This is a genomic window from Pseudomonas sp. GW822-FHT02E03 (assembly GCF_058802325.1).
In genome coordinates, this window is the sequence record NZ_JBXAOA010000020.1 from 1 (window position 1) to 55070 (window position 55070).

At 58.9% G+C, this 55070-nt stretch carries 61 protein-coding genes (1 of these 61 running past the window's edge); 12 read left to right on the plus strand and 49 right to left on the minus strand.

Annotation, left to right across the window (positions count from 1 at the left end):
• Positions 1 to 312: 312 nt before the first annotated feature.
• Positions 313 to 2214 (minus strand): potassium transporter Kup, encoded by a 1902-nt coding sequence (locus tag AC1RQB_RS16335; RefSeq protein WP_008072725.1) that lies wholly within the window; start codon positions 2212 to 2214, stop codon positions 313 to 315.
• A 290-nt stretch (positions 2215 to 2504) separates the two neighbouring features.
• On the opposite strand from AC1RQB_RS16335, the gene rimO reads away from it, so the two are divergent.
• The 6 genes from rimO (at position 2505) to tsaA (ending at position 7693) form a co-directional block, all read left to right on the plus strand.
• The gene (gene rimO, locus AC1RQB_RS16340; RefSeq protein ID WP_008072723.1) at positions 2505 to 3842 is read left to right on the plus strand and encodes a 30S ribosomal protein S12 methylthiotransferase RimO; all 1338 of its coding nucleotides are present in this window, start codon (positions 2505 to 2507) and stop codon (positions 3840 to 3842) included.
• 104 nt (positions 3843 to 3946) lie between these two features.
• The gene (locus AC1RQB_RS16345) at positions 3947 to 4420 is read left to right on the plus strand and encodes a GNAT family N-acetyltransferase (RefSeq protein WP_008010136.1); all 474 of its coding nucleotides are present in this window, start codon (positions 3947 to 3949) and stop codon (positions 4418 to 4420) included.
• A gap of 192 nt (positions 4421 to 4612) precedes the next feature.
• Positions 4613 to 5323 (plus strand): rRNA pseudouridine synthase, encoded by a 711-nt coding sequence (locus AC1RQB_RS16350; RefSeq protein WP_008072721.1) that lies wholly within the window; start codon positions 4613 to 4615, stop codon positions 5321 to 5323.
• Positions 5324 to 5398: 75 nt separating this feature from the next.
• Positions 5399 to 5866: a YehS family protein gene (locus AC1RQB_RS16355; protein ID WP_007907292.1), complete on the plus strand. Its 468-nt coding sequence runs from the start codon at positions 5399 to 5401 to the stop codon at positions 5864 to 5866.
• 167 nt (positions 5867 to 6033) lie between these two features.
• Complete coding sequence (locus AC1RQB_RS16360; protein ID WP_063342669.1) at positions 6034 to 6804, plus strand: SDR family oxidoreductase; 771 nt, start codon at positions 6034 to 6036, stop codon at positions 6802 to 6804.
• 184 nt (positions 6805 to 6988) lie between these two features.
• Positions 6989 to 7693: a tRNA (N6-threonylcarbamoyladenosine(37)-N6)-methyltransferase TrmO gene (gene tsaA, locus AC1RQB_RS16365; protein WP_007907290.1), complete on the plus strand. Its 705-nt coding sequence runs from the start codon at positions 6989 to 6991 to the stop codon at positions 7691 to 7693.
• 98 nt (positions 7694 to 7791) lie between these two features.
• Here tsaA and fpr read toward each other — a convergent pair whose 3' ends face one another.
• Complete coding sequence (gene fpr / locus AC1RQB_RS16370; RefSeq protein ID WP_003443014.1) at positions 7792 to 8571, minus strand: ferredoxin-NADP reductase; 780 nt, start codon at positions 8569 to 8571, stop codon at positions 7792 to 7794.
• A gap of 121 nt (positions 8572 to 8692) precedes the next feature.
• Here fpr and AC1RQB_RS16375 point away from each other — a divergent pair, with 121 nt between their 5' ends.
• Positions 8693 to 9619 (plus strand): LysR family transcriptional regulator, encoded by a 927-nt coding sequence (locus AC1RQB_RS16375; RefSeq protein WP_007907288.1) that lies wholly within the window; start codon positions 8693 to 8695, stop codon positions 9617 to 9619.
• Here AC1RQB_RS16375 and AC1RQB_RS16380 read toward each other — a convergent pair.
• From AC1RQB_RS16380 to AC1RQB_RS16390, 3 genes are all read right to left on the minus strand, one after another.
• On the minus strand, positions 9616 to 9978 hold the full coding sequence (locus tag AC1RQB_RS16380) for a diacylglycerol kinase (protein WP_007907286.1): 363 nt from the start codon (positions 9976 to 9978) through the stop codon (positions 9616 to 9618). The genes AC1RQB_RS16375 and AC1RQB_RS16380 overlap by 4 nt on opposite strands.
• A gap of 75 nt (positions 9979 to 10053) precedes the next feature.
• On the minus strand, positions 10054 to 10704 hold the full coding sequence (gene erdR / locus AC1RQB_RS16385) for a response regulator transcription factor ErdR (protein WP_007907284.1): 651 nt from the start codon (positions 10702 to 10704) through the stop codon (positions 10054 to 10056).
• Between the two features lie 239 nt (positions 10705 to 10943).
• A complete protein-coding gene (locus AC1RQB_RS16390; RefSeq protein ID WP_008072711.1) occupies positions 10944 to 11687 on the minus strand; it encodes a tRNA-uridine aminocarboxypropyltransferase in 744 nt (247 codons plus the stop codon).
• Between the two features lie 189 nt (positions 11688 to 11876).
• On the opposite strand from AC1RQB_RS16390, the gene AC1RQB_RS16395 reads away from it, so the two are divergent.
• Complete coding sequence (locus AC1RQB_RS16395; protein ID WP_063342668.1) at positions 11877 to 12302, plus strand: PA3611 family quorum-sensing-regulated virulence factor; 426 nt, start codon at positions 11877 to 11879, stop codon at positions 12300 to 12302.
• Here the strand turns inward: AC1RQB_RS16395 and AC1RQB_RS16400 are convergent, their stop codons facing one another.
• The gene (locus AC1RQB_RS16400) at positions 12303 to 12497 is read right to left on the minus strand and encodes a hypothetical protein (protein WP_007907277.1); all 195 of its coding nucleotides are present in this window, start codon (positions 12495 to 12497) and stop codon (positions 12303 to 12305) included. It abuts the gene before it with no gap.
• Positions 12498 to 12985: 488 nt separating this feature from the next.
• Between AC1RQB_RS16400 and AC1RQB_RS16405 the strand changes: the two genes are divergently transcribed.
• Positions 12986 to 14104: an LOG family protein gene (locus AC1RQB_RS16405; RefSeq protein ID WP_063342667.1), complete on the plus strand. Its 1119-nt coding sequence runs from the start codon at positions 12986 to 12988 to the stop codon at positions 14102 to 14104.
• A 43-nt stretch (positions 14105 to 14147) separates the two neighbouring features.
• Here AC1RQB_RS16405 and recX read toward each other — a convergent pair whose 3' ends face one another.
• From recX to AC1RQB_RS16545, 28 genes are all read right to left on the minus strand, one after another.
• Positions 14148 to 14615, minus strand: coding sequence for a recombination regulator RecX (recX, locus tag AC1RQB_RS16410; RefSeq protein WP_063342666.1), 468 nt, complete (start codon positions 14613 to 14615; stop codon positions 14148 to 14150).
• A gap of 8 nt (positions 14616 to 14623) precedes the next feature.
• Entirely contained in the window at positions 14624 to 15676 is a 1053-nt protein-coding gene (recA, locus tag AC1RQB_RS16415; protein ID WP_008072704.1) for a recombinase RecA, read from the minus strand.
• A gap of 83 nt (positions 15677 to 15759) precedes the next feature.
• Positions 15760 to 16260, minus strand: a complete 501-nt coding sequence (locus AC1RQB_RS16420) for a CinA family protein (protein WP_008072702.1) — start codon at positions 16258 to 16260, stop codon at positions 15760 to 15762.
• A gap of 80 nt (positions 16261 to 16340) precedes the next feature.
• Positions 16341 to 16859, minus strand: a complete 519-nt coding sequence (locus AC1RQB_RS16425) for a lysis system spanin subunit (RefSeq protein ID WP_063342665.1) — start codon at positions 16857 to 16859, stop codon at positions 16341 to 16343.
• Positions 16841 to 17404 carry a glycoside hydrolase family 19 protein gene (locus AC1RQB_RS16430; RefSeq protein WP_063342664.1) on the minus strand — a complete coding sequence of 188 codons (564 nt, stop codon included), beginning with the start codon at positions 17402 to 17404 and terminating at the stop codon, positions 16841 to 16843. Before AC1RQB_RS16430 ends, AC1RQB_RS16425 begins: the two co-directional genes overlap by 19 nt.
• 10 nt (positions 17405 to 17414) lie before the next feature.
• Positions 17415 to 17612, minus strand: coding sequence for a hypothetical protein (locus AC1RQB_RS16435; RefSeq protein ID WP_081235278.1), 198 nt, complete (start codon positions 17610 to 17612; stop codon positions 17415 to 17417).
• A 12-nt stretch (positions 17613 to 17624) separates the two neighbouring features.
• Positions 17625 to 18833: a carbohydrate binding domain-containing protein gene (locus tag AC1RQB_RS16440; protein ID WP_063342663.1), complete on the minus strand. Its 1209-nt coding sequence runs from the start codon at positions 18831 to 18833 to the stop codon at positions 17625 to 17627.
• Between the two features lie 106 nt (positions 18834 to 18939).
• Entirely contained in the window at positions 18940 to 19386 is a 447-nt protein-coding gene (locus tag AC1RQB_RS16445; RefSeq protein ID WP_063342662.1) for a phage tail assembly chaperone, read from the minus strand.
• Complete coding sequence (locus tag AC1RQB_RS16450) at positions 19387 to 20283, minus strand: gp53-like domain-containing protein (protein WP_063342661.1); 897 nt, start codon at positions 20281 to 20283, stop codon at positions 19387 to 19389. It lies immediately after the preceding gene.
• An 85-nt stretch (positions 20284 to 20368) separates the two neighbouring features.
• Positions 20369 to 20941, minus strand: coding sequence for a tail fiber assembly protein (locus tag AC1RQB_RS16455; RefSeq protein ID WP_063342660.1), 573 nt, complete (start codon positions 20939 to 20941; stop codon positions 20369 to 20371).
• Positions 20942 to 20948: 7 nt separating this feature from the next.
• Positions 20949 to 21989: a hypothetical protein gene (locus tag AC1RQB_RS16460; RefSeq protein ID WP_063342659.1), complete on the minus strand. Its 1041-nt coding sequence runs from the start codon at positions 21987 to 21989 to the stop codon at positions 20949 to 20951.
• Between the two features lie 137 nt (positions 21990 to 22126).
• Positions 22127 to 22642: a hypothetical protein gene (locus AC1RQB_RS16465; protein ID WP_063342658.1), complete on the minus strand. Its 516-nt coding sequence runs from the start codon at positions 22640 to 22642 to the stop codon at positions 22127 to 22129.
• Positions 22639 to 23787 carry a hypothetical protein gene (locus AC1RQB_RS16470; RefSeq protein WP_063342657.1) on the minus strand — a complete coding sequence of 383 codons (1149 nt, stop codon included), beginning with the start codon at positions 23785 to 23787 and terminating at the stop codon, positions 22639 to 22641. Before AC1RQB_RS16470 ends, AC1RQB_RS16465 begins: the two co-directional genes overlap by 4 nt.
• Positions 23788 to 23798: 11 nt before the next feature.
• On the minus strand, positions 23799 to 24398 hold the full coding sequence (locus AC1RQB_RS16475; RefSeq protein WP_063342656.1) for a YmfQ family protein: 600 nt from the start codon (positions 24396 to 24398) through the stop codon (positions 23799 to 23801).
• The gene (locus AC1RQB_RS16480; protein WP_063342655.1) at positions 24386 to 25429 is read right to left on the minus strand and encodes a baseplate J/gp47 family protein; all 1044 of its coding nucleotides are present in this window, start codon (positions 25427 to 25429) and stop codon (positions 24386 to 24388) included. Before AC1RQB_RS16480 ends, AC1RQB_RS16475 begins: the two co-directional genes overlap by 13 nt.
• Positions 25419 to 25817, minus strand: coding sequence for a phage GP46 family protein (locus AC1RQB_RS16485; protein WP_063342654.1), 399 nt, complete (start codon positions 25815 to 25817; stop codon positions 25419 to 25421). The genes AC1RQB_RS16480 and AC1RQB_RS16485 overlap by 11 nt, the downstream gene beginning before the upstream one ends.
• Complete coding sequence (locus tag AC1RQB_RS16490) at positions 25817 to 26326, minus strand: phage baseplate assembly protein V (protein WP_063342653.1); 510 nt, start codon at positions 26324 to 26326, stop codon at positions 25817 to 25819. The genes AC1RQB_RS16485 and AC1RQB_RS16490 overlap by 1 nt, the downstream gene beginning before the upstream one ends.
• A gap of 135 nt (positions 26327 to 26461) precedes the next feature.
• Positions 26462 to 27505, minus strand: coding sequence for a phage baseplate assembly protein (locus AC1RQB_RS16495; protein WP_063342652.1), 1044 nt, complete (start codon positions 27503 to 27505; stop codon positions 26462 to 26464).
• A gap of 3 nt (positions 27506 to 27508) precedes the next feature.
• Positions 27509 to 28747: a DNA circularization protein gene (locus AC1RQB_RS16500; protein ID WP_063342651.1), complete on the minus strand. Its 1239-nt coding sequence runs from the start codon at positions 28745 to 28747 to the stop codon at positions 27509 to 27511.
• Positions 28734 to 30506, minus strand: a complete 1773-nt coding sequence (locus tag AC1RQB_RS16505) for a phage tail tape measure protein (RefSeq protein ID WP_063342650.1) — start codon at positions 30504 to 30506, stop codon at positions 28734 to 28736. The genes AC1RQB_RS16500 and AC1RQB_RS16505 overlap by 14 nt, the downstream gene beginning before the upstream one ends.
• A complete protein-coding gene (locus AC1RQB_RS16510; protein WP_063342649.1) occupies positions 30506 to 30688 on the minus strand; it encodes a hypothetical protein in 183 nt (60 codons plus the stop codon). Before AC1RQB_RS16510 ends, AC1RQB_RS16505 begins: the two co-directional genes overlap by 1 nt.
• A complete protein-coding gene (locus AC1RQB_RS16515) occupies positions 30634 to 30930 on the minus strand; it encodes a phage tail assembly protein (RefSeq protein WP_007907223.1) in 297 nt (98 codons plus the stop codon). Before AC1RQB_RS16515 ends, AC1RQB_RS16510 begins: the two co-directional genes overlap by 55 nt.
• Positions 30927 to 31274, minus strand: coding sequence for a phage tail tube protein (locus AC1RQB_RS16520; protein WP_007907215.1), 348 nt, complete (start codon positions 31272 to 31274; stop codon positions 30927 to 30929). Before AC1RQB_RS16520 ends, AC1RQB_RS16515 begins: the two co-directional genes overlap by 4 nt.
• Positions 31275 to 31341: 67 nt before the next feature.
• On the minus strand, positions 31342 to 32838 hold the full coding sequence (locus tag AC1RQB_RS16525) for a phage tail sheath subtilisin-like domain-containing protein (RefSeq protein WP_063342648.1): 1497 nt from the start codon (positions 32836 to 32838) through the stop codon (positions 31342 to 31344).
• Entirely contained in the window at positions 32838 to 33020 is a 183-nt protein-coding gene (locus AC1RQB_RS16530; protein ID WP_007907211.1) for a DUF2635 domain-containing protein, read from the minus strand. The genes AC1RQB_RS16525 and AC1RQB_RS16530 overlap by 1 nt, the downstream gene beginning before the upstream one ends.
• A complete protein-coding gene (locus AC1RQB_RS16535) occupies positions 33017 to 33601 on the minus strand; it encodes a phage tail terminator protein (RefSeq protein ID WP_063342647.1) in 585 nt (194 codons plus the stop codon). The genes AC1RQB_RS16530 and AC1RQB_RS16535 overlap by 4 nt, the downstream gene beginning before the upstream one ends.
• Positions 33602 to 33730: 129 nt before the next feature.
• Positions 33731 to 34078 (minus strand): phage holin family protein, encoded by a 348-nt coding sequence (locus AC1RQB_RS16540; RefSeq protein ID WP_063342646.1) that lies wholly within the window; start codon positions 34076 to 34078, stop codon positions 33731 to 33733.
• A gap of 521 nt (positions 34079 to 34599) precedes the next feature.
• A complete protein-coding gene (locus tag AC1RQB_RS16545; protein WP_008072692.1) occupies positions 34600 to 35334 on the minus strand; it encodes an XRE family transcriptional regulator in 735 nt (244 codons plus the stop codon).
• A gap of 198 nt (positions 35335 to 35532) precedes the next feature.
• Between AC1RQB_RS16545 and mutS the strand changes: the two genes are divergently transcribed.
• Entirely contained in the window at positions 35533 to 38112 is a 2580-nt protein-coding gene (gene mutS / locus AC1RQB_RS16550; protein ID WP_063342645.1) for a DNA mismatch repair protein MutS, read from the plus strand.
• A gap of 142 nt (positions 38113 to 38254) precedes the next feature.
• The gene (gene fdxA / locus AC1RQB_RS16555) at positions 38255 to 38578 is read left to right on the plus strand and encodes a ferredoxin FdxA (protein ID WP_008154011.1); all 324 of its coding nucleotides are present in this window, start codon (positions 38255 to 38257) and stop codon (positions 38576 to 38578) included.
• A gap of 485 nt (positions 38579 to 39063) precedes the next feature.
• Here fdxA and rpoS read toward each other — a convergent pair whose 3' ends face one another.
• From rpoS to AC1RQB_RS16595, 8 genes are all read right to left on the minus strand, one after another.
• Positions 39064 to 40071: an RNA polymerase sigma factor RpoS gene (gene rpoS, locus AC1RQB_RS16560; protein WP_008072688.1), complete on the minus strand. Its 1008-nt coding sequence runs from the start codon at positions 40069 to 40071 to the stop codon at positions 39064 to 39066.
• A gap of 106 nt (positions 40072 to 40177) precedes the next feature.
• Positions 40178 to 41035 carry a peptidoglycan DD-metalloendopeptidase family protein gene (locus tag AC1RQB_RS16565; protein ID WP_008072686.1) on the minus strand — a complete coding sequence of 286 codons (858 nt, stop codon included), beginning with the start codon at positions 41033 to 41035 and terminating at the stop codon, positions 40178 to 40180.
• Positions 41036 to 41246: 211 nt separating this feature from the next.
• Positions 41247 to 41882 (minus strand): protein-L-isoaspartate(D-aspartate) O-methyltransferase, encoded by a 636-nt coding sequence (locus tag AC1RQB_RS16570; protein WP_173667553.1) that lies wholly within the window; start codon positions 41880 to 41882, stop codon positions 41247 to 41249.
• Positions 41883 to 41923: 41 nt separating this feature from the next.
• The gene (gene surE, locus AC1RQB_RS16575; RefSeq protein WP_063342644.1) at positions 41924 to 42673 is read right to left on the minus strand and encodes a 5'/3'-nucleotidase SurE; all 750 of its coding nucleotides are present in this window, start codon (positions 42671 to 42673) and stop codon (positions 41924 to 41926) included.
• Positions 42661 to 43719, minus strand: coding sequence for a tRNA pseudouridine(13) synthase TruD (truD, locus tag AC1RQB_RS16580; protein ID WP_008072681.1), 1059 nt, complete (start codon positions 43717 to 43719; stop codon positions 42661 to 42663). The genes surE and truD overlap by 13 nt, the downstream gene beginning before the upstream one ends.
• Entirely contained in the window at positions 43716 to 44189 is a 474-nt protein-coding gene (ispF, locus tag AC1RQB_RS16585) for a 2-C-methyl-D-erythritol 2,4-cyclodiphosphate synthase (protein WP_063342643.1), read from the minus strand. Before ispF ends, truD begins: the two co-directional genes overlap by 4 nt.
• Positions 44190 to 44401: 212 nt before the next feature.
• Complete coding sequence (gene fghA, locus AC1RQB_RS16590) at positions 44402 to 45247, minus strand: S-formylglutathione hydrolase (protein ID WP_008072679.1); 846 nt, start codon at positions 45245 to 45247, stop codon at positions 44402 to 44404.
• Positions 45248 to 45255: 8 nt separating this feature from the next.
• Positions 45256 to 46368: an S-(hydroxymethyl)glutathione dehydrogenase/class III alcohol dehydrogenase gene (locus AC1RQB_RS16595; RefSeq protein ID WP_007907184.1), complete on the minus strand. Its 1113-nt coding sequence runs from the start codon at positions 46366 to 46368 to the stop codon at positions 45256 to 45258.
• A gap of 106 nt (positions 46369 to 46474) precedes the next feature.
• On the opposite strand from AC1RQB_RS16595, the gene AC1RQB_RS16600 reads away from it, so the two are divergent.
• On the plus strand, positions 46475 to 47371 hold the full coding sequence (locus AC1RQB_RS16600; protein WP_008072678.1) for a LysR substrate-binding domain-containing protein: 897 nt from the start codon (positions 46475 to 46477) through the stop codon (positions 47369 to 47371).
• 154 nt (positions 47372 to 47525) lie between these two features.
• Here AC1RQB_RS16600 and ispD read toward each other — a convergent pair whose 3' ends face one another.
• From ispD to AC1RQB_RS16635, 7 genes are all read right to left on the minus strand, one after another.
• Positions 47526 to 48233: a 2-C-methyl-D-erythritol 4-phosphate cytidylyltransferase gene (gene ispD / locus AC1RQB_RS16605; RefSeq protein ID WP_008072677.1), complete on the minus strand. Its 708-nt coding sequence runs from the start codon at positions 48231 to 48233 to the stop codon at positions 47526 to 47528.
• The gene (gene ftsB, locus AC1RQB_RS16610) at positions 48230 to 48508 is read right to left on the minus strand and encodes a cell division protein FtsB (RefSeq protein WP_007907178.1); all 279 of its coding nucleotides are present in this window, start codon (positions 48506 to 48508) and stop codon (positions 48230 to 48232) included. The genes ispD and ftsB overlap by 4 nt, the downstream gene beginning before the upstream one ends.
• Positions 48509 to 48679: 171 nt before the next feature.
• The gene (eno, locus tag AC1RQB_RS16615; protein WP_008072676.1) at positions 48680 to 49969 is read right to left on the minus strand and encodes a phosphopyruvate hydratase; all 1290 of its coding nucleotides are present in this window, start codon (positions 49967 to 49969) and stop codon (positions 48680 to 48682) included.
• Between the two features lie 155 nt (positions 49970 to 50124).
• Positions 50125 to 50970, minus strand: a complete 846-nt coding sequence (gene kdsA, locus AC1RQB_RS16620; protein ID WP_008072675.1) for a 3-deoxy-8-phosphooctulonate synthase — start codon at positions 50968 to 50970, stop codon at positions 50125 to 50127.
• A gap of 5 nt (positions 50971 to 50975) precedes the next feature.
• A complete protein-coding gene (pyrG, locus tag AC1RQB_RS16625; protein WP_008072674.1) occupies positions 50976 to 52607 on the minus strand; it encodes a CTP synthase in 1632 nt (543 codons plus the stop codon).
• Between the two features lie 274 nt (positions 52608 to 52881).
• A complete protein-coding gene (gene tilS / locus AC1RQB_RS16630; protein ID WP_063342642.1) occupies positions 52882 to 54210 on the minus strand; it encodes a tRNA lysidine(34) synthetase TilS in 1329 nt (442 codons plus the stop codon).
• A gap of 134 nt (positions 54211 to 54344) precedes the next feature.
• Positions 54345 to 55070 carry the 3' portion of an acetyl-CoA carboxylase carboxyltransferase subunit alpha gene (locus tag AC1RQB_RS16635; protein WP_008010221.1) on the minus strand. 222 nt of this gene lie beyond the right edge of the window, so 726 of the gene's 948 nt are visible here — the last part of the coding sequence; its start codon lies off the right edge, out of view — the gene reads right to left on this strand; its stop codon occupies positions 54345 to 54347.

The window sequence follows — 55070 nt, forward strand, 5'->3', positions numbered from 1 at the left end:
CATGCCGAGCCTGGGCGAGGCACCGAACGACAGGGGCAAAAGCCCTTGGTTACTTGGGGCTTTTCCAAGTGACCCGCCGTCAGGGCGGAACCCTAAGTGGCCATTACCGCAGCAACGGATATGTACACCGAATCGGGAAGATGTGTAGATACCCATGCCGCGATGACGGTGGCAGATCCGGCATTGATGTGACAGACATACCGCTATCGCGGGCAAGCCCGCTCCCACAGGGATTTTCATAGGTTCGGATCAAGTGCCAGACACAAAAAAGCCCCCGCTACCTTCATGGCAACGGGGGCTTTTCGTTGTGGCTTACATCTCGACTTGCGTACCCAGCTCAATCACCCGATTCAACGGCAAATTGAAGAACCGCAGATTACCGTTGGCATTCTTCAACATGAAGGCGAACAACGTCTCGCGCCAGCGGGCCATGCCTTCGAGTTTGGAGGCGATGACTGTCTCGCGGCTGAGGAAGTAGGTAGTGCGCATCGGGCTGAAATTCAGGTCATCCAGATGGCACAGTTTCAAGGCCTCAGGCACGTCCGGCTCGTCGGTGAAGCCGAAGTGCAGGATCACCCTGAAGAACCCTTCGCCGTAGGAATCGACCGCGAAACGCCGTTGCGGCGGGACGCGCGGGATGTCTTCGTACACCACTGTCAGCAACACTACTTGCTCGTGCAGCACCTGGTTATGCAGCAGGTTGTGCAACAGTGCGTGAGGCACGGCGTCCGGGCGGGCGGAGAGGAACACCGCCGTGCCCTGGACCCGATGCGGCGGTTGCACGCGGATGCTGCTGATGAAGATCGGCAGCGGCAACCCGCCCTCGTCCATTCGCTCCACCAGCAGTTGCTTGCCGCGTTTCCAGGTGGTCATCAACACGAACAGCACGATACCGGCAATCACCGGGAACGCACCGCCCTGAATGATTTTCGGCACGTTGGCGGCGAAGTACAGACCGTCTACCAACAGGAAACCCAGCAACACCGGAACAGCGAGGATCGGTGGCCACTTCCACAGCAGCAGCATCACCGCCGACACCAGGATGGTGGTCATCAGCATCGTGCCCGTCACCGCCACGCCGTAGGCCGAAGCCAACGCGCCAGAGGACTCGAAGCCCAGCACCAATAGAATTACGCCAACCATCAATGCCCAATTCACCGCGCCGATATAGATCTGGCCTTGCTCGGCACTGGACGTGTGCTGGATGTGCATGCGCGGAATGTAGCCGAGCTGGATCGCCTGACGAGTCAGGGAGAACGCACCAGAAATCACCGCCTGAGAGGCGATTACCGTGGCCAGGGTCGACAACCCCACCAACGGAATCAGCGCCCAGCTTGGTGCCAACAAGTAGAAAGGGTTACGGGCGGCTTCCGGATCACCGAGCAGCAACGCGCCCTGACCGAAGTAGTTCAGCACCAGGGCCGGCAGCACCAGAATGAACCAGGCCCGGGCGATCGGCTTGCGACCGAAGTGGCCCATGTCGGCGTACAACGCCTCGGCACCGGTCAATGCCAGCACCACAGCGCCAAGAATCGCGATCCCCATGCCCGGATGGACCATGAAGAAGCGCACGCCCCACACCGGATTCATCGCCTGCAACACTTCCGGATGCTGACTGATGCCATACACGCCCAGCGCGCCCAGCACCAGAAACCAGGTGACCATGATTGGCCCGAACAGAATGCCGATCCGCGCCGTACCGTGACGCTGAATCAGGAACAATGCCACCAGCACGATCAACGACAGCGGCACCACCCAATGGTCGATGCCCTCGAATGCCAAGCCAAGGCCTTCAATCGCCGAGAGGACGGAAATCGCCGGGGTGATCATGCTGTCGCCATAGAACAGCGCCGCGCCGATCAGCCCGCAGACGACCAGCAAGGTACGCAACTTCGCATGCCCCGCCGCTGCCCGCCGCGCCAGCGCGGTCAAGGCCATGATTCCGCCCTCACCCTGGTTATCGGCACGCAGCACGAACATCATGTATTTGATCGAGACGACCCAGATCAGCGACCAGAAGATCAGCGCCAGAATGCCCAGCACGCCGTCATGGTTGACCGGCACGCCATAGCCACCGGAAAACACTTCTTTGAGGGTGTACAGCGGGCTCGTGCCGATATCGCCATAAACCACCCCGACTGCTGCGACCAGCATGCCGATCGGCTTCGCCGCCGAATGCTCGCTGGCCGCCACCTGACTACTTGCCTGCCCCATCCAAAAACTCCTACTGCTCAGACTCGGACTTCTTATAAGAAGCACTATGCTTTGTGGCGCAGCATGCGCTGTTTTACGTGTTGTTACAGACGTTTTATTGACTATAGAAAATCGGTAAAGCGTAACGGCGCGAAGCATAGCGCAGCACTCGTCGTATTTCCCTGCATAAAGCTGGTCAAGTGCGCCTCTCATCGCTAGAATTGCGCACTTTTTGACCAGAGACGCAACATAGCGTCCGTCTGTCGCCTTGCCGACTTCGGCTGGAGGCGTCCCAAATACCGAGGTTAGACATGTCCACCACTCCTGCGCCGGCCAATCCAAAGGTTGGCTTCGTATCCCTGGGTTGCCCGAAAGCACTGGTCGACTCCGAGCGCATCCTTACCCAGCTGCGCATGGAAGGCTATGACGTTGTGTCCACCTATCAGGACGCCGATGTCGTGGTGGTCAACACCTGCGGCTTCATCGACTCGGCCAAGGCAGAGTCTTTGGAAGTGATCGGCGAAGCCATCAAGGAAAACGGCAAGGTCATCGTGACCGGCTGCATGGGCGTCGAAGAAGGCAACATCCGCAACGTACACCCAAGCGTGCTGGCCGTGACCGGTCCGCAGCAGTACGAGCAAGTGGTCAACGCCGTGCACGACGTGGTGCCGCCGCGCCAGGATCACAACCCGCTGATCGACCTGGTGCCGCCGCAAGGCATTAAGCTGACCCCGCGCCACTACGCCTACCTGAAGATTTCCGAAGGCTGCAACCACAGCTGCAGCTTCTGCATCATCCCGTCGATGCGCGGCAAACTGGTCAGTCGCCCGGTCGGTGACGTGCTTGACGAGGCTCAGCGCCTGGTCAAGGCCGGCGTCAAAGAGCTGTTGGTGATTTCCCAGGACACCAGCGCCTACGGCGTTGATGTGAAGTACCGCACCGGCTTCTGGAACGGCGCGCCGGTGAAAACCCGCATGACCGAACTCTGCGAAGCCCTGAGCACCCTCGGTGTCTGGGTGCGCCTGCACTACGTTTACCCGTACCCGCACGTCGACGAGCTGATCCCGCTGATGGCCGCCGGGAAAATCCTGCCGTACCTGGACATCCCGTTCCAGCACGCCAGCCCGAAAGTCCTGAAAGCCATGAAACGCCCGGCCTTCGAAGACAAGACCCTGGCACGAATCAAGAACTGGCGCGAAATCTGCCCGGACCTGATCATTCGTTCGACCTTCATCGTCGGTTTCCCCGGCGAAACCGAAGAAGACTTCCAGTACCTGCTGAACTGGCTGACCGAAGCGCAGCTGGACCGCGTTGGCTGCTTCCAGTACTCGCCGGTCGAAGGTGCACCGGCCAACCTGCTGGACGCGGCCATTGTGCCGGACGACGTCAAGCAAGACCGTTGGGACCGCTTCATGGCGCACCAGCAGGCCATCAGCTCGGCGCGCCTGCAAATGCGCATCGGCCGTGAAATCGAAGTGCTGGTCGATGAAGTCGATGAGCAAGGCGCGGTTGGCCGCTGCTTCTTCGATGCCCCGGAGATCGACGGCAACGTGTTCATCGACAACGGCAGCAACTTGAAACCAGGCGACAAAGTCTGGTGCAAAGTGACCGATGCCGACGAGTACGACCTGTGGGCTGAACAGATCTAAACGCAAAAAATATAAAAAGCCCCGCTCTCTTGACGAGATGCGGGGCTTTTTTACGTCTATCGTTTTGTGAGAGAAAGAACTCCACGCAAGAGAGGCCGGCGGGCATGCGCCAACACTCGGTCATTCACACACCGAAACAGAGCGACTACGAAGAACTCACCCAAGTGTGGGAAGCCTCGGTGCGCGCCACCCATGACTTTCTGCCCGACAGCTACATCGACCTGCTGAAGAATCTGGTGCTGACCCGCTACCTCGACGCGGTGATGCTGATCTGTACCAAAGACTCACGCCAGCGCATCACCGGGTTTGCCGGCGTGGCGGCGGGCAAGGTCGAAATGCTCTTCATCGACCCGGCGCATCGCGGCAAAGGCCTGGGCAAGCAATTGCTGCGCTACGCCCTGGAACACCTGAACGCCGATGAACTGGACGTCAATGAGCAGAATCCGCAGGCCTTGGGGTTCTACTTCAAGCAGGGTTTTGAGGTGATCGGTCGCTCCGAGCACGACGGTATGGGTCAGCCGTATCCGTTGCTGCACATGCGCTTACGCCAAAACCAGCAACACTCGCAGCACGGCTGACACAACACAGAACAAAATGTGGGAGCGGGCTTGCTCGCGAATACGGTGTGTCATTCAACAGATAAATTGACTGATCTACCGCCTTCGCGAGCAAGCCCGCTCCCACAAAAAAGCCGCACGGCGCAAATGGAGCCGGGATTAACCGGCGCCCAGCAGGTACAATGCCCACCCTTTTTTTGTTACGGCCCTGTCATGACTGACCCGATTCGTCTCTCCAAACGCCTCATCGAACTCGTCGGCTGTTCCCGTCGGGAGGCTGAGCTGTTCATCGAGGGCGGCTGGGTCACCGTGGACGGCGAAGTCATCGACGAGCCGCAGTTCAAGGTCGACACCCAAAAAGTCGAGCTCGATCCCGAAGCCAAGGCCACTGCGCCGGAGCCGGTGACCATTCTGTTCAACGTCCCTGCGGGCATGGACGCGGAAACGGCCATGGCGACCATCAGCGCCGAGACCCTGAGCGAAGAACACCGCTACGGCAAACGCCCGCTCAAGGGCCACTTCCTGCGCCTGACCGCCAGTACCGATCTGCAGGCCAATGCCAGCGGTCTGCTGGTGTTCACCCAGGACTGGAAGATCCTGCGCAAACTCACTGCCGACTCCGCCAAAATCGAGCAGGAATACGTGGTGGAAGTTGAAGGCGACATGGTGGCTCACGGCCTCAACCGCCTGAACCACGGCCTGACCTACAAGGGCAAGGAACTGCCGCCGGTCAAAGCCAGCTGGCAGAACGAAAACCGTCTGCGTTTTGCGATGAAGAACCCACAACCGGGCGTAATCGCCCTGTTTTGCCAGGCCGTGGGCCTGAAGGTCGTCGCCATCCGCCGCATCCGCATCGGCGGCGTGTCCATTGGCAAAGTGCCGTTGGGGCAATGGCGCTACCTGTCCGGCAAAGAGAAGTTCTAAGACTTTTCACGCCGCCATACATTTCGGCGCCGCGGCTTATGCGACGCCCACTGCTGAATATCAGGATTGCACACCATGATTCATAACGACGTACTGCGCAGCGTGCGCTACATGCTCGACATCAGCGACAAGAAAGTCATCGAGATCATCAAGCTCGGCGGCATGGACGTGTCCATGGAAGACCTGCTGACGTACCTCGACAAGAAAGAGGAAGACGAGGAAGGCTTCGTACGCTGCCCGGACGAGGTCATGGCGCATTTCCTCGATGGCCTGGTGATCTTCAAGCGCGGCAAGGACGAAAGCCGTCCACCGCAGCCGATCGAAGTGCCGGTGACCAACAACATCATCCTGAAAAAACTGCGTGTGGCCTTCGAACTGAAAGAGGACGACATGCACGCGATCCTCAAGGCTGCCGAGTTCCCGGTGTCCAAGCCTGAACTGAGCGCGCTGTTCCGCAAGTTTGGCCACACCAACTACCGCACCTGCGGCGACCAGTTGCTGCGCAATTTCCTCAAGGGGCTCACTCTTCGAGTGAGAGCGTAAAGCAGCTGCAGGCTACAAGCCGCAAGCGGATAGTGTCTAGCTTGTAGCTTGTAGCTTGAAACTTGTAGCTGGGCCGTATGGCCCCCCATTCCTCGCAAAAATAGTGGCTCCGCTTCTGGCGGCTGACGACTAGGGTGTACTGACCCTTTGCCCTCAGGACTCGCCCTATGCACCCGTATTTTTCTCTCGCAGGCCGCACCGCCCTGGTGACCGGCGGCACCCGCGGTATCGGCAAAATGATCGCCAAGGCTTATGTCGAGGCTGGCGCCACTGTGTACGTGTGTGCCCGCGATGCCGACGCCTGTCAGCAAACTGCCAAGGAACTGAGTGCCTTCGGGGTTTGTCACGCGGTAGCTGCCAACCTGGCCCACGAAGAAGGCGTCCAGCAATTAGCAGCGCAATTGAGTGAGCAGATCGGTCAGCTGGATATTCTGGTGAACAACGCCGGCACCACGTGGGGCGCGCCGCTGGAGAGTTACCCGGTCAAAGGCTGGGAAAAGGTCATGCAGCTCAACGTGACCTCGGTGTTCAACTGCATCCAGCAATTTCTGCCGCTGCTGCGCAAGGCCGGTTCGGCGGCGAATCCGGCACGGATCATCAACATTGGTTCGGTCGCCGGGATCTCGTCCTTCGGCGAACAGGCGTATGCCTACGGCCCGAGCAAGGCTGCCCTGCATCAACTGTCGCGGATTCTGGCGCGGGAGCTGGTGAGCCAACACATCAACGTCAATGTGATTGCACCGGGACGGTTCCCGAGCAAGATGACGCAGCACATTGGTAATGATGAGCAGGCGTTGGCCGAGGACACGGCGCTGATTCCGATGAAGCGCTGGGGGCGGGAGGAAGAGATGGCTGCCTTGGCGATCAGTTTGGCGAGTATGGCCGGGGCGTATATGACCGGGAATATTATTCCTTTGGATGGTGGGTTTAGCCTTTAATCCGTGGTGCGCCCTTCGCGAGCAAGCCCGCTCCCACATTGGAACTCCTGTAGCCGCACCATTTGTGGCCATCATCAATCCAGTGTGGGAGCGGGCTTGCTCGCGAAGGCGATCTGTCAGTCACCGTCGACCCAAGGGTCAATCGGGTATCATGCCCGCCCACACCCCGCCTCGACCCTAGACCATGACCTACAGCGTTTCCCCCATCGGCTTCGTGCGCTCCTGCTTCAAGGAGAAGTTCGCCATTCCGCGCCAACCGCAACTGGCCCCGGCCGCTCGAGGCGTGCTGGAGCTGGTGGCGCCGTTCGATCAGGGTGATGCGGTGCAGGGGCTGGAACAGGTCAGTCATGTCTGGCTGCTGTTCCTGTTCCATCAGGCCCTGGAAGAAAAGCCACGCCTGAAAGTCCGCCCGCCGCGCCTGGGCGGCAACAAATCCATGGGCGTGTTTGCCACTCGGGCGACGCATCGACCCAATGGCATCGGTCAATCGGTGGTCAAACTGGACAAAGTCGAAGCCAATCGGCTGTGGATCTCCGGCATCGACCTACTCGATGGCACGCCGATTCTCGACATCAAACCTTACGTGCCTTACGCGGACATCATCGACACAGCGTCCAATAGCATCGCCAGCGCCCCGCCATCGCTGATTCCCGTCCAGTGGACAGACTCAGCACTGCAACAGGCTCACGGCCACGCTCAGCGGCTTGATGAGCCCTTGGTCGAGCTGATCGAGCAATGCCTGGCACAAGACCCACGCCCGGCGTACCAGATTCCTACACCAGAAAGGGAATACGGCGCGCAGTTCTGGGATGTGGATGTACGCTGGCATTACCCGACGCCTGACCTGATCCGCGTCCTCGAAGTCATTCCCGTCTCCAATCAGGCATAAAAAAGCCCCCATTGCCTGCACAGGCAATGGGGGCTGATCGTTCCCACGCTCCGCGTGGGAATGCATCCAGTGACGCTCTGCGTCACCCAAACAACAGCTTACTTCTCGACGAACGCACGCTCGATCAGGTAATCACCCGGCTCGCGCATCCGCGGCGAAACTTTCAGGCCGAAGCTGTTCAACACTTCGCTGGTCTCGTCGAGCATGCTCGGGCTGCCGCACAGCATGGCGCGGTCGTCCTGCGGGTTGATCGGTGGCAGACCGATGTCGCTGAACAGCTTGCCGCTGCGCATCAGGTCGGTCAGGCGGCCTTCGTTCTCGAATGGCTCGCGGGTCACGGTCGGGTAGTAGATCAACTTGTCACGCAGGGCTTCGCCGAAGAACTCGTTCTGCGGCAGGTGCTCGGTGATGAACTCGCGGTAAGCGACTTCATTGACGTAACGCACGCCGTGGCACAGGATCACTTTTTCGAAACGCTCGTAGGTTTCCGGGTCCTGGATGACGCTCATGAACGGCGCCAGACCGGTACCGGTGCTGAGCAGGTACAAATGTTTGCCAGGCTTCAAGTCATCCAGCACCAAGGTGCCGGTAGGCTTCTTGCTGATGATGATCTCGTCGCCTTCCTTCAGATGCTGCAACTGGGAAGTCAGCGGGCCATCAGGCACTTTGATGCTGAAGAACTCGAGATGCTCTTCCCAATTCGGGCTGGCAATCGAGTAAGCGCGCATAAGCGGGCGGCCGTTGGGCTGTTGCAGGCCGATCATCACGAACTGACCGTTCTCGAAGCGCAGGCCCGGATCGCGGGTGCACTTGAAGCTGAACAGAGTGTCGTTCCAGTGGTGAACACTGAGGACACGCTCGTGGTTCATGTTGCTCATGTACGTGGGACTCCTGGAGATTTGCCTGCGCCGATGATGTGCGCAATTGCAGCGCATTCTAATGGCAGCGACAATATCTGTTAACTGGATTATTAAGATAAGGGTTATCGGTTATATCGATATGCGATTTACTCTCCGTCAACTTCAAGTATTCGTCGCCGTCGCCCAGCAGGAAAGCGTATCCCGTGCTGCATTAACGCTCAACCTCTCGCAATCGGCGGCCAGCACCTCGATCACCGAACTGGAGCGTCAGTGCAGCTGCCAGCTGTTCGATCGCGCCGGCAAACGGCTGAGCCTCAACGCCCTCGGCAAACAACTGTTGCCGCAAGCGGTGGCCCTGCTCGATCAGGCCAAGGAGATCGAAGACTTGCTCAACGGCAAGTCCGGTTTCGGCTCCCTGGCGGTCGGCGCGACCCTGACCATAGGCAATTACCTCGCCACCCTGCTGATCGGCAGCTTCATGCAGCGCCATCCGGAAAGCCAGGTGAAGCTGCACGTGCAGAACACTGCCAACATCGTGCAACAGGTCGCGCACTATGAAATTGATCTGGGTCTAATCGAAGGCGACTGCAGCCATCCGGACATCGAAGTGCAGAGTTGGGTCGAAGATGAGCTGGTGGTGTTCTGTGCGCCCCAGCATCCGCTGGCCAAACGTGGCATCGCGACCATGGAGGAGCTGAGTCATGAGGCGTGGATTCTCCGCGAACAAGGCTCGGGCACACGGCTGACGTTCGACCAGGCCATGCGACACCATCGCAGCGCGCTGAACATTCGCCTGGAGCTGGAACACACCGAAGCGATCAAGCGCGCGGTGGAATCAGGTTTGGGGATTGGCTGCATTTCGCGCCTGGCGCTGCGCGATGCGTTCCGCCGTGGCAGTCTGGTGCCAGTGGAAACACCGGATCTGGACCTGGCGCGACAGTTCTATTTCATCTGGCACAAACAGAAATATCAGACATCGGCGATGCGCGAATTCCTTGAACTGTGCCGCGCGTTCACCGCCGGGGTTCAGCGCAGCGACGAGATCGTCCTGCCCACCATCGCTTAAAGCAGAATCACCGCCCACACCAGCGCGATCATGCTCAACGCCACGAATTGAGCGGCGCTGCCCATGTCCTTGGCGTTCTTGGACAGTGGATGCAACTCCAGGGAAATGCGGTCGATGGCCGCTTCCACCGCCGAATTGAGCAACTCAACGATCAAGGCCAACAGGCAGACCGCAATCAGCAGCGCCTGCTCGACACGGCTGACGTTGAGGAAGAATGACAACGGAATCAGGATGGCATTAAGCAACACCAGTTGCCGGAAGGCCGCTTCACCGGTGAAGGCCGCGCGCAGGCCGTCCAGGGAATAGCCGGAGGCGTTGAGGATGCGTTTGAGGCCGGTCTGGCCTTTGAAAGGTGACATAAAGTAGGCAACTGACCAAAAAGGAGTGGGAAAGCTAGATGAAGCAAAGTCAAAAAAGCGTGAACACGTAGCGCCTTAGTTGCTCGAAATTGACTCAAGTTGTTGCAAGAGCAGCGCTGCCTGAGTCCGGGTCCGCACATTCAGCTTACGGAAAATGGCCGTGACGTGGGCCTTGATCGTCGCTTCGGAAACGCTCAACTCGTAAGCAATCTGCTTGTTCAGCAAACCTTCACAGACCATGGTCAATACCCGGAACTGCTGGGGTGTCAGGCTGGCGAGGCCTTCGCTGGCAGCCTTGGCTTCGGCGGACACGCTGACCGCTTCGAAGGCCTGGGGCGGCCAGAAAACGTCGCCATCCAGCACCGCGCGTACGGCTTTCTGAATGACGCTCAAATCACTGGACTTGGGAATGAAACCGCTGGCGCCGAATTCACGGGATTTCACCATGATCGACGCTTCTTCCTGAGCCGAGACCATCACCACCGGAATCTGCGGGTACTGCCCACGCAACAGCACCAACCCGGAAAAACCGTAAGCCCCCGGCATGTTCAGGTCCAGCAATACCAGATCCCAATCGGCCTTTTCGTCCAGACGGGTTTCCAGCTCGGCAATGCTCGCCACTTCCACCAGACGGACATCCGGGCCCAGGCCCAGGGTCAACGCTTGATGCAGGGCGCTACGAAAAAGAGGGTGGTCATCGGCAATCAGGATTTCGTATGTGGCCATTTTTCAAATGATCCTGTTTTTTTATGGGACGCCTGATGCATTCAGGCCTCGCCAAAACAACTCGAGGTGCAGCCACGCAGCAGCACCAACAGGGCACGTTCAACGCCAATTACGTAAAAAAAGCAGCGTTTCAAACCTTGGCCGCGCCCTAATCGGCGCCAAGCATGCCCAGCGAAGCCGGGGTGGTCAAGTTGCGTGGCCCTGCCAGCGAGCCTGGTTCCTTGCAGTATGGGCGATGCTCAGCAGATCACGGGCGCCGCGTGCTGTACAAAGGGCATCAGCTCGGCATGGGCCGGTGTTGCAACATTCATATCCAGCTGATGTTTAGCGTCCAGGTAATGCTGGCTGAACACATCAAAATAAGCGTCCAGCGCCGAAGCAGCGTCTGTATCACCGGCAAGATCGAGGCACAGCGCCGCCACTTCGGCCGTGCACAGGTGCTCGCTGCGAGTGGACCTGCGCAATCGGTATCGTGAAAGTTTCTCAGGAAGCAGGCTCAGAATCGGGAACGCATCAAAATAGGGGCTTTTGCGGAAAATCTTCCGGGCTTCGGTCCAGGTGGCGTCCAGCAGAATGAACAATGGGCGCTTGGTGCTATCAACCTCGACGCTGTGGGTAACTCGCTCGGGCTCGACGTATTCGCCCGGAAACACCAGATAGGGTTGCCATTGCGGGTCGGCCAACAGCGCCAGCAGTTGTTCATCGATTTCCGTGCGCGACCAGATGAATGCGTGGTTGTCGCGCACCACATCGGCAATCAGCCAACCGGTATTGCTCGGTTTGAACACTTCTTTATTGGTCATGATCAGGCACACGCCGCTACGGGTGTCGACCTGTGGGCGCCAGGCGCATAGGCAGTGACTCTCGATCACACGGCAGGCACGGCAACGGGTTGCTCGCCAGCCACGGGCCTGAATCGGCTTGATACCCTCTTCCTCTCGCTGATCGCGCAAGCGGGCTACGGCGTTGGGGGCGTGGTTCATCGTGAGCAACACCGGCAGACAGGAAAACTCGACACAAACGGCACTCGGCAAGGCAATAAAGGCCAGCAGTTTACCAGAGCGGCCAGCGCAAGCCTGTACCGTCCAGGCGGGCTCCCCTATAATTCGCCGCCACTGAACGCACAGTCACGTGGCTGGTCGAACCACCAGTCACTGAACCAGGAGAGTTTCATGCTGCGCCTTATCGTTCCCACCGCTGCCATTCTGCTGGCGTCGTCCTTCAACGCTCAGGCTGCATCCTTGAGTGAGCAGAATCTCAACAGAGAGCTGCGAAACGTCGCCGTACAAAGCAGTGTCGGCACGCCACGGGCGATCAACGAAGACATTCTTGATCAGGGTTATACCGTCGAAGGCAATCAGCTGATCAATCATCTGAGCGTTCAGAGCAGCCACGCCGACAAAATGCGCGCCGATCCGAAAGCCGTGTACTTCCAGCTTGGCGCCTCCGTCTGCAGAAACGACGGGTTCCGCAAGCTGATGGCCAAGGGTGCGGTCATGCGTTATGACTTTACCGAAGTGAAAACCAATCGCCCGGTCGGCTCTGCAAGCTTCCAGGAATCGGATTGCCCGAAAGCCACACCGACCAAGAAAAAGTAATCAACGGGAATTGGCGCGCCGCTGTTCATCCTCGGCGCGCAATTCTGCCAACAACGCCTGCAAGTAGCGCGAACGTCGCTCCCCGCCCTCCAGACGCCGGCAGCACTCCTCTTCGAGACTCAAATGATTGGTCTCGGCTGATAACTTCAGCAATCGATACAGTTGCGCATCGATCTCCAGAGTGACTCTGGGCATGGTTTCCCGCCTCCCTGCACGCATTGATCGTCGTTGATCACGCGAAAAATCCCTGAATTGCTTGAACGTTGCGTCCTGCCATTGACGCAAAGTTGTCGTGTCGCGCCTGTAACTTAGTAAATCAGAGCGCAGGACATACGGCTTGCGTTCAGACGAGCGGTGAAAGCACCTTGCAAATCGTCAATAAGCGGTTGCCAGGAAAGACTTTGCGGCGCAATGATCAAGCAGCAAAAATCGTCGCGAGGGTCTAAATTCAAAGTGTTCATGTGGTTTTTTTCAGGGCAGAAAAGGGGCTGCCCATTGCGTGTCTTATTGTGCGAACGTTTCTTTCATTCAAGGGATAAGCAGAGCCCGTATGGATGGCTCGATTGCAAACGAGTCAGGTGGAGCGCCCAGGCAAGGGCTTGGGCAGACAGCGACACAAGGGGTGTCGCGGCGCCGACGATTGTTTTGTCGGGCCAAGGGTTCTGTGCAGAAGGAGAAGTTGAATGCCTTACCAACCGAATGACCTCCTGAGCCGTCATTTTCAAGAAAGCGGCCACGACCTCACCAGCAAGGTCGAAGAACAACTCAACCTGGTTTCACCCAACAGCCCCAACATCCCGATTTACCGCGACATGATCCTGACTGTGCTGCGCATGGCCCAGGAAGATCACAACCGCTGGAATGCCAAGATCACCCTGCAAGCCTTGCGCGAGCTCGAACATGCCTTCCGTGTGATGGAGCAGTTCAAAGGACGACGCAAAGTCACTGTTTTCGGCTCGGCCCGCACGCCGATAGAACACCCGTTGTATGGTTTGGCCCGAGAGCTTGGCGCCGCTCTGGCGCGCTCGGACATGATGGTCATCACCGGTGCCGGCGGCGGCATCATGGCGGCGGCTCATGAAGGTGCCGGCCTGGAACACAGCCTGGGATTCAACATCACCCTGCCCTTCGAGCAACATGCCAATCCCACGGTCAATGGCACCGGGAATCTACTGCCCTTCCACTTTTTCTTTACCCGCAAACTGTTCTTCGTCAAGGAGGCCGATGCGCTGGTCCTGTGCCCAGGCGGTTTCGGTACGCTGGATGAAGCGCTGGAAGTGCTGACTCTGATCCAGACCGGCAAAAGCCCATTGGTGCCCGTGGTGCTACTGGATGCGCCGGGCGGCAAGTTCTGGCAAGGCGCGCTGGACTTCATTCACCATCAACTGGAGGAAAATCGCTACATCCTGCCAACCGACATGAAGCTGTTGAGCCTGGTCTACAGTGCCGAAGAGGCAGTGGAGCAGATCAATCAGTTCTACAGCAACTTCCACTCCAGCCGCTGGCTCAAGCATCAGTTCGTGATTCGCATGAACCACAAACTCAGCGACCGGGCGCTCGAACACATGCAGGAGGCATTCGCCGACCTGTGCCTGAGTGACCATTTCCATCAGCACGCCTACAGCGGTGAGGAGCACGACGAAGCACAGTTCAGCCATCTGGCGCGACTGGCCTTCACCTTCAACGCCCGTGATCATGGCCGTCTGCGGGATCTAGTGGACTACATCAACCTGCCGGAAAACTGGGCACAGTCCAAACCCCAGGCGCAACAACGCGCGCGTGAGCCGTCCAAGGTAACGTGAGGCAAAAAAAAACGGCCCGCTATCGAAATAGCGAGCCGTTCATTCAATCGTCCATCCCTCGGCCGCTGAACAAGCGGCTGATCATTTCCATGGAATATCCCCGATAACTCAGGAACCTGCCCTGTTTGGCACGTTCCCGGGCATCTATCGGTAAATGCCCGGAAAATTTGCGCCGCCAGGTGTCTTCCAGTTGTTCCTGCCAGTCGATACCGCTCTCGCGCAAAGCGAGTTCGATATCGATACGTTGCAGGCCGCGCTGGCTCAACTCTTCGCGAATTCGCAAAGGGCCGTAACCGGAACGGGCACGATAGGAAACAAAGCTCTCGAGGTAACGTGATTCGGACAACAGGCCCTCTTCCGTCAAGCGGTCGAGTGCTGTGTCGATCATTTCAGGGAGGGCGCCGCGCTGACGCAGTTTACGCGTCAGCTCGACTCGACCATGCTCGCGTCGCGCGAGCAGGTCCATTGCGGTTCGCCGCACCGCGACGAGTGTATCGAGTACGGCGGTCATCGGATCAATCAGATATCAGCGTCAGCCAGGTCATCAGCCGTCTCTTTGACTGGCGATGCTTTGACGTCTGGTGCTGGAGACAGCAACTTGTCGCGCAGCTGCTTCTCAAGTTTCGCGGCGATCTCCGGGTTGTCCGCCAGGAACTTGGCCGAGTTGGCCTTGCCCTGACCGATCTTGGTGCCTTCGTAGGCATACCATGCACCGGATTTCTCGACGAAACCGTGCAGAACACCCAGGTCGATCATCTCACCGTTGAGGTAGATGCCCTTGCCGTAAAGAATCTGGAACTCGGCCTGACGGAACGGCGAAGCCACCTTGTTCTTCACAACCTTGACGCGGGTTTCGCTACCGACGACTTCATCACCTTCTTTCACCGCGCCAGTACGGCGGATGTCCAGACGAACCGAAGCGTAGAACTTCAGCGCGTTACCACCGGTAGTGGTTTCCGGGCTGCCGAACATCACGCCGATTTTCATACGGATCTGGTTGATGAAGATCACCAGGCAGTTGGCGTTCTTGATGTTACCGGTGATTTTACGCAGCGCCTGGGACATCAGACGAGCTTGCAGGCCCACGTGCATGTCGCCCATTTCGCCTTCGATCTCAGCCTTTGGCACCAGAGCGGCCACGGAGTCGACGATGATCACGTCTACCGCGTTGGAACGCACCAGCATGTCGGTGATTTCCAGGGCTTGCTCGCCGGTGTCCGGCTGGGAAACCAGCAGGTCGTCGACGTTGACGCCCAGTTTGCCGGCGTACTCAGGGTCGAGGGCGTGTTCGGCGTCGACGAATGCGCAGGTCGCGCCGGCTTTTTGAGCCTGGGCGATCACCGACAGTGTCAGGGTGGTTTTACCGGAGGATTCAGGACCGTAGATCTCAACGATACGGCCTTTTGGCAGACCGCCAATGCCGAGCGCGATGTCCAGCCCCAGAGAGCCAGTGGAAATAGCCGGGATCGCCTGACGGTCCTGATCGCCCATACGCATTACGGCACCCTTGCCGAATTGACGTTCGATCTGACCCAGGGCCGCAGCCAAGGCTTTCTTCTTGTTGTCGTCCATTAAAGTCCTCACGTAATCAATAAGGCCTGACGGCCAACACCTGTATAAGTAGCCAGTATTATTCCACAGCGTTTCAGGATCGCCTACCCCTGATTTGAGATTTCTCCAGCCGCATGGCGCAGCAGCCCCTCTAGCGCGGCCTTCACCGTTTGTCGGCGGACCTCGTCACGGTTACCGGCAAAGTACTGCACCTCGCTGAACACCTGCTCACCGACGCCCCAGGCCAGCCACACCGTGCCCACGGGCTTGCTCGGCGAACCGCCATCCGGCCCGGCTACACCGCTGACCGCCACGGCAAAACGCGCCCGGCTTTTTTCCTGCGCGCCGCGGACCATGGCCTCGACCACCTCGCGACTGACCGCCCCGACGGTTGGAAACAACTCGGCCGGGACATCCAGTTGCTGGGTTTTCTGGCGGTTGGAGTAGGTGACATAACCGGCCTCGAACCACGCCGAACTCCCCGGAATACGGGTGATCGCCTCGGCAATCCCGCCACCGGTACAGGATTCGGCGGTGGTGACGTGGGCATTGAGAACCTGCAAGCGTCTGCCAAGTTCAGCGGCCAGCTGAGTGATATCTTTCACGGCTCTCTCCTGATCGAGCGGAATGAGGCCTACCGTACACGAGCCGATCACGCTTGCAAGGTTCAGGATCGATCAAAATGTTAGCGAGCGAGGGCTCTGACATAGGCCTGGCATGCCTGCAGGGCAATCAGTCCGCGGTCGCCTGCGTCGGTGATGGCGATAATTCGCTGAGCATGCGCCGGGTCAAGTCGGGCTCGCGGGGCGTCATGATCCACGCTGCCGGTGCCGGAGGCGGTTGGCACTGCACGGGTTGAGGCAGCGTCATTGGTATCGAGGAGGACTGACAGGCGCACATCAGCAGTGGCAAGACGATCGCGCAGGCGACCTTGATCACGTTCGGCATCGCTAAGTGCTCGATAATGGGTTTGCTCACTGGCCGACAGCCGTTGTTCCAGGGCCAGACGTTTGTTCTGTTCAGCCTGTTGCTCGGTGGCCGCCGTTAGTGTCAGTTGATTAAGGGTCTCGGCGTGCAGCCAGGCCTGCTCCGCCAGTTGCCGGCCGTAGCGCCAATTCTGAGACTGCCAGGCCAGCGCCGCCGAACAACCGGCCAGCACCAGCAGACCGATCAGTCGCCAGCCGATCAGACCGAAGGCTGGCATAACACCGCCCTCGCCCGCGCCCAGATTTCCAGACGATCCTGCAAGCCGTTCAACCCACCATTGATACGGCGGGTGATGCTGTTGAACTGATCGCGGTCGGCCAATTCATTCAAACCGTTCCGCTCCCAGAACCATGCTGCTGATTCAGCGGCCCATTGGGGTTGTTCCAGCAGTTCAGGCAGAGACAGCAGACGTTCATCGCCGAACAGGCCAAGGCTGCATTGCCGGTAGTTGCTGCGGCCGGTGATCTGGATCAGGCCGCGGCCACGGTATTTTTGACCGTCGCCGTCGGGTTCAGGGGTGTTGCCCAAGCGGGCGGCCAGAGTGCCGGTGTCGTATTTGCTCAGGTATTGAATGCTGCCCAGTTCACGTACGTACTGTAATTGACCCGATTCGTGACCGACTTGCGCGAGGAAGGCGGCGATGCGTTTTGGGGTGTTGATGTTGCGGCGGGTCATGGCGGTGTTGAGGGCGGAAATGAAAACGCCCGCTTGGTGGCGGGCGTTAGGCATAACGATCTGTAGTTGTTGCTGCGTAACGGTCATAGAACCCCAATCAGATAATCCGTTTAAGAAAACCGAAAACACTTTGCTCTGTTCCCTTGCTTCCCTGCAGCGATTCCATCGGCAAAAGCTCACCTCCCGATGAAACCCAGTCCAGATAATCAAGCCAGTCTCGATTATCCGGATCTTGAGGAATAAAGGCTGAGTCAGAAAGACGAAGTACGCCGTTGGCGGTTAGTTGATAGCTCATCGTGTTCGATTCCTATAGTTCAGCGTCAGCTGTCCATTCAAGCTGTAACGTTTGACCCGGCACGCTTCCGACGGCGGTAACTGTTGCAAACGACATGCTTCGATTCGTCAGGCTTTGAAGGGTCGTCCCTGTGCAGACCCTGCCCAGCGTCAGGTTCCAGACCTGACTGCTGTTTTCTCCAGGACAAAACGCCAACACAGTTGGCTGAGCCCTTTTCTGTACCAGGAAGCCAATCGTCATTCCATATTGACCGGTATTCCCTGCCGGGATCTGAGTAAAGGTCGACAAGCACGTATTTGAACCATTACCTGCTTGCACCGGGAGCCAGGTATTAAAAGACTTTTCGTAATACCGCTGACAATTGATCAGCTCTTGGGCCGCCGTGCGATATTCAAACGGCGTCGCAATTGGCCCCTCTTCGAGCTGGACCTGCGCCAGATCAACCGTTTGCAATGCGTTCAGCGGCAAGTCGAAGGCCAGGCGCAAATAGTCACCGTTGGTGTTACCCAACATTTTTCCGGCGAGCGAGGGGACCTGGAAGGTCGTGGTATACAGAGCCCATGAAGTTGTCAGCAGAAAATCACCGACGTTTTTTTCAACAGATTCCGAACCGCTCGGTCCGAAGTACTGGGCAATGCTTACCTTCAATGGACGTGCCGCATCGGATTTCGCCCAGAAGGACACTGTGGCGGTTTTTCCGGCCAGGGTTCTGACCGATTCGATGTTCTGGGAAATCTTGTGAATAGTAGCGCCGGCGCCGGCAGTCACTTGTTGCCACCGAAGAAAGTATCGTGGTTCATCCGGCACTTCGGTTTGCCCCAATACAAAACCCTGTCGGGAAATATTGACCCCGGCATTTCCGTTCCAGTCGCAACGGAAACGATCAGCCACGTACCCTCCCGTGTTAGGCGCAAGGTTCGCAGCACCGCGCTGCCAAATATCAAAACCACCGTTAATCAGCAGGTTTCTACGATAGACCTGAACCGGAAAATGTTGCAGGGGGTCAGGTTTCGAGAGTTGCCTGATCGCCATTGCCAGTTGATTGTTCTGATCTTCTGTCGGAGTTAAACCCGCTTCATTAATCGCGCTCAAAATCTCTTGTGTAACAGCATTCCCCCAACTTGCAGGAATTAGCGAACCCGGGGTCCCGGCGATCGGATCTTCGTCCACAAACTGTCCGTTAACCATCCCGGCGCTGGGTACGCTCTTTGGATAATCCATTTGTTTTGATTCCTGTATTACCTGACAAAGCCCAGCGCACGCATGTCAAAACGCTCAGAAATAACGCGTTGGCAGATGTATGACCGGTAGTGATATTCAGGTCGTGTCAAAGATATCCAGCCAGCCAAAGTGGCGTACCGGGTCGATGCTCGCTGAAAGGAAAGAATGACCCTTGCGGCCAATCCCGAAGTGCACGGCGATAGGCCTGCAATTCGGCGTATTGATCGGTACTCAATGTGGTGCCGCCGCCGTCCTCCAGCTCGTCCCTGTCGCGGGCGACCATACTGTCAGTGGCCGATAACTGGCTATCACGCCAAAGACGCTCGGCCTTCGCGGCTTCCTCCGGCGCAAGGGGTGGTGTATCCACAAGGACGGGATAGCCGTTATCGGCCCGCACCGAAATCATTTTCGGGGTTACAGCCAACTGTTGGAGTAACGAAATCCAATAAGCCTGAGGGATTTCTATGACATCGGAAGGGATATCCGACGCATTGATTCCTGGAACATAAACACCACAGGTACTTGCGCTAAACAAAACATTGAACGCGTTCATTCAATAGCCCTTTGCAAAATAATTCACGCTCCATCCCGCTTGCACTTGACCGGAAAAACTCCGGACTTTCAGGCGGCAGCCCTGTTTGGTCCCGGTGCCCCCAATCAGAATGACCATCGCCCCGTCGCCGCCCACGTGGGTGGCCACAAGCGAAGAAAAAGACGTCGGGAACGAGATAGGGAAAGTGATATAGACATCGCCATTGGCATCCGTGGTGCCAACGCCCCATTGTTCAATGTTGCCACTGGGATACTTTTGGTAACCGACGTTGCCGTAGACGCCGGAGAAGGACGAAGCGTACTTGTCGCTGACCGAGCCTCCATACAGGCGCCACTCGCTACCCAGTTTGATGAAGTGAGCGGAATCACCGAGGCCGAGCTTGACCGGCCCGAACGTGCCGTTACAGGTCTCGATGAGTTCGACGCCAGCCGGGTTGATGGTCAGCACGCCGTTTCCGGCGTTGATGACATGGATCGTGCTGGCATGGGCAAGTCCATTGATGGACGGCAACGTCGCCGTGATCGGCGTGGCGCTGGCAAAACTCGCCACCCCGCCCACGTTGGCCGCGGTCAGCGCAGCGCTCGCGGGAAAGACGTTGAAACCTGAAAACTGTAGACCGCTGCGGGTCACAAATTCAGTGGTGGCGACCGACTGATCGCTGTCGAACTGTGGCGCAGTCACAAACAGTTTGTTACTGCGCAACGCCGTCAACAGTTGATCGTTACTCGCCTCTGACGGTTTGATACCGGCAGCTTCGATAATCTTCAACAACTCCAGCGTGACACCGTTTCCCCAGCTGGCTGGGATCAAAGAACCCGGAGTCCCAGTGATCAGGTTTTCATCGACAAACTTGCCGTCCACCAGACCGGCGCTGGGAACGCTATTGGGATAATCCACGGTATATCCTTCCGTTGGTATTTTGCAGGCAGCCGCGTGCTGGCAACACAAGACTGCACTTGCAGTTATTAATAAGTTTCAGGGCTTATACGGCCAGGACGCTGACAGGTGAAGCTGGCCAGTCAATGATCAGCGGAAAGTCCGGTTGCTGTTCAATGTTCATCAACTTGAGCGTATAGCGTTTCCACTCTTGCAGAGTGGCCAGTTGAACATTGGTGGCCTCGCCCAGTTCATAGGCGTATTGCAGTGGTGCGACGCGAATAACCACCTCACGCAGACGATTGTCTCGCTCGGCACCGGCTTGAGCGGTTTTGCCTGTTCGTTCGGCAGCCAAGTCCAGCGCCCAGTCATCATTGAGCCAAACATAGTATTCGCCGGGGCGAGGTTTGACGGTCAGATAGTCAGGCAACGGGCCCAACTCGTACCAGAATTTAAGGTCACCCGTGTCTTTGCGATACACCGGGCGGTTGCGCAAATCGATCAGTTGCGAAACGGCACCGTTACGCCAAACCCATACATAACCGGTTTCGGCGGGTGGCAGAATTTCAGGCAACTCGATCGCATTGCCCGGCAATACAACGCCCATACCAGGAATGACCGGCAACTCGACGGGACCGGTCAACTCTTGAGAACTTTCATTTAAATAGTAATAAGCCATATGCCCCTCAAATCAGTTTCAATCGACCTGGATAAGCAATGTTTCTGGGGCGAGTCATCCCCCAGTAAGTACTGCCCAGATTCTCGGTCATGGTGGCCGATACGTAGTAACAGAGACCGGTAAAGGTTGTTGGGTCAGCCCCTACTGTCGCGATGTTGGCAATCCCCTGAACCGCTGGAGCGGCGCCGTTATCACCCGTGATGTTGGTACCCATCTGCCAGGTGCCGGCTGCGCGCGCAGTATCGACACCGCGTTGTTCATCGAGAACGCGGACAAACTCACCTCGAACTTCCGGGGCGCGGAACGTCTTGATCCCATCGCCACTGCTCCAACCTCCGGCGCGGTCGACTTCTGCACGCAACATTCCGGACTGAACGGCGTGATCCCAAAGCCAGGGCCATTCGGAGCGAAGAAACTCCCTGCCGTTCAACGCGCCATAACCGCCGGGACTGAACGCGGTTGTCGTCTCAAGAACAATCCTTCCCAATGACGTTGCATCGAAGCGCCCGACGGGCCACCAATTGCTCGCTCCATCGCTTCGTAAGTGCCACCAATCACCCGCCCCCATCAAAACCAGAAACGGGTATCCGTTTGGCGACAAATGAGTGTGGAACTTGATTCGATCATTACCCGAGGCCTGTACTACCAAGCGGTTAACACTGTTGTCAGTCCGTCGAACAACGACATCCCGAACACCTGACAACGAACTCGCTGCCGGCAGGGAAACAGTCGTCTCCGTCGCACTGGCGTTAATCAGTACCAGCCCCAACTCTTCTGGCATCAACACCTTTGATGTCGATACTTCAGTCACCCGCGAAGACATGGGACTGGCCAGATTCAGGAGCGTCTTCAAGGCTGCCAACAATTGGTCGTTAACACCCTCGGATGGCGTCATTCCGGCCGCTGTAACAACAGCCAGAAGCTCTTCGGTCACACTGTTTCCCCACACCGCCGGAATCAACGATCCCGGCGTCCCGGCGACGGGGTTTTCATCGACGAACCGGCCATTGACCAGTCCGACGCTGGGGACGCTTTTTGGATAATCCATACGTCTTTCGTTCCTCTGAAATAACAAATGAACCGTATCGATGCGGTTGTCGGTGCACCCTCATCCACGATTTTTTCTGGAAATAAAAAAGCCCACATTGAAGTGGGCTTAGGTCAAGCAGAACGAAGGGCTAGCGGCTAGTCGGCCTGACCGCTGGCGAGTTCTCGAATGGCCAGCAAGGCCTCATCGCCGACACTACGGGCCAGATCGATCTTGCCCTTGGCCGCGTGCGCGCGGATTTGCGTTTTGGCCTTGAGGCGCACTGTGCGCAGGGTCAGCAGGTTGTCGCTCAGCTGTGCGGCTTTGCTCAGGATCTGCTCGGCGGCCTGTTTGGCCGTCCGGCCTTTAACGACCCATGCGGAGACGGCCAGCGGCACGTCTTTTTTCGGGTAACCCGCATCCTGAAAAGCTTGGGCGTCGACGGCGGCCTGGGCGTATTCCATGGCTTTGAGAGGATCACCGGCCAGAGCAGTGCGCGCGCTGTCTGCGGCAGCATCGACTTTGGCGCACAGGCGTTCGGTTTCATGTTGTTCCAGCAGGGCGACTTTCGCGGCATCAACCACCCATTTTTCACCGTCCCAATCATGGGCTGCAGAAGGCTGCGCAGGACGTAGTCCGTCCTCGAACTGATGAAGCTCTTGAATAACATTCATCGAATCAACTCCCAAGAAAGACTGACATTGACTGCCGCCGAGAAGTTGACCGCGATTCCAGTGGCGTAATCAGACACGGGGTGGTTTTTGATCCCCATACTGAACAGCAATTCATCGCTGACGGCGCTGGTCGAACCGAGCATGTGTTCGGCCTGGTAGGACTGCCACAACGAGCGCAATTGCAAATGGTCGAAACTGGCGGTCAGGGTCGTGACCGTGGCGTCGTTGACAAAGTTATTGGTAAAGATCACGCACGGCATCGGGTTCGTCCAACCACCATCGTGATTGGAGCTTGTGGTCAGCGCCGGTGAGAGAAAGCAGTAGTTGCCGCCAACCCAACCCGTTGGCGCAAACGACACCCCAGTGATCTCGGTCGCCGAAGGCGTCGGGTTCCCCACCACCAGACGTGCCGCCCGGGCATGAGGATCCAGAGGCAGGTAAACCACACCGCTGCCGTTGACGGTTTGCGTCCACGCCAATCGGTTACGGTTGTAGATCGGCCTGACGACCGGAACGGACCCCGGTGCTCCCGTCATCACCCAGGCAATGCAGATGTCCAGCGGCGTGGATTGAAAACCGCCCCCCGCTCCGCCATTGACAGCGCCCTTCAGACCTTCGGGCGCGACGTCATAGATTGTTCCTCGTTGCATGTAGAACGTCAGCGCACCACCGATCACCTGCGCCCGCAGGAAGTAGCTGGAGGTCGCCAACAAATCACTGCTCCACGCTTGGGTGGTAAACGTCCGCGCCCTGCCCAACTGTCCCGCGACGACTTCCTGCCCAATGCTGACCAATACCCCCGCCGGAATCGACACCCGGCCGCCGCTGGTCGAAACTGCCGCCGGGGTTACCGCCAAACGCCCATCCGCCGTAGCCACCGTGGCCGACGGCAACGAGCCGATCGGCAATGCCGAATCCAGATTCCAGCCCTTGGCGGACACGCTCTGAATTGCTTGCAGCAACTGATCGTACTTCGTCTCATCCGGCATCAAATCCCCGGCCTTGATGACGTTCACAATCTCCTGCGTAACCCCATTCCCCCAATCCGCCGGAATCAACGACCCCGGCGTCCCGGTCAGCGGGTTCTCATCCACAAACTTCCCATTCACCAACCCGGCGCTGGGCACACTTTTCGGATAATCCATCTCTCTATTCCCTAGTCATAATTGATGTGCACCTTGGTGTGCGCCGGTGCGCTGCGGTGGATCAGGCATTCCAGTGCCGAGCCCGGGTTCACGCCAAATCGTTCGCCCCAATAACTCGCGCCAAAGCGTCGCCCCAGCAGCAATCGCCCACCGGTGTTGAGCGTCCACATGAACTGCGCTTCCCAAGTGCCCCAGTGCGCCGCACCGAAACGCGAGCGCCCCATGCGTGGCGCTTCCAGTTCGGTGATGGTGGCGTTCGGGTAGCCCTGGCTTTTGGCGATTTCGAGGTAGTAGCCGACGGCCTGGCTGCCGACCGCGAGCAGACGTCGGCGTACTGCAAGACGACGGTCGTCGAACAATGGCGTAGCGCCGAGGCACGGGTCGGGCAGGTTCATCACCCGCTCCCAGTCCGGCACCAGTTCGCTGACGCCGGCCGGGTCCATTTCGTTGAGCAGGTCGGCGGCGCGGGCGTCCAGGCGCGCCAATTCCTGAGCGACGCCTTCGAGCACTTCTTCAAGTTCCGGCACTCGCTCAGGGTCCCAGGCCGGGCCGCTGGGCAGCAGGCTGCGCAGTTGGGCGTGGTATTGCGCGGCGGTTCTTATGCCCTCCATACACAACCTCCGAAAGTCACCAGCTCATTGGGTGCAGCTTCCACATCAGCGACGGGCGAGATGAGCGTGTGGTCGTTTTCGCCGCTGGTGCTGCTGATCGCTTCACGGATGTGACTGATCAACAACTTCTGGCCGAGGTCGGCTTCGCGGTTGTGCAGGTCGCGCAGTTGCGCTTCGACGGCGGCGCGTATGGCGCTGGTGTCGGGGGTCAATGTCAGGCGATAGGTGACCGGAACCTGCACTGGCGGGCGCACATGTACTTCGGCGGTGACGGGGCGCAGTGGCTCGATGTAGGCCTGGACTTCGGCCAGTTGCTCTTCATTCGGCACCGGTTGCGGATCGTCGTCACGCATGATGTACAGGCCGACCGTCCCCGGCCCCAGAAAGCCGCCACGACACCAGGCGCGGGTTACACCCGGGCATTCAAGCGCCCAGGTTTCATAGTCCTGGGCCGAACCGCCATGGGGGATGATGCGGTAGGAGCGGATCACCCGCGCACGCATCGACTCCAGGCTTTCCCGCGCCACACCGCCGTTCAATCCCGGCGCCAGCACGGTAAAGCTATTGCCGACAATGCCGGCAATCGGCTGCACCGGAATCAGCGTCATGCCAGCCTCAGCATTGCCCAGGCTGCCGGCCTCGAGCGCGGCGATGGTGGTGCTGTTGAGGCCATTGCTGGTGGTGCGCGCGGCGGTCACTTTGTAGGTGCGACCGTCGCTCGATTGCAGCAGGGTGTCGACGTCCAGCACGGCACCAGCGCTGGCGGTAAAACTGACACTGCCGCTGGCCGCTTGTGCGGCTTTGCGCGGCTGGTTCAGACGCAGTGCGGCGATCCGTTCGAGGGTCGATTCATCGGCCTTGTCCGGGAGGATCTGCTCGGCGATCCAGTCCAGATAGCCGTACAGGCCATAGGCGGCGCCACCGAGGGTGCGGGCCAGCACTTGCGCATCGGACTGGCGCAGCGAATCGCTGGCCAGGTCGCTTTGGGTGCGCTTGATCAGCACCGGCAGCGAAGGGGTTTCAAACGGCATAGATCACCTGCCAACTGTTATCAGGGTTGATGTCCAGGCGTTCACCGTCGGCCAGGGTCAGGACCGTGCGCAGGTTCAGGCGCTGGGCGTCGAGGCGTTCGCTGGTGATGTCGATGGCGCTGCAATGGCCGTCATCGATCAGCCATTGCAGGGCTTCGCGGGCATAGAACTCGGCGTCCATCTGGGTTTGTCGGGTCAGCTTGACCCGGCGCAACAGCCACAGGCGCGAACCGATGCGGTCGTCGGCAACGGTAGGAAAAGTGTCGCCCCACCAGCCGAAACGTTCTTCGTCATCGAGGGCATCGTCATCGGCGGCGCGACGCCAGGTGAACAGGCTGATCAGCACTGAGCGGGTCAGTGCCGCATGCAGGTTTTGGCTGATGAACATCACTGCCCTCCTGCCGGTACGCCGGTCTGGCCGTTGCCTGCTTGAACGCCGACATGCACGTGTTTGATCTGGCTGATGCCGCCGGCAATCTGGTCGCCCTGGGAGACGATCTTGCCGGTCTGGTTGATGACCGGCGTGTCGATGTTCACCGCGCTGCTGGCGCGGATGTTCAGGGTGGCGGTTTCGATGTCGATGATCCGCCCGCGCTTGAAGTGAATTTTGTCGCCTTCATCGGTGTAGATCGCCACTTCACCAGCGGCCAGGGACTGCAGGCGATAGCGACGGTCGGCGACCACCAGCACGATGGCGTGAGAGCGATCACCGCCCAGAAAGGTGGCGATACCTTCGGCGCCGGCCAGCGGATTGCTGGTGAAACCGTAGGGTTCGAAGTGCTCCATATCGTCGTTCACTTCGCCGGCGGTGAGGCGCATTTGCAGCGATTGAAGCTTGGTGGCCGAGTTGGCGAGCACGACAGTGCCGCGCGCCAGGAGGCGTGTCAGTAGGCTCATTGGATTTTCCTTGAAGGCGACCGCCGCTCTTGTGGGAGCTGGCTTGCCTGCGAAAGCGGCGTATCAGTTACCTTGATGTTGAATGTGCCGCCGCCATCGCGGGCAAGCCCGCTCCCACAGGGTCGGGTGCCGGGCTCAGGCCTTTTTGGGAGGCTCGGGATTGGCGTCGAAGGTATGCGGCGGTGCGACTTGCAGGGTGGTGACCGAGCCCTGCGCCGACAGCGAGTAGGTCACCTTCGAGATCAACATGTCGTCATCGAACCCGAGTACCGGATCCTTGACCCTGACCAGCGTGTTGTGGCGCCACAAGTCGCCGTTCGACTGGCGCCAGCCTTGCACCTGGTAAGTGGTGGTCAACGCCTTGCCCACGCGGGTGGCGGCTTCCCAGTTGGCCCGTTGCAAGGCGAGATCGGGATTGATCTGCATGCCTTCGTTGATCACCGTGACCCGCCGACGTTTGTAGCTCAGGTCGGCGGACACCGATTCAACCTCGCTGACCGCTGCCCCGCTCTTCTTGTCGGTGCCCTTGTGCTGGCCGATCACCCGGTATTCGGAGAACACCTGGCTGTAATCCATTGGCGCGTTGGCCGACAGAATATTTTTGCCCAACTCCAGCGCATCGCTGGCCCGGCCACCACTGCCGGGCCGGGCCAGCACCAGCCGGCCCTGGGCATCATCGGTAGAAAACACCCGGAACAAGGTCAGCAAGCGGTCGATGGATTGAAATACCGTTTCCCCCGGCACGATGGTGTGACTGCTGAGCCGGGCAGTCTCGGGAATTTCGCTGACCACAAAGACCTTGTAGGTGATCGCCAACGCTTCGACGATGCTCAACAGCGATTGCTCATGCCATTGATTCGGTCGGTTGGTCGCGGCGCAATCCACCAGATCCTGGGTGCAGGAACTGCCTTCAATGTTGAGGCTGATCTGCCGCCCGTCATAACTGATCGGGGCCTTGAACACATACCCGGTCAGCACCAGATCCTGGCCGATGCGCACTTCACAGGCGTCACCGGGCTGGATCCGTTTGTCCACGGTCTGCCCCGGCCATTGCCAGGTGATGTTGAGTTTAAAGGTGCGGAACTGACGCTCCAGATCCGCAGTGATTTCCAAGCTTTTCCAGCCACCGTATTCCAGGCCGCCGACGGTCAGGGTGACCCGGTTATCCATGTCGTTCATGGTTCACTCCCCGGAGACTTTCACATCGTTCGGCGGCAGGAACAACGGATGGGCAACACCGTTGCGTTGAGTCACTTCCGTGACCCGCGTGGCATCGGCAAATTGCCGATAGGCCACGACGACGGCAGGCAAGCTCTCCTGAAAGGATTTACTGACCAGCCGCACGCCGGACGACGCCACCGCCTTGAGGTGCGCATTCAAGTTCTGCTTCAGGTCATTGATGGCCTGATAGTGCGCGGGACTGGCCTTGTTCAGTGCCAGTTGGATCGCTTCGTTCAACTCCTTTTGCAACAACTGCAAATCGTCGGTGACCGGCACTTCCTGACGGGTGACCGGCTGCAGCGTCTGATGATCCAGCGACGGCTGCGACGTCAGTTTCACCGGCGTCGACGCCACCGGCATCGAGGCGACCCATTGCGCCACCTTCACCAGCAGCGTGTCCTGCACCAGATCGGCCATGGCTTGCGCCGCGGCCGTGGTGTCCTTGCCGGTGGTGAGCTTCGGAGCATCGGCCTTGCGGATGGCTTCGATCTGCTGGGAAACGTTGGCAATCACGCCACGATAGCCCTCCTTTGCGAAGTCCTTGAGTTCCTGAATATCGCCGAGCAAGCCCTTGAATTCCGCCACCACTTCCTTGGGCAATTCCTTGACTGCTTTGACCAGCTCGCTGATCTGCCGGTACTCCTCGATCAACGGTTTGAGCTGTTCCTGGATCACTTCATAGACCCCGGTCAGGCTGTTGCGCAGATTGGCGATGCCGATCCGCGCGGCCTTGATCAGGGTCATGGCCTGTTCGAAGCGCGCCACCGACGAGCCCAGCAGCGTGTCCGCCGATGACAGCAGCACCTTTTGCGTGCTGACCGTGGCCGTCGGAAATTGCAGCGGTTGATCGGGGTAGAACTTCAGGGCGAAAGTCACCAGCCCGCCGTCCTGGCGGGTGTGGGTCATGTCGCATTCACCAACCTTGACTTGCATCCGCCCCAACCACGGATGGACCAGTTCACCACTGCCCTGCTCCAACGCCTTGAGCAACTTGTCGCGCTGCTCCAGGCAATCGGCGCCGACGATGAATGCCGTCAGGTCGTGGATCTTCGCCTGCTGGCCAAGGCCCTCGAAAAACGGCTGGTCACGTTGCGGATACTCGTGCAACTGGCCCTTGTGGCCGACCGGGGTTTTCGCCTGATCGACCCAAAAACCGACACCGCGAAAGGATGCCGGCAACAAACGGTCACGCCAGTTCATTGGAACCTCCCAGAGACAGCGAGCGATAGCCGATGCGCGAATTGAGCGACAGCCCCGGTTGATTGGTTTGCGGTTGATCGGTGCGCAGCCCGGCCGGCGCGTTTTCGAAGCGCACGGTCAGGCCGCCTTCGAGTTGCGTGCGGTTGTTGGCGGCACTTTGCTGGATCAGGGCGCTGGAGGTTTGTGGCAACGAACCCTGCAACGCATTGCTGGCCGCTTGTGCAGGGCCTGCACCGAAGAATGCTGGTGCCAGTTCACCCTTGCCTTCGGCATTGGTCTGACGCTGCGCTTGGGTCAGGGTTTCGACTTTGCCGGTGACGTTGGCGATCAACCCGGCGAAGCCACCGTCGAACAGTTCCTTGATCGGCGCGATCACGGTTTGCAGCTTCTGCCACAACTCGCCGAACCACTCGGTGATCGGCCCCCAGTGCTTGATGATCTGCTCCAGCGGTTTCCATTCGAACAGGTTGTGCAGGAAGTCCAGCATCGGCGCGGCCAGTGCCTGGACCACGCCCCACAGCGCCGAAAACACTTCGCTGACCGGCTGCCAGTACATCGCGATCTGCTCCAGTGGCGACCATTCGAACAGGCCCGTGAAGAAGCCTTTGACCTGTTGCACCGACGCTTGCAGCGCGGCCCAGATTGGTTCGAAGAAGGTGACGACACCGCCCCAGGCACTGGCGATCATCTCCATCGGAAAGAAATCGAACAACGTACTCAGGACGTCGCTGGTGATCTGCGCTGCCGCTTGCAGCCTGGTCCACATCGGTTCGAAGAAACCGACGACACCGCCCCAGGCACTGTTGATCATTTCCATTGGCGAGAAGTCGAACAGGCCCCTGAGGAACGTCATCACCGGTACGCTCAAGGCCTTGAGCAATTCCCAGATCGCCGAAAACAATCCGGTCAACGGCCCCCAGTTATCCAGGATCATGCCGTACGGCGTCCACGAGAACAGCGCCTTGAAGAAATCGATCACCGGCGCCGTGACCGCTTTGACTTTGTCCCAGATCGCCGAGAAAAATCCGGCGACTGGTTGCCACAGCCCCGCCAGTGCATCCAGCGGTCGCCAGTCGAGCACCGATCGCAACAACGCCATGGCATTGGCCGCCGCGTTTTTCACCGCCTCCCATAACCCTGTGAAGAAAGCGGAAATCGGCGTCCAGTTGGCCACGATCAAACCTGCCGCTACGGCAATGCCCATGGCGATCAGCATGATCGGATTGGTCTTGAGCACCATGCTCATCAGGTCGAATACCTGGGTCGCGCCGGTCACGGCGGTTTGCATGGCCGAGAACGCAATCGCTCCCGCCGCCAATCCTTCGACCAGTTTCGGGTTGTCGTTGAGCAGGCTGCCGACCTGGGTCAGCATCGGCTCAAGCGCAACCACCAGCGTGCCGACCGCCGGCAGCAGCGCGGCATCCACGGCGGCCGAAACCTTTTCCATGGAAGCACTGAACACATTGAGATTCTGAGCGGCGGCTTTCGGTGCGGCGGGGATGTCGACGGTTTTTGCCGTCTCGCTGACCTCGGCCAGCTTGCCCTGGAATGCCGCCGCCGATTGGATGCCCTCCACGAACGGCGTGATCACGCTGCCGCCCTTGAACAGACCGCTAACATCCAGTTTGCCGAGGCCGGTCTGCTCCAGGTTTTTCCTGAAGCCTTCGACTTTTGCCCGAAGGGCGCCGAGTTTGGGGGACAGTTCGTCGATGCCCGTGAGCAGCACCGACGTTTTCTCTTTCGTTTCTGTGTCTGCCATCACTGCACCTGCATCGCATTGATCCGTTGCGCGTGCTCCAGCGATTCGCGGAGCACATCCAGTGGCCTGGCCATCATCTGTTCGGGGTCAACCTTCCAGAACCAGGCCAGGTCATAGGCGACTGCGATCAGGTCGGTGATGGCGCCGACGCCGCACTCATGAAAAAACTCGCGACGGCCCAACTCAGCGCGTTGAGGTCAGCCAGATCCAGCTGGTTGACCGACGACGGCGGGATGCCGGCGCACACGGCGATGTATTTGGCCGCGACGTCCATGTCGAGGCTGACCTCTTCGCTCTTGTCGATCTTGTACGGCAGCGCCTTGATCGCCCGCACTTCCTGCACCGTCGGACGGCGCAGGTTGAGTTCGGTCAAGGGCTCGCCGTGGGCTTCGATCGCCACTTGAAGCTTCACGGCGTTGCTCATTGCCAGGTCCCCTTGATGCCTTCGAATTTGAGTTCGATGGTGGCGTCATCGCCTTTGGATACCGGTTCTTCCACCAGGTAAGCGCCGGCCAGGACGTAGACTTTGCCGTTGCTGAATTCGCAGGTGACGGTCATGTCAGTGCCTGCGATCAGTTGCTTGAGCGGGAAGTCCGCGGTGTGCAGCGCCGTCACTTTGAACGACGGCGCGATGTCGGTTTCCTTGTAGAAGCCCGGTACGACGGTTTCCCGTTTAACGGCCATCAAGGGCGCTTCGCAGCCGCCGTTGATAGTCAGTTGAGCGCCGTCCACTTTGACGTAGCAGGTGCCCGCAATCAGTTGACCCATGGTGTTTCTCCCTTCAAATAAAAAGCCCACGCGAGGTGGGCCGAATTCACACAGTCAAAGGCAGCGATCAGGCTGCGTCGTCGTACTGCAGACGGAACTGGTTGAGCAGCGCGAACACGCGCAGACCGTTGATGTAATCCGGCGGGAACAGCACGTTGACCCGGCTCGGGTCCTGAACATCGCGCTCGACGATCAAGTGTTCGGCGAACAGCTCGGCGTTTTCCACGTGGCCTTCCAGTTCGAGCTTGGCGTACTGGGCGATCAGCTCACCGCGAATGGTGCTCGGGGTCACGATCGGCTGGCCGGCGCCGAAACGGGTGCCGTCGGAGGCCAGTTTGTGGCGACCGTATTTACTGGTGATCACGCTTTGCAGACGACGCACGATGAACGCCGACTGGTGCATGGTTTCGCTGTCCAGGTAAGAGTTGTCTGCCTGGCCGTAGGCGTTCTTCTGATAGGTGGTGATCGAACGCTGGATGCGCACATAGCCGCCTTCGTAGTACGCGGTGGCGATGCCGTAGTTGAGCAGCGACTGACGCTCGGTCAGAGTGAAACGCTCGCTCGCCGGTGCCGGGTCGAGACCAGGCAGGCTGCCGCTTTGAGTCGGACGGCTGGCGTCGGCAGAGATGAATACCGAAGTGCGCGCAGCCAATGCGGCGGCCTGCACCCAGAACGGTTGCGGTACGCCAGGCTCCAGCGCCTGAATGGTCATGTGCTGATCGTTACGCGCCTGACCGGCCGCCACCAGAGTACCGATGGTGCCGCGCTTGGCGCTGTAGACGTGACCGAACAATTGCTTGGCCCAGGACCAACGACCGGTGCTGTCATCCATGACGGCTTGCCAGGTGTTGAGGGTCGACAGATCCGACCACGGCATGCAGATGAACTCGAACGGTTCATCGCCCAGCGCCGCCACGGCGGCCACTTGATCGGGCACACCGGCGCCGCCGGTCATGGCAGCGATGGCCGACGTCAGGCCTGCCGGGGTTTCTTCGCCATTGCTCTTGCCCAGGCGATTGAATTGCAGGCTGATGTCGTTGCCGCTGTCGCCCGTCCATTTGGCGCTCAGGGTGACCACACCTTCGACCGCTGCCGCGCTGACCGGCAGATCGGCAGAGGCATTGATTTTCAGCGCCAGGGCTGTGGCCGCTTGCGCCGCAGTGGCACCGTTGACGATGGCCGCCTGAACACGAACGCCGCCGACGTAGAGGTTGAGCACACCGCTCTGAGTCGCCGCACCGGTCAGGGTCAGCACACCTTTGGCAATGCTGCCTTCAGTGTTGTGCAGCGGCAGGCACCAGATCTCGCCGATCGGGTCGGTCTTGCGCCAGGTTTCATACATCGAGGCGAGCATCGAGCCCTGGCCGCCAATGCTTTTGGCCAGCGCCACGCTGGACACCAACACCAGTTTGCCGACATCGGCCGGTGCAATGTTGTCGTTGACCTGAGCGACGATCAGGCGGCGCATGGCCGACGACGCGCTATTGGCGGCCGAGTTGTCCATTTCGGCATAGAACAGCGGAACACGAATGTCCGCGGGGATGTTGCTGAATCCGATCGCCATTATTTGGCTCCCTGTGGTTTCGCCGCTTTCACGGCTTTGGTAGTGATATCGCCATCGGCCAGACGTCGACGCCACCAGGCGTTGTCCGGCACTTCACGGCCCTCGAGGGGCAACAGATCGCCCGCTTCCGGGTCCGGCACGACACGGCCCGGGGCCGGCAGCACGGTGATGCGTTTGCTCATGGGGTTACGTCTCCAGAGAAAGTCAGTTCCAGGCGCCCGTCGGGGCCTGGGCGTTGCAGATTGGGGTCCGCCGGATCGATCGCATCGACCCGCACGGTGATCCCGGTAAAGGACGACAAACCGTCCAGTTCACGCTCGTGCCAGCTCTCCGCCGGTTGACCCGGCAGATTGCGGCCGAGCTGGAATTCGGCGAAAAAGCGCAGGCGATACAGCACGCGACTGCTGTTGATCGAAACCAGTTCGCCGCCGTCGTACTCAATGGCTTCGTAGTCGCCGCCGGGCTTGAAACCCACCAGTGCGCGCCATAGCTCGGCACGCAAATCGTGCAATTGATTCAGCGCTGCCGCGGCGTCCGTGGTGTCCAGCACCAAGGTCACTTCGAAGCGGTCGCGGATTGGTTGCAGCATCAGGTTTTGCGCCAGGCTCTTGCTCGCCACATCGGCGAGGGGCACCACATAAGCGCAAGGTGTTTGCAGCGGGGTGTTGGCTTGTAACGTGGCGAGGTCGATGCCGGCCGCGATGCGATTGGCCAGGGTCGGGCATTGCTCACGCAACTGCGTGATCAGGGCTGTGATCTTCATAAATCTTCACCGGGCAATAAAAAAACCCGTCGCGGCGGGTTTGAGTGAACGGTACTGGCCGTGGGAAACCCGCGTCCTTGCGGGTCAGTGCGGTCTGCACTGTGGATGACGCTCCTTCAGGTTGGGGTCTCAATGATCCTGAGGCGTATCGCGCGGTGGCACTTCACAAACACCGATGCGCTTGGCGGCCCAGCGTTCATAAAGCCCGATGGCCACGTCCGCCCCGGCCATCGCCGTCAGGCAACCAAAAGCCCCTGCGGCCCATATCGACATGCCGGCGGCGTACAGCAGCATGATGGCCGAGACCCCGCAGATCATGCAGGCACCGGAGCGCAGCGCCAGGCGCCGCAGCAGCGACCAGCCACGGGCGCCCTCCTTGTCGGCGCGCCACATTTCGCCGGACACCCCGCCCACCAGGGCGAGAACGATGACCAGCCAGATCGGCATGTCCAGCAACGCTTGTTGCTCGTTTGTCATGTCACGCCTCCTGGGGGTGATTGATGAGTGATGTGTGTTGGTATCAAGCGATGTCTCTTGAGGTCGGCATTCCAAAAAGCCCGGTCGCCCAGGCTTTTCAGTAATGCGGTCCTTCGCCTTCCTTTAATCCTGTGTACAAAAAAGGAAGCTGATCTTTCGGCGCTACTGGCGCGGTACGGATCGATTCAAATTGTTTTTCCGACCGCGGTCCCTGCCCGCCGGATAACTGCTTCTGGTGCTTTACGCTGCACACCCGGGTCAGTTGCCAACCCTCTGAACCGTTGAGGCCGGTTCATCGCTGCCTTTGTGGTGGAACTAAAGAGCTTCGTTTCGAGCCGCCTTGTTGGGCGGCTTGAGACAAAGAATATGCATGGATGCATATACAGTCAATGCACAAATGCATTTATTTATGCATTAGAAATGCACAGACGCATGAAAGCCCCGCCAGCAAAGGCGTTGGCGGTTTTCGATAGGCGAAAAAAAACCCGCCGGGCAGCGGGTTTTATGTGACAGCGGTGAAATTAACGGGCGTACATGCCCCACCAGAAGACGTGACCGAGGATGACGATCTGCTCTTCCTGGATTTCCTGGAAGCTGTAGTCCTCGTCCGGATGCTCATCGCGGTTGAAGCTGCGCAGGCGAATCCCTGTCGGCAGGCGATAAAGCTGTTTCACCCGCAACTGGCCATTGTGGTTGATGGCGTACAGGTCGCCGTCGACGATGTCGCCAATCCCGCATTTACCGGCATTCACCCCGACCGTGGCGCCATCGCGCAACACCGGCAACATGCTGTTGCCGCGCACGGTCACGCATTTGGCCTGGTCGAACTGCACACCGTTGTGGCGCAAGCTGCGCTTGCCGAAGCGCAGGCTAGAGCGCTCGCTCTCTTCGATGACGAATCTTCCTGATCCAGCAGCCAATTCAACCTCGCGAAGAAAGGGGACCGACACCTCGTCGTCATCGACGGGCGTATCGTCGTCCCACAGGCTTATGTCCTTGAGTTCCGAATGCGACTCATCGCGCCCGGCGCTGGCGGCGTGCGCGACATCCGCACGGCCACGCAACTGGTCGGTGCTCACGGCGAAGTATTCGGCAATCTTCGAAATATGTTTATCCGAAGGGTCGACGATCTTCCCGCTGAGGATCCGCGAGAGAGTGGATTGAGGCACGCCGGTGCGACGGTGAAGCTCCGTGGGGGAGATCCCGTGCTGATCGAGCAGTGCTCTTAAGACGGTAGAAACATTGCGTTTTTGCATAACGTGCATAGTGCTTGATCTTTTTTCGGAAGACAAATGCTGATTTGCATAGATCGTGCATAGACAGCAGAAATGTGCCTTGGAGCTTTCATGCCTGCGTAGGTCGGACCGCCCATGTTAACCTTGCGCCCATCGCGGAAAAGCCGGGCCGACGCCCTCCTTTTGCCCCACACCTTTCAACGAATTTGCCTATATCCGATGAATAAAGCCCTCTCCGATCTGTCCTCCCACACGCCGATGATGCAGCAGTACTGGCGCCTGAAGAACCAGCACCCTGATCAGCTGATGTTCTATCGCATGGGTGACTTCTACGAGATCTTCTATGAAGACGCAAAGAAGGCCGCCAAGTTGCTGGACATCACCCTGACGGCTCGTGGGCAATCGGCGGGGCAGGCGATTCCGATGTGTGGGATTCCTTACCATGCAGCGGAAGGTTACCTGGCGAAACTGGTAAAGCTCGGCGAGTCGGTGGTGATTTGTGAGCAGGTCGGCGACCCGGCCACCAGCAAAGGCCCGGTGGATCGTCAGGTAGTGCGGATCATCACCCCCGGTACTGTCAGCGATGAAGCGCTGCTGGATGAACGTCGGGATAACCTGATCGCGGCGGTGCTGGGCGACGAGCGTCTGTTCGGGCTGGCGGTGCTGGACATCACCAGCGGCAACTTCACCGTGCTGGAGATCAAAGGCTGGGAAAACCTGCTGGCGGAACTGGAGCGGGTCAACCCGGTAGAGCTGATGATCCCGGACGACTGGCCGAAAGACCTGCCGGCGGAAAAACGTCGTGGGGTTCGTCGCCGTGCGCCGTGGGATTTTGAACGTGACTCGGCACTGAAAAGTCTTTGCCAGCAGTTTTCCACCCAGGACCTGAAAGGATTCGGCTGCGAGAACCTGACCCTGGCGATCGGCGCCGCCGGTTGCCTGCTCAGCTACGCCAAGGAAACCCAGCGCACCGCCCTGCCGCATTTGCGCAGCCTGCGTCATGAACGCCTGGATGACACCGTGGTGCTGGACGGCGCGAGCCGTCGCAACCTGGAACTGGACACCAACCTGGCCGGCGGTCGCGACAACACCTTGCAATCGGTGGTCGACCGCTGCCAGACCGCCATGGGCAGCCGCTTGCTGACTCGCTGGCTGAACCGTCCGCTGCGGGATTTGACCGTATTGCTGGCACGTCAGAGCTCGATCACCTGCCTGCTCGACGGTTACCGTTTCGAAAAACTGCAACCGCAGCTCAAGGAAATCGGTGACATCGAGCGGATTCTGGCGCGGATCGGCCTGCGCAATGCCCGTCCTAGAGACTTGGCGCGTCTGCGCGATGCCCTCGGTGCACTGCCTGAGTTGCAAGTGGCGATGGCCGAGCTTGAAGCCCCGCACATCATTCAACTGGCGGCGACCACCAGCACCTATCCGGAACTGGCGGCATTGCTGGACAAAGCCATTATCGATAACCCGCCCGCCGTTATCCGTGACGGCGGTGTGTTGAAAACCGGTTACGACAGCGAACTCGACGAATTGCAATCGCTCAGCGAAAACGCCGGGCAGTTCCTGATCGATCTCGAAGCGCGTGAAAAGGCCCGCACCGGCCTGTCGCACCTTAAGGTCGGCTACAACCGGATTCACGGATACTTCATCGAGTTGCCGAGCAAGCAGGCCGAATCGGCGCCTGCGGACTATATTCGCCGGCAGACCCTCAAAGGTGCCGAGCGCTTCATCACGCCGGAACTGAAGGCCTTCGAAGACAAGGCGCTGTCCGCCAAGAGCCGCGCCCTGGCTCGCGAAAAGATGCTCTACGAAGCACTGCTCGAAGACCTGATTGCTCAGTTGCCGCCTTTGCAAGACACGGCCGCAGCCTTGGCCGAGCTGGATGTGCTGAGCAACCTCGCCGAGCGCGCACTGAATCTGGACCTGAACTGCCCACGCTTCGTCAGCGAGCCGTGCATGCGCATCACCCAGGGTCGGCACCCGGTGGTCGAGCAAGTACTCACTACGCCATTCGTGGCCAATGACCTGAGCCTTGACGACAATACCCGCATGCTGGTGATCACCGGTCCGAACATGGGCGGTAAATCCACCTACATGCGTCAGACCGCATTGATCGTGCTACTGGCGCATATCGGCAGTTTCGTGCCGGCGGCCAGTTGCGAATTGTCCTTGGTCGACCGAATCTTCACGCGAATCGGTTCCAGCGATGACTTGGCGGGCGGTCGTTCGACCTTCATGGTTGAAATGAGCGAAACCGCGAACATTCTGCACAACGCCACCGAACGCAGCCTGGTGCTGATGGACGAAGTCGGGCGCGGCACCAGCACTTTCGACGGTCTGTCCCTGGCCTGGGCCGCGGCCGAGCGTCTGGCGCAGTTGCGGGCCTACACCCTGTTCGCCACCCACTATTTCGAGCTGACGGTGCTGCCGGAAGCCCAGCCGCTGGTGGCCAACGTGCACCTCAATGCCACCGAACACAACGAACGCATCGTGTTCCTGCACCACGTGTTGCCTGGGCCTGCCAGCCAGAGCTATGGCCTGGCGGTTGCGCAGTTGGCCGGTGTGCCGAGCGAAGTGATCGTGCGTGCTCGCGAACATCTGAGCCGACTGGAATCCACAGCGCTGCCTCATGAAGTTCCGAAGCCTGCCAAAGGAAAACCGGTCACGCCCCAGCAGAGCGACATGTTCGCCAGCCTGCCACATCCGGTGCTGGATGAACTGGCCAAACTTGATCTGGACGACATGTCACCGCGTCGTGCGCTCGAAATGCTCTATACACTAAAGACACGGATCTAACGCACTTGCCTGCAAGCTGTTAGAATCTCGCGCGGTTTGGGATGCTGCAGGCCAATAGCCTGACCTGCAGACTATCGCTCCCAAACCTGGCGACCCCAACGTGAAGGGGCTCCGCTGCCGCCGCCTGAGGAGAAAATTAGAAATGACCTTCGTCGTCACCGACAACTGCATCAAGTGCAAGTACACCGACTGCGTAGAAGTCTGTCCGGTGGACTGCTTTTACGAAGGCCCGAACTTCCTGGTGATTCACCCGGATGAGTGCATCGACTGCGCACTGTGCGAACCAGAATGCCCTGCCGTGGCCATCTTCTCTGAAGATGAAGTTCCGGAAGATATGCAGCAATTCATTCAGCTGAACGTTGAGCTGGCGGAAATCTGGCCCAACATCACCGAGAAGAAAGAATCGTTGCCCGATGCCGAAGAGTGGGATGGCGTCAAAGGCAAGATCAAAGACCTCGAACGCTGATTACCCCGTGTTCTCGAAAAGGCCCCTTGTGGGCCTTTTTGCTTTTCTGCAGGCAAAAAAAAGGGGCGGTATGACCCGCCCACATTTTTTCCCTATTCCTTGTGTTCCTTTTCATCGTCCTGATGAATCGCTTCCTGCGATGTCCGTTCCCCTCTTCCTTGAAGGGCGTGTCTATCCGTCGACACAGTTCAGATACTAGAGAATTCCCCATTAAGAGCAATCGGCCTCTGTCGCTGAAATCGCCTGTCACACGCTGTTAATCTAAAAAAATAATCATATAAATCAATAATATAAACGAATACCGCAAGTTAAATGGACAACTGCCAGGGTGTAAAAATAACGAACACTTACGAAAGAGTAAGCAAAGACTTACAACACGAGACTACAAACCTGAGGTGGTGCAAAAAAACAACGCACCTCTTATATTCCCGGCAACAAAAAGCCCCAAACCAGTTGGGGCTTTTTGTACCGGCTGAACGAGTTGCTTATTGGAACAGCGACTCACTCGACAGGCCGTTTTTCTCGAGAATTTCCCGAAGACGCTTGAGGCCTTCAACCTGGATTTGCCTGACCCGCTCCCGGGTCAAGCCGATTTCCAGGCCTACGTCTTCAAGTGTGCTGCTCTCGTGACCTCGCAAGCCGAAGCGGCGAATGACCACCTCGCGTTGCTTGTCGGTCAGCTCCGAGAGCCACTGATCGATGCTCTGTGACAGATCGTCGTCCTGCAACAGTTCGCATGGATCGGTCGGGCGGTCATCGGTAAGGGTGTCCAGCAGGGTTTTATCCGAATCCGGACCCAGCGAGACGTCGACCGAAGAAACCCGCTCGTTCAGGCCTAGCATGCGCTTGACCTCGCCTACCGGTTTCTCCAGCAGGTTGGCGATTTCTTCGGGTGAGGGTTCATGATCGAGCTTTTGAGTCAGCTCCCGTGCAGCCCGCAAGTACACATTGAGCTCTTTGACCACATGGATCGGCAACCGGATAGTCCGGGTCTGATTCATGATCGCGCGCTCGATGGTCTGACGAATCCACCAGGTGGCGTAGGTCGAAAAGCGGAAACCGCGTTCGGGATCGAACTTTTCTACTGCCCGGATCAGGCCGAGGTTGCCCTCTTCGATCAGGTCCAGCAGCGACAGCCCACGATTGACGTAACGACGGGCGATTTTCACCACCAGTCGCAGGTTGCTTTCAATCATGCGCTTGCGCCCGGCCGGATCGCCACTTTGCGACAAGCGCGCAAAATGAACTTCTTCCTCCGGGGAGAGCAATGGGGAAAAGCCGATTTCGTTGAGGTACAGCTGAGTGGCATCGAGTGCCCGTGTGTAGTCGATGTACTTGTGTTGCTTAAGCGAAGCGGAGTGTTTGGATTTGGCGCGAACGGAAGGTGGTGCATCCCCTTCATCATTCGACATCGAGTCCGTGGCGATGCCGGTCTCCATCAGGAGAACCTCATCGTCGATGTCAAACTCCGGCACTTCTTTACTGAGAGCCATTGTTATAGTCCTTTGGTGAGTTCGACCTCAAGCTCAAGCGGCGCCTTGATCCCTGGCAACGCTGGAGCCTGTTCCCTCTACGTGACGGAACAGGCTGGCTAACAAATCAACGACGTGGCAGGAATTGCAGCGGATCTACAGGTTTACCTTGTCGGCGAATCTCAAAATGCAGTTTCACCCGGTCTGTACCCGTTGACCCCATTTCGGCAATTGTCTGTCCGACTTTGACCTGCTGCCCCTCCCGAACCAACAGCCTGCGGTTATGTCCGTAGGCACTGACGTAGGTATCGCTGTGTTTGATGATGACTAATTCGCCGTAGCCCCTTAAGCCACTCCCGGCGTATACCACCGTCCCATCAGACGCAGCTAAAACAGGCTGTCCCAAATCTCCGGCGATATCAATTCCTTTATTCAAACTACCGTTTGAAGAGAATTTACCAATCAGAATGCCATTAGAAGGCCACCCCCAGCCTGTCGGGGCCGGACCGGCAGGAGGCAGTGGAGCGGGTGCCGGCTTGTTGGCGACGGACGGTGCAAGCACTGTTGTAGTGGTTGTAGCGCCATTTGCCTGGCGCCGAATTACGGTGGTTTTACTCGACGACGAAGGCGAGGAACTGGACGAACTCACTACCGCCGTCGGCGTTGAACCGCTGCGACCGTCGAAGCGAATTGTCTGACCCGGATGGATCGTGTAAGGCGTAGGAATGTTGTTCCGTGCTGCGAGGGCTTTGTAGTCCCAACCGTAGCGAAAAGCGATGGAGAACAAAGTGTCCTTGGGTCGGACAACATATTGGCCGGTGGTCACGGCCGGACGCTGGGCGACCGCCTTGTTGCGATCGACGACGCTCGCACTACCTGATTTGGTGCTGGAACATCCGACCAGCAAGGTACTCAAGACAAGGCCAGTCACCAGACGCTGAAAGCTCGTTATACCCATTCGCTGCGCAATGACTGTGAGACTCACCCGCCGCTCCCTTTGTGGTGGCTGAAAATATGGATTGCCGTGCTCCGGCACGAAATGTCGCAAGTATAACGGGCCGAACAGGCTTTAACTTTAATGAAGCGGATTCGCTTCGCGCACACGTTTGCTGTCTGAAGATGAATTGCGTTTAACCAATCGATGCCGCTGTAAGACCCGGGCATTCGAAGAGAATTCAGCGCGCTGAAACAAATGCTCAGGCCAACGGCCCATTGAGCAATGGGACAAAGCGCACCGCCCCCAGAACACGTCTGGAAAAGCCCTGTTCCTCACGGATGATCAACATCAATTGTTGAACTTCACCGGAGCCGACCGGAATCACCAGTCGCCCACCCGGTGCCAACTGATCGAGCAGTGCCTGAGGCACATCGGTGGCCACGGCGGTGACGATGATGCCGTTGTAAGGCGCCAATGCCGGCCAGCCTTCCCAACCATCGCCCCAGCGAAACACCACGTTGCGCAGGTTCAGCTCCACCAGGCGCTCCTTGGCCCGGTCCTGCAGAACCTTGATGCGCTCCACGGAAAAAACCCGCTCGACCAATTGCGACAGCACGGCCGTCTGGTAACCCGAACCGGTGCCGATTTCCATTACCTTGTCCAACGGACCAGCCTCCAGCAGCAGCTCGCTCATGCGCGCCACCATATAAGGCTGGGAGATGGTCTGGTTATGCCCGATCGGCAGCGCCGTATCTTCATAGGCTCGATGAGACAACGCCTCATCGACGAACAGGTGACGCGGGGTGCGGCGGATGACTTCCAGCACCTTGGCGTTGGAGATTCCTTCTTCATAGAGGCGCTGAATCAGACGCTCACGGGTCCGTTGCGAGGTCATCCCGATACCGCGATGCAGAATATGATCTTGTTCACGAGCCATTAACGCAGACCCTCCAGCCAGCCATCGAGACTTCTGAAGGCATCATTAAAGGTGCGATCCAGTTGCAGTGGCGTGATTGAAACATAGCCTTGCATCACCGCATGGAAATCGGTACCCGGGCCGCCATCTTCAGCGTCCCCCGCCGCGGCGATCCAGTAACCGGATTTACCCCGCGGGTCGACCACTTTCATCGGTGCCGCGGCGCGGGCGCGATGGCCGAGGCGGGTCAGCTGGATACCGCGGATGTGCTCCAGCGGCAAGTTGGGAATGTTCACGTTCAGTACCGTGCGCGGTGGCAGATCAAGGTCCGCGTGAGCCTCTACCAGTTTGCGCGCAAAATAAGCGGCTGTGGGAAGGTTCTCTACTTGCCGTGAGACGAACGAAAAGGCAAACGAAGGACGCCCAAGGAAGCGCCCTTCGAGGGCCGCCGCCACAGTGCCGGAATACAGCACGTCATCCCCCAGGTTGGCCCCCAGGTTGATGCCGGAAACCACCATGTCCGGCTCAAACTCCAGCAAGCCGTTAAGGCCCAGGTGCACGCAGTCGGTGGGTGTACCGTTAAGGCTGATAAAGCCGTTGGCCAGGGTGTGCGGGTGCAACGGACGGTCGAGCGTCAGCGAGCTGCTGGCGCCGCTTTTGTCCTGGTCCGGGGCGATAACCACGCATTCGGTGTAATCCGCCAGCGCAGCATAAAGCGCGGCGAGACCGGGTGCGGTTACCCCATCGTCGTTAGAAATCAGAATACGCATGGGCTGTCCGTCTGCCCCACCGGCACCAGATCGACGAGTTCACGCACCAATACGGTGGCGAAGCATCCGGCCGGCAGGACGAATTCCAGTTGCAGAATGTCAGGCTCGGGATAATGCCACGTCAACCCGCCAATGGGCAGCCGCAGGATGCGACGTTCGTGGCTCATTCCGGCGTTAATCAACCAATCGCGCAGATCCGCTTCGCGCGCGGCGATTGCCTGCTCCAGTTCATGGACTGCGCCTGACGTCGGCGAGTCACCTTCGCCCCACTGCGGGCCGGTCGGGTGCAGGTCGAGAATAGCCAGACGAGGATCGCTGCATTCGGCTTCACCCGCCGGGAAGAAACTGCGGCTGTCGGTGAACGCCAGCAGATCACCCACCTGCGCGCGCTGCCAGGTGCCATCGGCGACGCGCGCCGCCAACACTTGATTGAACAGAAAACTACGGGCGGTGGAGAGCAGGCGCGAACGCACATTGCGCTGCTCCGGCAAGGCCTTGCGCGCGGCCCAGGCACGGGCGTCGACGACGTTGCCGCCATCAAAGCCGAATCGCTGGGCGCCGAAATAATTGGGAATACCTTGTTTGGCGATCAGTTGCAGACGCTCTTCGATCGCCGCCTTGTCACCGGTGAACTGGGTCAAGCGCAAGGTGAAGCCATTGGCCGAGTGGGCACCGCGTTGCAGTTTGCGTTTATGCCGACCGGTCTTGAGGATTTTCAGCGTGTCGTTTTCCGCCGCCGACAGATCAGGATCAGCCTTGCCCGGCAGTTGCACACTGAACCACTGGCGCGTCAGCGCCTGACGGTCCTTGAGGCCGGCATAGCTGACGGTGCGCAACGGCACACCCGCTGCCTTGGCGATGCGCCGTGCCGCTTCTTCAGTATTCAGACCGCGCTTTTCCACCCAGATCCACAGGTGTTCGCCATCACCACTGAGAGGGATATCAAGGACTTCGTCGACCTGGAAATCTTCAGCCGTGGCTTTCAGTACCGCGCTGCCCAGGGCTTCACCATAGGCCCGGGGGCCGAGCAATTGCGCCTCGTTCATGCGCGCAGCAACAAGGCAACGGAGTGCACGGCAATACCTTCTTCGCGACCGACAAAGCCAAGCTTTTCGGTGGTGGTAGCTTTCACGTTCACTTGATCCAACTCAACTTGAAGATCCGCGGCAATCAGCGCGCGCATCGATTCGATATGGGGGGCCATTTTCGGGGCTTGGGCGACGATGGTGTTATCGACGTTGCCGATTTTCCAGCCCTTGGCGTGGATCAGCGCGACAACGTGACGCAACAGCACACGGCTGTCGGCGCCCTTGAATTGCGGGTCGGTGTCCGGAAAATGCTTGCCGATATCACCCAGCGCGGCAGCGCCGAGCAACGCGTCGCTCAAGGCGTGCAGCAGGACGTCGCCGTCGGAATGGGCGAGCAGCCCGAAGCTGTGAGCAATCCGCACGCCGCCCAGAGTGATGAAATCGCCTTCAGCGAAACGGTGCACATCATAGCCGTGGCCAATACGCATAAAAAAACGCCCCGATTTTTGTCAGGGCGTGATTCTACCTGCTTTGTCGGACATTAGGGTCTGTTGACGTTTGGTGGCGAGCCGCGTTGCAGTGCCAAGTTGTGCGAGGCAAGGCGCGGGATACAGCCAATGGTTGTTCCCTTGGCAAATCCCGCAACGCAGCATCGCGCAACTTGGCGCGCAACGCGGCCGTCACCGAACGTCAACAGACCCTACGCGCTTAGCGCGCGCGCATGATGTTGCAGGTGGTCATCAATGAAGCTGGCGATGAAGAAATAACTGTGGTCGTAGCCCGGTTGCAGACGCAACGTCAACGGATGATCCGCCAGTTTGGCGGCCTGTTGCAAGGCTTCAGGCTTGAGCTGGGTGGCCAGGAAATCATCGCGATCCCCCTGATCGACCAGCAGCGGCAGCTTCTCGTCAGCCTCGGCGATCAATGCACAGGCATCCCATTCGCGCCACTTCGAACGGTCTTCTCCCAAGTAACGGGAAAAGGCTTTCTGGCCCCAAGGGCAATCCATTGGATTGTTGATCGGCGAGAACGCCGACACCGACAGATAACGCCCCGGATTGCGCAACGCGCAGACCAACGCACCGTGGCCGCCCATGGAGTGACCACTGATGCCACGCTTGTCCGATGTCGGGAAATGCGCTTCGACCAATGCCGGCAATTCCTGCACGACATAATCATGCATCCGATAGTGCCGGGACCAGGGTTCCTGAGTGGCATTCAGATAAAAACCGGCACCGAGACCGAAGTCCCAGGCGCCATCCGGGTCACCCGGCACATCTGGGCCGCGCGGGCTGGTATCCGGTGCGACGATGATCAGCCCCAGCTCGGCGGCCATGCGCATGGCGCCGGCCTTTTGCATGAAGTTCTCGTCGGTGCAGGTCAGGCCGGACAACCAGTACAGCACCGGCAGCTTACCGCCCTGCTCCGCTTGCGGCGGCAGGTACACGGCAAACACCATGTCGCAACCGAGCACGTCGGAGCGGTGCCGATAGCGCTTGTGCCAGCCCCCGAAGCTTTTCTGACAGGAGATATTTTCCAGGCTCATGACCGACCTCAGAAATGGATGACGGAACGGATGCTCTTGCCTTCATGCATCAGGTCAAACGCCTTGTTGATATCTTCGAGGCCCATCGTGTGGGTGATGAAGGTATCCAGCGGAATCTCGCCGGTCTGGGCCATTTCAACATAGCTCGGCAACTCGGTACGCCCACGCACACCACCGAACGCCGAACCGCGCCAGACGCGACCGGTCACCAGTTGGAACGGACGGGTTGAGATTTCCTGACCGGCACCGGCCACGCCGATGATCACCGACTCACCCCAACCTTTGTGGCAGCACTCAAGTGCAGCACGCATCAGCTGGACGTTGCCGATGCACTCGAAGGAAAAGTCGACGCCGCCATCGGTCATGTCGACGATCACTTCCTGAATAGGACGATCGAAGTCTTTCGGGTTTACACAATCGGTCGCGCCCAGTTGCTTGGCGATCTCGAACTTGGCCGGATTGATGTCGATGGCGATGATCCGCCCTGCCTTGGCTTTGACCGCGCCAATCACAGCCGACAGACCGATTCCGCCCAGACCGAAAATGGCGACGGTGTCACCCGGCTTGACCTTGGCGGTGTTGATTACCGCGCCGATGCCAGTGGTGACGCCACAACCCAGCAGGCATACTTTTTCCAAGGGTGCTTCTTTAGGAATTTTGGCGACGGAGATTTCCGGCAGCACGGTGTACTCGGAAAAAGTCGAGGTACCCATGTAGTGGAAAATCGTTTCGCCCTTGTAGGAAAAACGCGAAGTGCCATCCGGCATCAGGCCTTTACCCTGTGTCGCACGAATTGCCTGGCAGAGGTTGGTTTTGCCCGACAGACAGAATTTGCACTTGCCGCATTCCGGGGTGTACAGCGGGATCACATGGTCGCCAACCGCGACCGAAGTCACGCCCTCGCCGATCGCTTCGACCACCGCGCCACCTTCGTGACCCAGGATCGACGGGAAGATACCTTCCGGGTCCGCGCCCGAGAGGGTATAGGCATCAGTATGGCAAACACCGGAGGCGACGACGCGCAGCAGAACTTCCCCAGCCTTGGGCATGGCGACATCGACTTCAACGATCTCGAGGGGTTTCTTGGCCTCGAAGGCAACGGCGGCGCGCGACTTGATCATGCTGACTCTCCAGTGAATAAAAACAAGACAATGAGTGTAATACAGCGCCTTACGATGAATAATCAGGACAAAAGCAAAACATTATTGCCACACAGGGATAATCCTGATGTCCGAAAACCGCTGGGAAGGCATCGATGAGTTCGTCGCCGTCGCTGAGTGCAGCCAATTCACTGCCGCGGCCGAACGCCTTGGGGTGTCTTCTTCTCATATCAGTCGCCAAATCGTACGGCTGGAAGAGCGCCTGCAAACCCGTTTGCTCTATCGCAGCACCCGCCGAGTCACCTTGACCGAGGCAGGGCAAACCTTTTTGCAACATTGTCAGCGTTTGCAGGACGGTCGCGAAGAAGCCTTGCGCGCTGTCGGCGACCTGACCAGCGAACCCAAGGGCATGCTGCGCATGACCTGTGCCGTAGCCTACGGAGAACGCTTCATCGTGCCGCTGGTGACTCGCTTCATGGGGCTGTATCCACAACTGCGCGTCGACATCGAGCTGAGCAATCGCCCGCTCGATCTGGTGCATGAAGGGCTGGACCTGGCCATCCGCCTCGGCCGCTTGCAGGATTCCAGATTGGTCGCGACGCGCCTGGCACCACGGCGCATGTACCTGTGCGCCTCACCGTCCTACCTGGAACGGTATGGTCGCCCACACAGCTTGTCGGAATTGAGTCGCCATAACTGCCTCATCGGTAGCTCGGACATCTGGCAACTGGAGCAGAACGGGCGGGAATTTTCCCAGCGAGTACAGGGAAACTGGCGCTGCAACAGTGGGCAGGCAGTGCTGGATGCCGCACTACAAGGGGTTGGGTTGTGTCAGTTGCCGGATTACTACGTGCTGGAATACCTGAAAAACGGCGAATTGATTTCGCTGCTGGAAGCCCATCAGCCGCCGAACACCGCCGTGTGGGCGCTTTACCCACAGCAACGGCATCTGTCGCCGAAGGTGCGCAAGTTGGTGGACTACTTGAAGGAAGGGTTGGCTGAACGGCCGGAGTATCGTGGTTAGACCTGCCAATGCATTCAGCGATAAATTCGTTGACTGGACCACCGCTTTCGCGAGCAAGCCTGCTCCCACATTGGTTCTGTGTCATACCCCAAACACGTAACCGACGGAGATCAAATGTGGGAGCGGGCTTGCTCGCGAAAGGCGCGACTCGGGCTTAGCGACGGTTAGCCCATCGCTGGCGCAACCATTCAAGGTCTTCAGGGCGAGTGACTTTGATGTTATCGGATCGCCCTTCAATCAGGCGCGGCGCCAAACCCGCCCATTCCATGGCCGAAGCTTCATCGGTGATGACAACGTCGGCCACCAGACTATCGGCCAACGCCCGATGCAACGCGCCAAGGCGAAACATCTGCGGCGTATAGGCCTGCCAGATCACGCTGCGATCCACCGTTTCCAGCACGCGCCCATGCTTGTCGACCCGCTTGAGGGTATCGCGCGCAGGCACCGCCAATAGACCGCCAACCGGATCATCAGCCAGCTCACTGAGCAATTTATCGAGATCATCACGCGCCAGATTCGGTCGTGCAGCATCGTGCACCAACACCCAATCCTCATCGTCAGCGCCTTGGGCATGCAAATGCAGCAAGGCATTGAGTACCGACCCGGAGCGCTCGGCGCCACCTTCGACCCGCTGAATACGCGGATCGGCAGCACAGGCCAGGTTCGGCCAGTAAGGATCGTCGATTGCAAGACTGACCACCAACCCCTTCAGGGCAGGATGATCGAGGAAACAGCCGAGGCTGTGTTCGAGAATAGTGCGCCCGCCCAGTTGCAAGTATTGCTTGGGACGGTCCGCGGCCATACGGGCACCGACGCCCGCGGCAGGAATCACGGCCCAGAAGGCCGGTAACGAATTAATCATTGGGCCAACTGGTAAAGGGTTTCACCGTCCTTGACCATGCCCAACTCATGACGAGCCCGTTCTTCAACGGTCTCCATGCCCTTTTTCAATTCGCTGACTTCGGCGTCCATCACCCGATTGCGCTCCAGCAACGCCTCGTTCTCGGCGTGTTGATCCGCAATCTGCTGCTTCAGCTCGGCCACTTGCGCCAGACTGCCATTACCCACCCACAGGCGGTACTGCAGGCCGGCCAGCAGCAAGAGCAAGACGAGAAACAACCAATTGGGACTGCGCATCGAATATCAGGTATCCAGTGAAAAAAGACAGCCATGCCAAAACTTTGAAGCTTCTGATAGCACGAAGCCTGGAAGAACCAGGCTTGTGCTCTTAAGGCATCAGATTAGTGGCAAATCCATCGCTGCTGCGATTTTTCCGACACAATCCGGTGTCTTTTTATCGTTTACCACTCAGCCGCGAAACTCGCTACGACCGTTGTACTTGGCTTTGCCATTCAACTGCTCTTCGATACGCAGCAGTTGGTTGTACTTGGAAACACGGTCGGAACGGCACAGGGAGCCGGTCTTGATCTGGCCAGCCGCAGTGCCCACAGCCAGGTCGGCAATGGTCGAATCTTCGGTTTCGCCGGAGCGGTGCGAGATGACGGCGGTGTAACCAGCGGCCTTGGCCATCTGGATCGCTTCCAGGGTTTCGGTCAGGGTGCCGATCTGGTTGAACTTGATCAGGATCGAGTTGGCGATCTTTTTATCGATGCCTTCTTTCAGGATCTTGGTGTTGGTTACGAACAGGTCGTCGCCCACCAGCTGAGTCTTCTCGCCGATTTTGTCGGTGAGGATTTTCCAGCCCGCCCAGTCGGACTCGTCCAGACCGTCTTCGATGGAGATGATCGGGTAACGCTCGGTCAGACCTTTCAGGTAATCAGCGAAACCTTCAGCGGTGAACACCTGGCCTTCGCCGGACAGGTTGTACTTGCCGTCTTCGTAGAATTCGCTGGCTGCGCAGTCCAGAGCCAGGGTCACGTCGGTGCCCAGCTTGTAACCGGCGTTGGCCACGGCTTCGGAGATCACTTTCAAAGCGTCTTCGTTGGAGGCCAGGTTCGGCGCGAAACCACCTTCATCACCAACGGCAGTGCTCAGACCACGAGCCTTCAGTACAGCTTTAAGGTGATGGAAAATCTCGGTGCCCATGCGCAGACCTTCCGAGAAAGACTTGGCGCCTACTGGCTGAACCATGAATTCCTGGATGTCGACGTTGTTATCGGCGTGCTCGCCACCGTTGATGATGTTCATCATCGGAACCGGCATCGAGTAAACACCCGGGGTGCCGTTCAGGTTGGCGATGTGAGCGTACAGCGGCAGGTCCTGGTCCTGAGCAGCTGCCTTGGCCGCGGCCAGGGAAACGGCGAGGATCGCGTTGGCGCCCAGGGTCGCTTTGTTTTCGGTGCCGTCCAGCTTGATCATCGCGTGATCCAGCGCTTTCTGGTCGCTTGGGTCTGTACCCAGCAACAGGTCGCGGATCGGACCGTTGATGTTGGCGACGGCTTTCAGAACGCCTTTGCCCAAGTAACGGCTCTTGTCGCCATCACGCAGCTCGAGTGCTTCACGCGAGCCAGTGGAAGCACCGGATGGCGCGCAAGCGCTGCCGATGATGCCGTTATCGAGAAGCACATCTGCTTCCACAGTGGGATTGCCACGGGAGTCGAGAACTTCACGACCTTTGATGTCGACGATTTTTGCCATTGTTGTGAACACTCCAAAGTTGACGAAAACGACGCAGCTGAAGGAAATCTTTATCGTCGGCAAGTGACAGACAGGGGGCAGGCTTGCGGACGATAAGGCTCAAGCCCGAGGGCCTGAGCGTTAAACCGTGCAGTACTTTACCGGAGAATCGGGGTTTACGCGGTTTCTACTGTCGGAAAACTTTTAACCAATTCGTCCAGTGCCTTGAGCTGGGCCAGGAAGGGTTCCAGTTTGTCCAGGCGCAAGGCGCAAGGGCCGTCGCATTTGGCGTTGTCCGGGTCCGGGTGCGCTTCGAGGAACAGACCGGCCAGCGACTGGCTCATGCCTGCCTTGGCCAGGTCGGTGACCTGGGCACGACGACCGCCGGCTGAATCGGAGCGACCGCCAGGCATTTGCAGCGCGTGGGTCACGTCGAAGAACACCGGGTACTCGAACTGCTTCATGATGCCGAAGCCAAGCATGTCGACGACCAGGTTGTTGTAGCCGAAGCTCGAACCACGCTCGCAGAGGATCAACTGATCGTTACCGGCTTCTACGCATTTGTTCAGGATGTGTTTCATTTCCTGAGGCGCGAGGAACTGGGCTTTCTTGATGTTGATCACCGCGCCGGTCTTGGCCATCGCGACCACGAGGTCGGTCTGGCGCGACAGGAAGGCCGGCAACTGGATGATGTCGCAGACTTCAGCGACGACCGCGGCCTGATCAGGCTCGTGGACGTCGGTGATGACCGGCACACCAAAGGCTTGCTTGATGTCCTGGAAAATCCGCATGCCCTCTTCCAGGCCGGGGCCACGGTAAGAGGTCACAGAAGAACGGTTCGCCTTGTCGAAACTGGCCTTGAACACGTAAGGGATACCGAGTTTCTCGGTGACCTTTACGTACTCTTCGCAGACCTGCATCGCCATGTCGCGGCTTTCCAGCACGTTCATGCCACCGAACAGCACCATTGGCTTGTCGTTGGCAATTTCGATGTTGCCTACGCGGATGATCTTCTGTGCCATCTGGTTTACGCCTTCTTCTGGTGTTGGGCCAAAGCGGCTTTGACGAAGCCGCTGAACAACGGGTGACCGTCGCGCGGTGTCGAGGTGAACTCAGGGTGGAACTGGCAAGCGACGAACCATGGATGATCCGGTGCTTCGACCACTTCAACCAGCGCGCCATCACCGGAACGACCGGAGATTTTCAGACCGGCCTCGATGATTTGCGGCAGCAGGTTGTTGTTCACTTCGTAGCGATGACGGTGACGCTCGACGATCACGTCCTTGGCATAGCAATCGTGCACCAGGGAACCTGGCTCAAGCAGGCAATCCTGAGCGCCGAGGCGCATGGTGCCACCCAGATCGGAGGTTTCGGTACGGGTTTCGACTGCGCCAGTGGCATCTTCCCACTCGGTGATCAGACCCACCACCGGGTGACCGCTGGTGCGATCGAACTCGGTGGAGTTGGCGTCTTTCCAGCCCATGACGTTACGAGCGAACTCGATAACGGCCACTTGCATGCCCAGGCAGATACCCAGGTATGGAATCTTGTTTTCACGAGCGTATTGAACGGCAGTGATCTTGCCTTCAACGCCACGCAGACCAAAGCCACCTGGTACCAGAATCGCGTCGACGCCTTCCAGCAGCGCGGTGCCCTGGTTTTCGATGTCTTCGGAATCGATGTAGCGCAGGTTGACCTTGGTGCGGTTGCTGATGCCGGCGTGACTCATCGCTTCGATCAGCGACTTGTAGGCGTCCAGCAGTTCCATGTACTTGCCGACCATCGCGATGGTGACTTCGTGCTCCGGGTTCAGCTTGGCATCTACCACCGCTTCCCACTCGGACAGATCGGCGCTGTCGCATTGCAGGCCGAAACGCTCGACGACGAAATCATCCAGACCCTGGGAGTGCAGGATGCCCGGGATCTTGTAGATGGTGTCGGCGTCTTCCAGCGCGATCACCGCACGTTCTTCAACGTTGGTGAACTGCGCGATCTTGCGGCGCGAAGAGATGTCGATAGGGTGATCGGAACGGCATACCAGCACGTCTGGCTGCAGGCCAATGGAACGCAGTTCCTTGACCGAGTGCTGAGTCGGCTTGGTTTTGGTTTCGCCGGCAGTGGCGATGTACGGCACCAGCGTCAGGTGCATCAGCATCGCGCGCTTGGCGCCGACTTCGAAACGCAATTGACGGATCGCTTCGAGGAACGGTTGCGATTCGATGTCACCCACGGTGCCACCGATCTCGACCATGGCCACGTCGGCATCACCGGCGCCCTTGATGATCCGGCGCTTGATTTCGTCGGTGATGTGCGGGATCACCTGAATGGTTGCGCCCAGGTAATCACCACGGCGCTCTTTGCGCAGGACGTGTTCGTAGACACGGCCAGTGGTGAAGTTGTTGTTCTGGGTCATGGTCGTGCGGATGAACCGCTCGTAGTGGCCCAGGTCCAGGTCGGTCTCGGCGCCGTCGTGGGTGACGAACACTTCACCGTGCTGGAACGGGCTCATGGTGCCCGGGTCAACGTTGATGTACGGGTCCAGCTTCAGCATGGTGACCTTAAGTCCCCGCGCCTCCAGGATGGCCGCCAATGAAGCCGAGGCAATGCCTTTCCCCAATGAAGAAACAACACCGCCCGTGACGAATATGTAGCGCGTCATGAAAAACCCTAGAAGTCTGCGTTAAAGCGGTCCGAGCCGCCGGGGAAAGCGAAGGAAGGCCGAAGCCCCCGATCACCTGCATTAATCACAGTGCACCTTTCAAAAAAACCGCCGCGTTGGGACAGACCGGTAGATGAAACACCGGTAGGTTGCTCGCTACACATTTTTTGGAATCGCCCAGCAAAGACTGCTTGGTAATCGGCAACTCCTGCGATTCAGGCGAATCCACAGAAGTTGTATCAAGAAGGGAGCGTAGTCTACCGGAAAGCCCCTTTCAGCTCAAACCTTGATCTTCGATCTGCGGCTGCCAATGCAAATTCCAGCCACTTTGCTCACCGCCATTTAGCCCCCGCAGGTTCGCCACCGCCAGCAATTGCTGGCCTCTGTAGACCAGCGGCAATCTGCCACGGGCGAAGCCCGGCACACCGCTTTCGTTGAGCAAACGCTTCAGGTCACGGTGGCCGCGATCGGGCAGGTTCATCACCTCGCCTCCCTCACGATAGCGGATCTGCAGCGGGCCAACGGGGATCTGACCGGTGAACGTGAGTACACCGTTATCCGGCAACGCCAGTGATACCGAGGGATCAGCCCAAGACACCGGGGATGGCGGAGTGCGCAGCCAGCCACCCGACAACCACCAGACACGCCTACCCGCGCGATGCAATTCACCCGCCGCCAGCCGCCAGACCGGACGCGCATCGCCGGTCGCATCACGCAAATTCTCCCAACCCGACCAATGGTCACTGTCCGGCAAAGTCGTCAGCGGCTTGAGCCAATGACTTAACGCATTGCGCTGACGCGCATCAGACAGTTTTTCCAATGGTGCCAGCGCCAGCGACGGCAAACCCAGCCAATCGAAATCGCTGACCGTGGTGGCACGGGCCAGATCGATTTGCGCCAATTCGTCGAGCAGTTCTTGCGCTTCGCTCAGATGCGCGGCGCTGCGAGCCATGGTCGCCACCGCTTGCGGCCAGCGCGCAGTCAACACCGGGAACACCTGATGACGCAGATAATTGCGCGAGAACTGGCGGTCCTGGTTCGACGGATCCTCGATCCAGCCCAACTGATATTCAGTCGCATAGGCCTCAAGCTCGGCACGCGTTACGTCGAGCAACGGCCGCAACAGATGCCCCCGACCCAAAGGACGCTCGCTCGGCATTCCCGACAACCCTCTCACCCCTGCCCCACGCATCAGCCGAAACAACAGGGTTTCCGCCTGATCGTCGCGGTGTTGGCCCGTGAGCAGCACGTCACCGACGTGAGTCGCCGCGATGAAGGCGCCATAACGCGCATCCCGCGCCGCACGCTCAAGGCTGGCGCCGGGTTCAACCTGAACGCGCACGACTTCTAGCGGCACTCCCAACGCATCACAGACCGACTGACAATGTTCCGGCCACGCATCAGCCGCAGTCTGAAGGCCGTGGTGGACATGGATGGCGGTCAGCGTCGGCAGGGATTGGGTTTTTGCGAGATGGGCGAGTAGGTGCAGCAGGACGGTGGAGTCGAGGCCACCGGAGAAGGCGATGCGCCAGGTTGTGGCGTTGCGCCACGGTGCAAGTTTCAGCAGGAGTCTGGCAGGCAAATCAATCGTGGGCTGACTCATATCGATCACTTCGCACAAATCAAATGTGGGAACGGGCTTGCTCGCGAAGGCGGTTCAACATTCAACACATCAGTCGACTGTTATACCGCTTTCGCGAGCAAGCCCGCTCCCACATTATTAAAGCCGAGGTCAGATCAGAGACCGTAGCTCATCAGACGCTCATAACGACGGGCCAACAGCGCCTTGTTATCGAACTTCTTCAACATCGCCAGTTGCGAGCTCAGCTCGGCGCGGATCGAGGCAGCCGCAGCGGCCGGATCACGATGAGCGCCGCCCAATGGCTCGCCGATCACTTTATCGACAATGCCCAGGCCCTTCAGACGCTCGGCAGTAATGCCCATGGCTTCAGCAGCATCCGGAGCCTTCTCGGAAGTTTTCCACAGAATCGAAGCGCAACCTTCCGGCGAAATCACCGCGTAGGTCGAGTACTGCAGCATGTTCAGCTGATCGCAGACGCCGATCGCCAATGCACCACCGGAACCACCTTCACCGATCACGGTGGCAATGATTGGGGTTTTCAGACGAGCCATGACGCGCAGGTTCCAGGCAATTGCTTCGCTCTGGTTGCGCTCTTCGGCGTCGATGCCTGGGTAAGCACCCGGGGTGTCGATGAAGGTCAGGATCGGCATTTTGAAACGCTCGGCCATTTCCATCAGACGGCACGCCTTGCGGTAGCCTTCAGGACGCGGCATACCGAAGTTGCGGCGAACCTTCTCGCGCACTTCGCGGCCTTTCTGGTGACCGATGATCATCACCGGCTGGTCGTCCAGACGGGCAATGCCGCCAACGATCGCAGCGTCGTCGGAGAAGTGACGGTCGCCGTGCAGTTCGTCGAACTCGGTGAAGATGTGTTCGATGTA

What these genes read in the sequence shown, in the direction of transcription:
- AC1RQB_RS16375 (WP_007907288.1), top strand. Translation starts at nt 8,693, where the DNA reads ATGCGATTTACTCTCCGTCAACTTCAAGTATTCGTCGCCGTCGCCCAG.
- surE (WP_063342644.1), bottom strand. Translation starts at nt 42,673, where the DNA reads ATGCGTATTCTGATTTCTAACGACGATGGGGTAACCGCACCCGGTCTC.
- truD (WP_008072681.1), bottom strand. Translation starts at nt 43,719, where the DNA reads ATGAACGAGGCGCAATTGCTCGGCCCCCGGGCCTATGGTGAAGCCCTG.
- AC1RQB_RS16460 (WP_063342659.1), bottom strand. Translation starts at nt 21,989, where the DNA reads ATGGATTATCCAAAAAGCGTCCCCAGCGTCGGACTGGTCAATGGCCGG.
- recX (WP_063342666.1), bottom strand. Translation starts at nt 14,615, where the DNA reads ATGACCGCCGTACTCGATACACTCGTCGCGGTGCGGCGAACCGCAATG.
- AC1RQB_RS16530 (WP_007907211.1), bottom strand. Translation starts at nt 33,020, where the DNA reads ATGAGCAAACGCATCACCGTGCTGCCGGCCCCGGGCCGTGTCGTGCCG.
- AC1RQB_RS16380 (WP_007907286.1), bottom strand. Translation starts at nt 9,978, where the DNA reads ATGTCACCTTTCAAAGGCCAGACCGGCCTCAAACGCATCCTCAACGCC.
- AC1RQB_RS16520 (WP_007907215.1), bottom strand. Translation starts at nt 31,274, where the DNA reads ATGGGTCAACTGATTGCGGGCACCTGCTACGTCAAAGTGGACGGCGCT.
- erdR (WP_007907284.1), bottom strand. Translation starts at nt 10,704, where the DNA reads ATGGCCACATACGAAATCCTGATTGCCGATGACCACCCTCTTTTTCGT.
- AC1RQB_RS16500 (WP_063342651.1), bottom strand. Translation starts at nt 28,747, where the DNA reads ATGAACTGGCGTGACCGTTTGTTGCCGGCATCCTTTCGCGGTGTCGGT.
- AC1RQB_RS16335 (WP_008072725.1), bottom strand. Translation starts at nt 2,214, where the DNA reads ATGGGGCAGGCAAGTAGTCAGGTGGCGGCCAGCGAGCATTCGGCGGCG.
- rimO (WP_008072723.1), top strand. Translation starts at nt 2,505, where the DNA reads ATGTCCACCACTCCTGCGCCGGCCAATCCAAAGGTTGGCTTCGTATCC.
- eno (WP_008072676.1), bottom strand. Translation starts at nt 49,969, where the DNA reads ATGGCAAAAATCGTCGACATCAAAGGTCGTGAAGTTCTCGACTCCCGT.
- AC1RQB_RS16345 (WP_008010136.1), top strand. Translation starts at nt 3,947, where the DNA reads ATGCGCCAACACTCGGTCATTCACACACCGAAACAGAGCGACTACGAA.
- AC1RQB_RS16390 (WP_008072711.1), bottom strand. Translation starts at nt 11,687, where the DNA reads ATGAACCACGCCCCCAACGCCGTAGCCCGCTTGCGCGATCAGCGAGAG.
- AC1RQB_RS16350 (WP_008072721.1), top strand. Translation starts at nt 4,613, where the DNA reads ATGACTGACCCGATTCGTCTCTCCAAACGCCTCATCGAACTCGTCGGC.
- AC1RQB_RS16455 (WP_063342660.1), bottom strand. Translation starts at nt 20,941, where the DNA reads ATGGCTTATTACTATTTAAATGAAAGTTCTCAAGAGTTGACCGGTCCC.
- AC1RQB_RS16480 (WP_063342655.1), bottom strand. Translation starts at nt 25,429, where the DNA reads ATGCCGTTTGAAACCCCTTCGCTGCCGGTGCTGATCAAGCGCACCCAA.
- AC1RQB_RS16435 (WP_081235278.1), bottom strand. Translation starts at nt 17,612, where the DNA reads ATGAGCTATCAACTAACCGCCAACGGCGTACTTCGTCTTTCTGACTCA.
- AC1RQB_RS16570 (WP_173667553.1), bottom strand. Translation starts at nt 41,882, where the DNA reads ATGACCTCGCAACGGACCCGTGAGCGTCTGATTCAGCGCCTCTATGAA.
- fdxA (WP_008154011.1), top strand. Translation starts at nt 38,255, where the DNA reads ATGACCTTCGTCGTCACCGACAACTGCATCAAGTGCAAGTACACCGAC.
- AC1RQB_RS16440 (WP_063342663.1), bottom strand. Translation starts at nt 18,833, where the DNA reads ATGGATTATCCAAAGAGCGTACCCAGCGCCGGGATGGTTAACGGACAG.
- ispD (WP_008072677.1), bottom strand. Translation starts at nt 48,233, where the DNA reads ATGATTAATTCGTTACCGGCCTTCTGGGCCGTGATTCCTGCCGCGGGC.
- tsaA (WP_007907290.1), top strand. Translation starts at nt 6,989, where the DNA reads ATGACCTACAGCGTTTCCCCCATCGGCTTCGTGCGCTCCTGCTTCAAG.
- mutS (WP_063342645.1), top strand. Translation starts at nt 35,533, where the DNA reads ATGAATAAAGCCCTCTCCGATCTGTCCTCCCACACGCCGATGATGCAG.
- AC1RQB_RS16515 (WP_007907223.1), bottom strand. Translation starts at nt 30,930, where the DNA reads ATGAGCAACGCCGTGAAGCTTCAAGTGGCGATCGAAGCCCACGGCGAG.
- AC1RQB_RS16490 (WP_063342653.1), bottom strand. Translation starts at nt 26,326, where the DNA reads ATGAGCCTACTGACACGCCTCCTGGCGCGCGGCACTGTCGTGCTCGCC.
- AC1RQB_RS16535 (WP_063342647.1), bottom strand. Translation starts at nt 33,601, where the DNA reads ATGAAGATCACAGCCCTGATCACGCAGTTGCGTGAGCAATGCCCGACC.
- AC1RQB_RS16400 (WP_007907277.1), bottom strand. Translation starts at nt 12,497, where the DNA reads ATGCCCAGAGTCACTCTGGAGATCGATGCGCAACTGTATCGATTGCTG.
- pyrG (WP_008072674.1), bottom strand. Translation starts at nt 52,607, where the DNA reads ATGACGCGCTACATATTCGTCACGGGCGGTGTTGTTTCTTCATTGGGG.
- AC1RQB_RS16355 (WP_007907292.1), top strand. Translation starts at nt 5,399, where the DNA reads ATGATTCATAACGACGTACTGCGCAGCGTGCGCTACATGCTCGACATC.
- AC1RQB_RS16545 (WP_008072692.1), bottom strand. Translation starts at nt 35,334, where the DNA reads ATGCAAAAACGCAATGTTTCTACCGTCTTAAGAGCACTGCTCGATCAG.
- AC1RQB_RS16485 (WP_063342654.1), bottom strand. Translation starts at nt 25,817, where the DNA reads ATGTTCATCAGCCAAAACCTGCATGCGGCACTGACCCGCTCAGTGCTG.
- AC1RQB_RS16395 (WP_063342668.1), top strand. Translation starts at nt 11,877, where the DNA reads ATGCTGCGCCTTATCGTTCCCACCGCTGCCATTCTGCTGGCGTCGTCC.
- AC1RQB_RS16540 (WP_063342646.1), bottom strand. Translation starts at nt 34,078, where the DNA reads ATGACAAACGAGCAACAAGCGTTGCTGGACATGCCGATCTGGCTGGTC.
- rpoS (WP_008072688.1), bottom strand. Translation starts at nt 40,071, where the DNA reads ATGGCTCTCAGTAAAGAAGTGCCGGAGTTTGACATCGACGATGAGGTT.
- fpr (WP_003443014.1), bottom strand. Translation starts at nt 8,571, where the DNA reads ATGAGCAACATGAACCACGAGCGTGTCCTCAGTGTTCACCACTGGAAC.
- AC1RQB_RS16360 (WP_063342669.1), top strand. Translation starts at nt 6,034, where the DNA reads ATGCACCCGTATTTTTCTCTCGCAGGCCGCACCGCCCTGGTGACCGGC.
- kdsA (WP_008072675.1), bottom strand. Translation starts at nt 50,970, where the DNA reads ATGGCACAGAAGATCATCCGCGTAGGCAACATCGAAATTGCCAACGAC.
- AC1RQB_RS16475 (WP_063342656.1), bottom strand. Translation starts at nt 24,398, where the DNA reads ATGGAGGGCATAAGAACCGCCGCGCAATACCACGCCCAACTGCGCAGC.
- AC1RQB_RS16405 (WP_063342667.1), top strand. Translation starts at nt 12,986, where the DNA reads ATGCCTTACCAACCGAATGACCTCCTGAGCCGTCATTTTCAAGAAAGC.
- AC1RQB_RS16495 (WP_063342652.1), bottom strand. Translation starts at nt 27,505, where the DNA reads ATGAACGACATGGATAACCGGGTCACCCTGACCGTCGGCGGCCTGGAA.
- AC1RQB_RS16470 (WP_063342657.1), bottom strand. Translation starts at nt 23,787, where the DNA reads ATGGATTATCCGAAAAGTGTGCCCAGCGCCGGGTTGGTGAATGGGAAG.
- ispF (WP_063342643.1), bottom strand. Translation starts at nt 44,189, where the DNA reads ATGCGTATTGGCCACGGCTATGATGTGCACCGTTTCGCTGAAGGCGAT.
- tilS (WP_063342642.1), bottom strand. Translation starts at nt 54,210, where the DNA reads ATGAGTCAGCCCACGATTGATTTGCCTGCCAGACTCCTGCTGAAACTT.
- AC1RQB_RS16445 (WP_063342662.1), bottom strand. Translation starts at nt 19,386, where the DNA reads ATGAACGCGTTCAATGTTTTGTTTAGCGCAAGTACCTGTGGTGTTTAT.
- AC1RQB_RS16525 (WP_063342648.1), bottom strand. Translation starts at nt 32,838, where the DNA reads ATGGCGATCGGATTCAGCAACATCCCCGCGGACATTCGTGTTCCGCTG.
- AC1RQB_RS16430 (WP_063342664.1), bottom strand. Translation starts at nt 17,404, where the DNA reads ATGACCGTTACGCAGCAACAACTACAGATCGTTATGCCTAACGCCCGC.
- AC1RQB_RS16465 (WP_063342658.1), bottom strand. Translation starts at nt 22,642, where the DNA reads ATGAATGTTATTCAAGAGCTTCATCAGTTCGAGGACGGACTACGTCCT.
- AC1RQB_RS16425 (WP_063342665.1), bottom strand. Translation starts at nt 16,859, where the DNA reads ATGCCAGCCTTCGGTCTGATCGGCTGGCGACTGATCGGTCTGCTGGTG.
- AC1RQB_RS16595 (WP_007907184.1), bottom strand. Translation starts at nt 46,368, where the DNA reads ATGATCAAGTCGCGCGCCGCCGTTGCCTTCGAGGCCAAGAAACCCCTC.
- recA (WP_008072704.1), bottom strand. Translation starts at nt 15,676, where the DNA reads ATGGACGACAACAAGAAGAAAGCCTTGGCTGCGGCCCTGGGTCAGATC.
- AC1RQB_RS16505 (WP_063342650.1), bottom strand. Translation starts at nt 30,506, where the DNA reads ATGGCAGACACAGAAACGAAAGAGAAAACGTCGGTGCTGCTCACGGGC.
- fghA (WP_008072679.1), bottom strand. Translation starts at nt 45,247, where the DNA reads ATGAGCCTGGAAAATATCTCCTGTCAGAAAAGCTTCGGGGGCTGGCAC.
- ftsB (WP_007907178.1), bottom strand. Translation starts at nt 48,508, where the DNA reads ATGCGCAGTCCCAATTGGTTGTTTCTCGTCTTGCTCTTGCTGCTGGCC.
- AC1RQB_RS16600 (WP_008072678.1), top strand. Translation starts at nt 46,475, where the DNA reads ATGTCCGAAAACCGCTGGGAAGGCATCGATGAGTTCGTCGCCGTCGCT.